This is a genomic window from Bradyrhizobium sp. WBOS08 (genome assembly GCF_024585125.1).
Lineage (GTDB): Bacteria > Pseudomonadota > Alphaproteobacteria > Rhizobiales > Xanthobacteraceae > Bradyrhizobium > Bradyrhizobium japonicum_B.
Map to the genome: position 1 here is coordinate 3307521 of NZ_CP028988.1, position 56569 is coordinate 3364089.

Below are 56569 nucleotides of genomic sequence, written 5' to 3' on the forward strand. Positions count from 1 at the left end.
ACTCGGCTTCGCAAGAATTTTTTTAGGCTGCGAACAGAATTGCCTAACATCTGCTTGCGCAGTGTTGCGCGAGCGACGCGGAAGATGAACGCGCGTTAAGTTTTCCGTGGCAGCGCGCGCGTCTCTCGCGCGCGAGACGCGTCAGCCGCGCTTCGTGAAGGGCTCGATGCGCTGAGCCGCGCGGATGAAGGCCGTCATCACGAGCACGCCGAGTGCGAACAGCACGGCCTGCAGGATGTGTGCGCCCTGGTCGCCGAGCCCGAACAGGATCGCGAGCGCCCAGCCGCCGGCGAACGCCGCGCCGAACACTTCGGCGCCGATCAGGATGGCGGCGCTGATGACGGTGATGACGCTGGGCCAGACAATCTGACGGGAAGACGAGGAAGGCGCGTTCATGAGCTTAAGGGGTCCGTGGTCCATCGAGGGCCGCAATCTCCTCGAAAAGGCGGCCGGGAGCAAGGCCAAATGGCCCAAAAAAGCCCCATCGCGTGCTATAGCTGGCCGCAACAATCGAGCCATGAAAACCGGGACTTGCGATGTCAGAACCCCGCCAAATTACGGACTCCGAGACCAATCCGCTGCTGAAGGCCTGGGTGACGCCGTTTGCGACCCCGCCCTTCGACGAGATCAGGACGGAGCACTTCCTGCCCGCGTTCGAGCAGGCCTTCGCCGACCATTCCGCCGAGATCGCGGCGATCACCAGCGATCCGGCCGCGCCCGACTTCGCCAACACCATCACGGCGCTGGAGCGCTCGGGCAAGCTGCTGAGCAAGGTCGCGGCGGTGTTCTACGACCTCGTCTCCGCGCATTCCAATCCGGCCATCCTGGAGATCGACAAGGAGGTCTCCTTGCGGATGGCGCGGCACTGGAATCCGATCATGATGAATGCCGTGCTGTTTGGTCGCATCGCCCAGCTGCATGAGAACCGCGCCAATCTCGGCCTCACGCCCGAGCAGCTTCGCCTGCTGGAGCGCACCTACATCCGCTTCCACCGCGCCGGCGCCGGCCTGTCCGAGGAGGCCAAGACCCGGATGGCCGAGATCAACGAGAGGCTCGCCCAGCTCGGCACCGGCTTCAGCCATCATCTGCTCGGCGACGAGCAGGACTGGGTCATGGAGCTTGGCGAGGCCGACCGCCTGGGCCTGCCGGAGAGCTTCGTCGCCGCCGCCAAGGCTGCGGCGGAAGAGCGCGGCATGGACGGCAAGGCCATCGTCACGCTGTCGCGTTCCTCGGTCGAGCAGTTCCTGAAGAGCTCGGCCCGGCGCGACCTGCGCGAGAAGGTCTACAAGGCCTTCATCGCCCGCGGCGACAACGGCAACGCCAACGACAACAACGCAACCATCGTCGAGATCCTGAAGCTGCGCGAGGAGAGCGCGAACCTGCTGGGCTATCCGACCTACGCCGCCTACCGGCTCGAGGATTCCATGGCCAAGACGCCCGACGCGGTGCGGGGCCTGCTGGAGCGGGTCTGGAAGCCGGCGCGCGCCCGGGCGCTTGCCGATCGCGACGAGATGCAGGCGCTGATCACGGCGGAGGGCGGCAATTTCAAGCTCGCCCCCTGGGACTGGCGCTTCTATGCCGAGAAGCTGCGCCTTCAGCGCGCCAATTTCGACGATTCTGCGATCAAGCCGTACCTCGCGCTCGACCACATGATCGCCGCCGCCTTCGACTGCGCCACGCGCCTGTTCGGCGTCACCTTCGAGGAGCGCAAGGACGTTCCGGTCTGGCATCCCGATGTTCGGGTCTGGGAGATGAAGGACAGGGACGGCAAGCACAAGGCACTGTTCTACGGCGACTACTTCGCCCGGCCGTCGAAGCGTTCCGGCGCCTGGATGACCTCGCTGCGCGACCAGCAGAAGCTCGACGGCGAGGTCGCGCCGCTGGTTCTCAACATCTGCAATTTCGCCAAGGGCGCCGACGGCGAGCCCTCGCTGCTGTCGCCCGACGATGCCCGCACCCTGTTCCACGAGTTCGGCCACGGCCTGCACGGCATGCTCTCCAACGTGACCTATCCGTCGCTGTCGGGCACCTCCGTGTTCACCGACTTCGTCGAGCTGCCGTCGCAGCTCTACGAGCACTGGCAGGAGCGGCCCGAGGTGCTGCAGAAATTCGCCCGCCACTACCAGACCGGCGAGCCGCTGCCGGACGACCTGCTCCAGCGCTTTCTTGCCGCGCGCAAATTCAACCAGGGCTTCGCCACGGTCGAGTTCGTCTCCTCGGCGCTGATCGACCTCGAATTCCACACCCAGCCGGCGGCCGCGGCGCAGGATGTTCGCGCCTTCGAAAAACGGGAGCTGGAGAAGATCGGCATGCCCGAGGAGATCGCGCTGCGTCACCGCCCGACGCAGTTCGGCCACATCTTCACCGGCGATCATTACGCCGCCGGCTATTACAGCTACATGTGGTCCGAGGTGATGGACGCCGACGCCTTCGGCGCATTCGAGGAGGCCGGCGACATCTTCGATCCTGCCGTGGCAAAACGCCTGCACGACGACATCTACGCCTCGGGCGGATCGCTCGATCCGGAAGCCGCCTATGAGGCCTTCCGCGGCCGCCCGCCCGAACCCGACGCGCTGCTGCGCCGGCGCGGCCTGCTCGACAACGCCAAGGCTGCCTGATGGGAACGACGTTGCGCCGTCTGTCTGGACTGCTGCTGGCCGCGGGCCTCTCGCTCGCCGCCGGCGCGGCGAGCGCGCATCCGCATGTCTGGATCACCGCCACCAGCGAGCTGCTCTATGCTGCGGACGGCACCATCACCGGCGTCCGCCACGCCTGGACCTTCGACGACATGTTCTCGACCTATGCGGTGCAGGGGCTCGAGAGCAAGACCAAGGGCGCCTATACGCGCGAGGAGCTGGGGCCGCTGGCGCAGACCAATGTCGAGTCGCTGAAGGAATATGCCTACTTCACCTTCGCGCGAGCGGACGGCAAGAAGGAGCGATTCCAGGAGCCGGTCGACTATTTCCTCGACTACAAGGATACGGTCCTGACCCTGCACTTCACGCTGCCGCTGAAGAACCCGGTCAAGCCCAAGCAGCTGGTGCTCGAAGTGTTCGACCGTTCCTTCTTCATCGACTTCAAGATGGCCAAGGACCATCCGGTCAAGCTGGTCGGCGCGCCCGCCGGCTGCCAGATGAAGCTTGACCGGCCGGGCGACGGCACCGCGACAGCGCAGAATCTCAACGAGCAGACCTTCATGAACGGTGAGAACACCAATTTCGGCATGATGTTCGCCAACAAGATCACGGTGGATTGCCCTTGAAGCCGCCACTCCCTCCGCTTGCCCGCTGGCTGTTCGCCGGCGCCGCCGTCCTGCTGGCGATCAGCGTGGCCGATGCGGCGCTCCACGACGTCCTCGCGCAAAATCCGTTCGGCGCGCCGCGCCCGGCGCAGGCGCCCGCGCCCGAGGCCGGCGGTGTCGTCGGCTGGCTCTTGGCAAAACAGTCGGAATTCTATCGGCAGATGTCGTCCACGATCCGCGCCGCGAAATCCGACGGCTCGGCGGTGTGGACGCTGCTCTTCATCTCGTTCGCCTACGGCATCTTCCACGCCGCCGGCCCCGGCCACGGCAAGGCGGTGATCGCGTCATATCTCGTCGCCAACCGCGAGACCGCACGGCGCGGCATCGCGCTGTCGTTCGCCTCGGCGCTGATGCAGTCGCTGGTGGCGATCCTCATCGTCGGCATCTCGGCCTGGGTCCTGAATGCGACCGCCAAGACCATGTGCAAGGCGGAAGGGGTGATCGAGATCGCGAGCTACGCCCTGATCGCGCTGTTCGGGCTCCGCCTGGTCTGGGTCAAGGGCCGCACCTTCATCCGGGCGCTGCAGGCGGTCCAGCAGGTGCCGGCGATCGCCGGCGTGCCGCACCATCATGATCATCACCATCATCATGATGCCCACGATCATCACGGCCACGGTCACGATCATCATCACCACGATCACGGCCATGCGCACGCCCATGCCCATCACGGTCATGACCATGTCCATGACGAGCATTGCGGCCATTCCCACGGCCCCACGCCGAGCGAGCTCTCCGGCCCCGGCGGCTGGCAGCGTGGCTTTGCCGCGATCCTCACCGTAGGCATCCGTCCCTGCTCCGGTGCCATCCTGGTGCTGGTGTTCGCGCTGGCGCAGGGTCTGTTCTGGGCCGGCATCGCCGCGACCTTCCTGATGGGGCTCGGCACCGCGATCACGGTCGCGGCCATTGCGGTCGTCGCCGTCTCCGCCAAGGACATCGCCGCGCGCCTCAGCGCCGGGCGCGACGGCGGCGGCGCGCTGTTCATGCGCGGCATCGAATTCGCGGCCGCCGGCGTCGTGCTGCTGTTCGGCGCGGGCCTGCTGTTCGGCTACATCGCCGCCGAGCGGACGACGTGTTTCTAGGTTGAGCTCTCGTGCCCCGGACCAGCGCAGCGCGTAGCGATGCGCTGCAGAGCCGGGGCCCATCCCTCCCTACGGCAGGACGCGGCCTTCTAGGTCCCGGCTCTGCGCAGCAACGCCAGGAGCGTTGCAGCGCGTCCGGGACACGAGAGCGGCGCCTTTGCGAACTCCCTTCGATCCGCTATTGAGTTCGCCAAACCAACAAGAACATCTCGGGAGTCTCCATGTCGCGGGAAAATTTCTGGTTCTTTCATCCGTTCCGGGTGCGCTATTCCGAGATCGACGGGCAGGGCGTCGTCTTCAACGCGCATTACCTGACCTATTTCGACACCGCCATCACCGAATATTTCCGCGCGCTCGGTTTCGACCAGTACGCCGACGCTCAGGCGAGCGGCATCGATTTCCACGTCGTCAAGTCCGTCATCGAATATAAGGCGCCGGTCCGCTTCGACTGGGAGCTGGACGTCGGCGTGCGCGTGGCGCGGATCGGAAATTCCAGTCTCGTCTTCGAGCTCGCCATCTTCCTGAAGGGCGGCACCGAGGCGCTGGTGACCGGCGAGATCGTCTGGGTCTACACCAACCAGGAGACCCACCGTCCCGTCACGATCCCGGCATCCATGCGGGCGCTGATTGCGACGCGGGAGCGGCATTTGGCGGCGACAGACCTCACACCGGCAGGAACCGCTTCAGGGCCGGCATGAAGAAGATCCCGAGATTGATCGCAAAGCCGACGGTCCAGAGGATCGAGCGCAGCGTCGGTCGGTTGCCGAGATAGGTCAGCACATAGGCGAGGCGGACGATGAGGAAGAGGGCCGCGAGTTCGTCGACGAGGCGTTGCGGCGAATCCCTGTATTCGGCGAGCAGGACCGCGAAGGCGAAGAACGGGAAGGTCTCGATGCCGTTCTGGTGCGCGCCGAGCGCGCGCTGCGAGAGGGGATCCTCGTAGAAGGCAGGGTCGCGCGGCCGGGAATTGTCGAAGCGGCGAAACCTGATCCATTTGACCGCGGCGATCGTAGACAGATAGAGCAGCAGCGCTCCAAAGACGCACCATTCCGCGAGTGTCATCGTCGTTCCCTAGCCTGGGTGCGACCCTAACGAAATCGGCCTCATCTTGACAAGTTCGAACCAACGCGCGACCCACACAGCCATGACCAGCGTCGTCCCCATCGAGACCGGAAGACCAGCCGCTCAATCCGCCTTGCCGCGCGTCGGCGTGCTGCTGGTCAATCTCGGCACGCCCGACACCGCCGATGCGCCGGGCGTGCGGGTTTACCTCAAGGAATTCCTCAGCGACGCGCGCGTCATCGAGGACCAGGGCCTGATCTGGAAGGCCGTGCTGAACGGCATCATCCTGCGCAGCCGCCCCCGCACCAAGGCGCTCGACTACCAGAAGATCTGGAACACCGAGAAGAACGAGTCGCCGCTGAAGACCATCACGCGGTCGCAAGCCGACAAGTTGGCGGCCTCATTGTCCGACTACGCCCACGTCGTGGTGGACTGGGCGATGCGCTACGGCAATCCGTCGATCAAGTCGGGCATCGACGCGCTGATCGCGAAAGGCTGCGAGCGCATCCTGGCGGTGCCCCTGTATCCGCAATACTCCGCCTCGACCTCGGCGACCGTCTGCGACGAAGTGTTCCGCGTGCTCGCCCGCCTGCGCAACCAGCCGACGCTGCGGGTGACGCCGCCCTATTATGAGGACGCGGCCTATATCGAGGCGCTCGCGAGCTCGATCGAGACCCATCTGGCGAGCCTGCCGTTCAAGCCGGAGCTGATCGTGGCCTCCTTCCACGGCATGCCGAAATCCTATGTCGAGAAGGGCGATCCCTATCAGCAGCACTGCATCGCGACCACGCAGGCGCTGCGCCGCAGGCTCGGCATGGACGAGACGAAGCTGCTGCTGACCTTCCAGTCGCGCTTCGGCAATGCCGAGTGGCTGCAGCCCTATACCGACAAGACCATGGAGCGGCTCGCCAAGGAAGGCGTGCGCCGCATCGCGGTGGTGACGCCGGGCTTTTCCGCCGACTGCCTGGAGACGCTGGAGGAGATCGCGCAGGAGAACGCCGAGATCTTCAAGCACAATGGCGGCGAGCAGTTTTCCGCGATTCCCTGCCTCAACGACAGCCAGCCCGGCATGGACGTGATCCGCAGCCTGGTGCTGCGCGAGCTCCAGGGCTGGATATGACAGGCGCCCTGCACCGCAATATTAACCTGGCCGCTAGGTTTGCTTCCGCATCCTTCAGGAGCCTTCCTCCGACTACATAATCGCCGCCATTCCCCTCCGTCCGTCTTGTGCAGATTCGCACTGATGCCAACGTTACGCGCGACCGCTGAACCGGTATGGTCGTGTTCCCGACCAATGACAGCGCGGGAAAGGCCTTTTCCTGCCTTGGAGGAAATATGAGCGGTTTCGATATCTTCGCGATTGTTCTGGTCCTGCTCGTCATCGTCACGCTGGTGGCCGGCGTGAAGACGGTGCCGCAGGGCTATGACTGGACCATCGAGCGGTTCGGCAAATACACGCAGACGCTGAGCCCCGGCCTCAACCTGATCGTGCCCTATTTCGATCGCGTCGGGCGCAAGATCAACATGATGGAGCAGGTGATCGACATTCCCGAGCAGGAGGTGATCACCAAGGACAACGCCACCGTGACGGTGGACGGCGTCGCCTTCTACCAGGTGTTCGACGCCGCGAAGGCGAGCTACGAGGTCGCCAACCTGACCCAGGCCATCACGGTCCTGACCATGACCAACATCCGCTCGGTGATGGGCGCGATGGACCTCGACCAGGTGCTGTCGCATCGCGACGAGATCAACGAGCGCCTGCTCCGCGTTGTCGATGCCGCGGTGTCGCCCTGGGGCGTCAAGGTCAACCGCATCGAGATCAAGGATATCGTGCCGCCCGCCGACCTCGTCGAGGCCATGGGCCGGCAGATGAAGGCCGAGCGCGTCAAGCGCGCCGACATCCTGGCTGCCGAAGGCCAGCGCCAGTCCGAGATCCTGCGTGCCGAGGGCGCCAAGCAGGGCCAGATCCTGCAGGCCGAAGGCCGCAAGGAAGCCGCGTTCCGCGACGCCGAGGCACGCGAGCGTTCGGCGGAGGCGGAAGCGAAGGCCACGCAGATGGTGAGCGAAGCCATTGCCAAGGGCGACGTTGCCGCGTTGAACTATTTCATCGCCGACAAATATATCAAGGCGTTCGGACAGTTTGCGGAGGCGCCGAACCAGAAGATCATCATGCTGCCGATCGAGGCCACGAGCATGCTCGGTTCGCTCGCCGGCATCGGCGAGATCGCCAAGGCGACGTTCGGCGAGAGCGCGGCCTCGGGGTCCGCAGCCGCTCGCCGCCCCGGCTCGGTGCCTCCGACCGGCAGCACGCCGCCGGCGGTGCCGCCGCGGCAGGGATAGTCACCGGCGCATGACCCTTCGCCAGGGCCTGCGCCAATGATGGAAGGTCGCGTCATGACCGACATGTTCGTATCGCTCGGCACTTGGAACTGGCTGATCTTCGGCTTCATCCTGATGGCGCTGGAGGTGCTGGCGCCGGGCATTTTCCTGTTCTGGTTGGGGCTGGCCGCGCTGCTGGTCGGGCTGATCTCGTTCGCCGTGACCACGTCCTGGCAGCTGCAGTTGGTGATGTTCGCGGTGTTCACCGCCGCCGCCGTGCCGGTGTGGCGCCGCCTGGCCCGGCCGAAGCCGGATGCGAGCGCCAGCCCCTTCCTCAACAAGCGCGCCGAGGCCCTGCTCGGGCGTGAGTTCACGCTGGAGAAGCCGATCATCGACGGCAGCGGCACCATGCGCATCGGCGACACCGTGTGGCGCGTGGCAGGCCCCGACACGCCCGCCGGAACGCGGGTGAAGGTGGTGCAGGTGGATGGTGCCAACCTGACGGTCGCCGCGGCGTAGCCTCGCTTACCCTCCCCTGGAGCGCAGGGCAATCGCATATGGCGCTTTGCGAGACCTGAGCGCGCGCCTCGTCCTTCGAGACGACCGCTTTCGCGGTCTCCTCAGGATGAGGCTAAGCAGCATTGGTGCTCGTTGAAACTGGTGCCGCGCACCTGGTCCTCATCCTGAGGGCCCGCCAACGGCGGGCGTCTCGAAGGATGGCCACAGGCGAGATCGCTCCCATATGCGATTGCCCAGCGCTCCAGGAGAGGGTGAGCGAGGCACTACCTCTTCCACCGCTCCGCAAAGCGGTGCAGCGGCATGACCATCTCGCAGAGGTCCCGTCCCAGCACCGTCAACCCATAACCTCCGCCTTCGCCAAGCTCGACGAATCCGGCCTCGCGCAGCTCCGTCAGCCGTGCCTGCAGCACCGTCGGCGAGGCCTCGTCGCAGGCGGTGCGCAATGCGCGGGAGGTGAGGGGCCCGCCGCGCAACTCCCACAATATCCGCAGGCTCCAGCGCCGGCCGAGCAGGTCGAGCAGCGCCATGATCGGCCGTCCGGTGCGCGATCCCCGGACCCGCGGCGTCCTCGTGTCTGCATGCTTGGCCATCCTGCCCTCTTGCGGTTTGCTACAAATAATGTAGCGTTCTGCTACGTTAATTGTAGCAACGAAGGTCGGCTGATGTCCCCATCCATGCCGCGCATTGCGCCGCTCACCCCGCCTTATCCCCTGGAGATCCAGGCGCAGTTCGACCGCATCATGCGCGGCGCGCCGCCGCTGCTGCTGTTCCGGGTGATGGCGGGCCACGGCCGCGCCTGGGACAAGTTTCGCGCCGGCGGCTTGCTCGATCCCGGCCCGCTCTCGCTGCGCCAGCGCGAGATCGCCATCGACCGCACCTGTGCGCTGAACAAGTGCGAGTATGAATGGGGCGTGCATGTCGCCGTCTTCGCCGGGCCGGCGAAGCTCACCGAAGAGGAGGTGCGCGCGACCGTGCACGGCGATGCGATGTCGGCCTGCTGGTCACCGGCGGAGCAGGCCCTGATCGCAGCCGTCGACGCGCTACATCATCGAGCGACGCTGGGTGACGAGGAATTCGCCGCGCTCTCGGCGCATTACGACGAGGCGCAGATCCTCGAGATCATGCTGCTGTGCGGCTTCTATCGCACGGTGTCGTATCTGGCGAACGGGCTGCATTTGCCGCTGGAGGAGAAGGCCGCGCGGTTTCCGCAATGACCCCTGCGCCGTCATTCCGGGGCACGCGAAGCGTGAGCCCGGAATCCATCGTGCAGCGCCCTCGGAGATGAATGGATTCCGGGCTCGCGCCCAAGCGGGCGCGCCCCGGAATGACGGCGCGCGGAGAGCCGCGTGCCTTACGCCACGCCCGCCCGCAGCAGGTCGTGCAGATGCACGATGCCGACCACGTTGCCCGCCTCGGTGACGACCAGCGTCGTGATCTTGCGGGTGTTCAGCACCTCGATCATCTCGGTGGCGAGCATCGAGGGCGGCACCGTCTTCGGCTGCCTGGTCATGATGTCGTCGACCGCCATCGTCAGCAGGTCGGGCCGCATGTTGATGTGGCGGCGCAAATCGCCGTCGGTGATGATGCCCGCGATGCCGCCGGCCTCATTGACGATGCAGACGCAGCCGAGGCCCTTGGCCGACATCTCGATCACCGCGTCCGACATCTTGGTGCCGAGCGGCTTGACCGGGATTTCCGCGCCGGTGCGCATGTAGTCGCGGACGAATTTCAGCATCGCGCCCAGCTTGCCGCCGGGGTGGAAATGCGCGAACTCCAGCGCGGTGAAGCCGCGGCCTTCGAGTAGCGCGATCGCGAGCGCGTCGCCGATCGCGGCCTGCATCAGCGTCGAGGTGGTCGGCGCCAGATTGTGCGGGCAGGCCTCGCGCGCCTTCGGCAGCTCGATCACGATGTCGGCGGCCTGGCCCAGCGACGACGACGCGTTCGAGGTCACCGCGATCATCGGAATGGCGAAGCGCGCCGAATAGTTGACGAGGTTCTTCATCTCCGGCTGCTCGCCGGACCAGGACAGCGCCATGATGACGTCGTCGGCGGTGATCATGCCGAGATCGCCATGGCCGGCCTCGGCGGCGTGCACGAAGAAGGCGGGCGTCCCGGTCGAGGCCAGCGTCGCGGCGATCTTGCGCCCCATATGGCCTGATTTGCCGAGCCCGGTGACGATGACGCGGCCCTTGGCGTTGCGGATCAGCTCGACCGCTTTGGCAAAGGTCTCGCCCAGCGGGCCGCGCAGGGCGGCTGCGAGCGCGTTGATGCCGCCGCTCTCCGTCTCCAGGGTGCGGAGCGCGGATTCGACGCTGTCGGGGAGGGGGCCGGATGATGCGGTCATCAGCGGTTTCGAACTCGGCATGCTCTGGTCCAGGGAGGAGGGGGCGTTCGCCCGTCGGCGCCTCATTAGCATGCCGGGGCTCCGGAGGCGACGCGCCGGCCTCGGCCCTCAACCGGTCATTAACCATAATTGTTTTAACTCCATTAACGATGGTTCCCGCCAGCCGGTGGGCGCGATCGTGAAAGTGTTTGATTTCGTTGGAGTTATTCCATCGTGGGGTCGTCTCCTGGCACCGGCCGGAGCAAACGCGCGCAATTCCTGCGCGCGGCTTTGCCGTGTCTTGTCCCCTGCCTTGTGCTGACGGCCCTCGAAACTACCCCCGCGGCGGCCCAGAGCCTCACGCCCGATCTGTTCAATCCCAACCGCGGTGGCTTCGCCTCGCCTGAGACGCTGCCGACCCGCCGCACGGCGGGCGTGCCGCAGGCGCCGTCGGGCGCGTTGCCGGCGCTGCCTGATCCTAGTGCCGATCCGCGCAAGGCGCGCGAGAAGCCGGCGGCCTCCCGCATCGGCCAGGTCCCGACCTATGGCCTTCCCGCCGCCACAGGCGCGAGCGGCTCCGGCTACGACTCGCTCAACCGCAAGCGGCAGCAGCCCAAGCTGTATCCCGGCCAGCCGAAGCCGAAGCGCGCGGCCGGTCCCGGCTCGCCGGTGCCGACCACGGCGTCGCCGCCGCCCACACTCGGCCTGCCGAAGATTGCACCGCCGCCGTCTGCGTCCGCCAACAAGGCGCCGGTGCCGGCGGCGATGGCGGGCACCGTGCCCGGCCAGCCGCTGCGCCGCCGCCTCAAGGCCGATGACGATCCGTTCGGAGCCGTCGGCGATTATGCCGGCAGCTTCCTGATCAAGGGCGGGCTCGAGCTCTCCACCGGCTACGACACCAATCCGACGCGCCTCAACAGGCCGGTCGGATCGCCGGTCTACGTCGTTGCACCGGATCTCCTGGTGATGTCCGACTGGGAGCGCCACGCGCTGGTGGCCGACCTGCGCGGCTCGTTCTCCGGCTACACCAACACTATGCCGGCGACGATCAACGGTCTTGCCTCGCCTTCGCCGGTCGAGGCCAACCGCCCGGATTTCACCGGCCATGTCGACGGCCGGCTCGACGTCGACCGCGACCTCAAGCTGACCTCGCAGCTGCGCCTGCGCCTCGCCACCGACAATCCCGGCAGCCCGAACGTGCAGGCCGGCCTGCAGAGATATCCGGTTTACGCCGCCTACGGCACCACGGTCGGCTTCGACCAGACCTTCAATCGCTTCCAGGTCGCCGCCGGCGCCACCGTCGATCGCACCGCCTACACGGACTCCAAGCTCACCGACGGCTCGACCTTCAGCAACGACGACCGCAACTTCAACCAATATGGCGGCGTCGGGCGCTTCTCCTACGATCTGAAGCCGGGGCTGAAGCCGTTCGTCGAGATCCAGGGCGACACCCGCGTCCACGACCAGGCCGCCGACCGCAACGGCTACTTCCGCGATTCAAACGGCGGCTACGCCAAGGTCGGCTCGTCCTTCGAGTTCTCGCGCATCCTCACCGGCGAGATCTCGGTCGGCTATGCCGCGCGCAACTACACCGACCCGCGCCTCAGCCAGCTCGCAGGCTTTCTCACCACGGGCTCGCTGATCTGGAATGCGAGCGGGCTGACCACGGTGAAGTTCTTCACCGACACGCAGATCTCCGAGACCACGGTCGCCGGCTCCTCCGGGGTCCTGGTGCGCACTTACTCCGCCGAAGTCGACCACGACTTCCGCCGCTGGCTCACCGGCATCGGCAAGTTCACCTACGGCACGCTCGACTACCAGGGCCAGAACCGCAACGACAAGACCTACTCGTTCGAGAGCAACCTGATCTACAAGCTCAACCGCAACATCTGGGTCAAGGGCACGCTGCGTCACGACATCCTGGAGTCGAGCGTGGCGGGGTCCAGCTCGCAGGGGACGGTGGTGCTGGTCGGGGTGAGGCTGCAGAATTAGGGGCAAGCCGTCATGGCCGCTCGAATTACCTTGGACATCAATTCGGCTGGCGAATTCGAGCTTTGGCATAATCCAGAAGGCCGAGACCTTCTTGTGAAGCAGCTACTGGCCCTGAACGAAACCAACGAGCATTTTCACTTGATGCCAAGTGAAGTCCCATCGGACGTTGAGGTTTCGACGCGCCCCTATCGACCGAGCGACAAGCTTCTCGAATACGGCAAGGTGCTGTTCCGGCTTGACGAGTGGGACGCGCGCGACTTCCCGCACGTATTGGTGTGAAGCCCGTCGCTCCATTCACTCCGCTGTCATGCCCCGGCTTGACCGGGGCATCCAGTACGCCGCGGCTTATCGATTCAATTACGACTCTCTCTGGAATACTGGATCGCCCGGTCAAGCCGGGCGATGACACCGTTTGTTGAACTGCGGCGACGCGTGCCGCGACTACCGCGGCAGATCCGTCTTCCCCATCAAAAATGTGTCGATCGACCGGGCGCACAGCCGGCCTTCGCGGATCGCCCACACCACCAGCGACTGGCCGCGGCGCATGTCGCCGGCGGAAAACACGTTGGGGCGCGAGGTCTGGTAGTCCAGCGTGTTGGCCTTGACGTTGCCGCGCGGGTCGAGCTCGACCGAGAGCAGCTTCAAGAGGCCCTCGTGCACGGGATGGACGAAGCCCATGGCGAGCAGGACGAGGTCGGCCTCGAGCTCGAACTCGGTGCCGGCAATCGGCTTGAACTTGTCGTCGACGTGCACGCAGTGCAGCTTCTTGACCTTGCCGTCCTCGCCGGAAAACTTCTGCGTCAGCACGGCGTATTCGCGCACCGCGCCTTCGGCCTGGCTGGAGGAGGTCCGCATCTTCAGCGGCCAGTTCGGCCAGGTCAGGCCCTTGTTCTCGCGCTCGGGCGGAGCTGGCATGATCTCGAGCTGGGTCACCGAGAGCGCGCCCTGGCGCAGCGAGGTGCCGATGCAGTCGGATCCGGTGTCGCCGCCACCGATGACGACGACATGCTTGCCGCCCGCCAAAATCTCCTGGACGCCGCCGAGCGGCTCATTCGAGACGCGGCGGTTCTGCTGCGGCAGGAAGTCCATGGCGTAGTGGATGCCGGACAGCTCGCGGCCGGGGATCGGCAGGTCGCGCGGGGCTTCCGCGCCGCCGGTCAGCGCCACCGCGTCGTACTCGTTGAGCATCTCGCGCGGATCGACATTGCCGTCCGCGCCGACATGGCTGCCGTAATGGAAGGTGACGCCTTCGGCTTCCATCTGGGTGACGCGGCGGTCGATGACGCCCTTCTCCATCTTGAAGTCGGGGATGCCGTAGCGCAGCAGGCCGCCGGCCTTGGCGTACTTCTCGTAGACGTGGACGTCGTGGCCGGCACGCGCCAGCTGCTGGGCGCAGGCCATGCCGGCCGGCCCTGCGCCGATCACGGCGACCTTCTTGCCGGTCTTGTGCGCGGCGATCTCAGGCTTGAGCCAGCCGCTATCCCAGGCACGGTCGACGATCGCGCATTCGATGGTCTTGATGGTGACCGGGTTGTCGTCGATGTTGAGCGTGCAGGATGCCTCGCACGGCGCCGGGCAGATGCGCCCCGTGAACTCCGGGAAATTGTTGGTCGAGTGCAGGTTGCGCGACGCCTCTTCCCAATTGCCCTGATAGACGAGGTCGTTCCAGTCGGGGATCTGGTTGTTGACCGGGCAGCCGGGCGTGCCGGGTGCGACCGAGCCGGTGCCGTGGCAATAGGGAATGCCGCAGTTCATGCAGCGCGCCGCCTGGTCGCGCACCTCCTTCTCGGAGAGCGGAACGACGAATTCCTTGTAATGCTTCACGCGCTCGGCGACCGGGGTGTACTTGCGGTCGCGCCGTTCGATTTCGAGAAAACCCGTGATCTTGCCCATTAAACCCGAAGTCCCTGCCGCTTAGTCGTTTGTTGCTTCTCACCGTCATTGCGAGGAGCGAAGCGACGAAGCAATCCAGTCTGCTATCGAGGAGAACGTCTGGATTGCTTCGCTTCGCTCGCAATGACGGGGTGTGATGCCTTACGCCCCGATCGCGATTTTCGGCTCGGCGTCCGCGTTGGCGGCCATTTCGCGCAGCGCGCGCCGGTACTCGACCGGCATCACCTTGCGGAATTTGGGCAGCCATTCCTTCCAATTGGCAAGGATGTCGGCGGCGCGCTTGGAGCCGGTGGCTTTCGCATGGCGCGAGATCAGCACATGCAGCCGCTCGACGTCGGAGGCGAGCAGGTTCTTGAACACGTCGACCCGGCCGTGCGCCTCGAGGTCGCCGGCATGGTGATAGGTGCCGGCGTTGATCAGCTCCTCGGACAGCACGGGTTCGAGCTCGACCATGCTGAGATTGCACAGCTTGTCGAAGTCGCCGGTCTCGTCGAGCACGTAGGCGATGCCGCCGGACATGCCGGCCGCGAAGTTGCGCCCGGTCTTGCCGAGCACGACCACAATGCCGCCGGTCATGTATTCGCAGCAATGATCGCCCGCGCCCTCGACCACGGCGACCGCGCCCGAATTGCGCACGGCAAAGCGCTCGCCGGCGATGCCGCGGAAATAGCACTCGCCCTCGATCGCACCGTACATCACGGTGTTGCCGACGATGATGCTCTCCTCCGGCACGATGCCGGAGTTCTTCGGCGGCTTGACGATGATCTTGCCGCCCGACAGGCCCTTGCCGACATAGTCGTTGCCTTCACCCTCGAGCTCGAAGGTGACGCCGTGGGCGAGCCAGGCGCCGAAGGCCTGGCCGGCGGTGCCCTTCAGGCTGACATGGATGGTGTCGTGCGGCAGGCCGGCATGGCCGTAGATCTTGGCGACGGCACCGGACAGCATCGCGCCTGCGGAGCGGTTGGTGCTGTTGATGCTGGCCTCGATCTTCACCGGCGCGCCGCGGTCGAGCGCAGGCTTGGCCTGCTCGATCAGCGAGCGGTCGAGCACCGCCTCCAGATGATGGTTCTGGCGCTCGGAGTGATAGATCTTCTGGCCCTTCTCTTCCTTCTGCTTGACGAACAGCTTGGAGAAGTCGAGGCCCTTGGCCTTCCAATGCGCGACCAGCTTGGTCTGGTCGAGCAGCTGTACCTGGCCGACCATCTCGTTGAAGGTGCGGAAGCCGAGCGAGGCCATGATCTCGCGGACTTCCTCCGCGACGAAGAAGAAGTAGTTGATCACGTGCTCGGGCTGGCCGGTGAAGCGCTTGCGCAGGACGGGATCCTGGGTCGCGACGCCGACCGGGCAGGTGTTGAGATGGCACTTGCGCATCATGATGCAGCCGGCCGCGATCAGGGGCGCGGTGGCGAAGCCGAACTCGTCGGCCCCGAGCAGCGCGCCGATCACGACGTCACGGCCGGTGCGGAAGCCGCCGTCGACCTGGACCACGATGCGGCTGCGCAGCCGCTCGCGCACCAGGGTCTGGTGGGTTTCGGCGAGGCCGATCTCCCACGGCGAGCCGGCATGCTTGATCGAGGTCAGCGGCGAAGCGCCGGTGCCGCCCTCGAAGCCCGCGATGGTGACATGGTCGGCGCGCGCCTTGGCAACGCCCGCTGCCACCGTGCCGACGCCGATCTCGGAGACCAGCTTGACCGAGACGTCGCCCGTCGGGTTGACGTTCTTGAGGTCGTAGATCAGCTGCGCCAGGTCCTCGATCGAGTAGATGTCGTGGTGCGGCGGCGGTGAGATCAGGCCGACGCCCGGCGTCGAGTGACGGACCTTGGCGATGGTGGCGTCGACCTTGTGGCCGGGCAGCTGGCCGCCTTCGCCGGGCTTGGCACCTTGCGCCATCTTGATCTGCATCATGTCGGAGTTGACGAGATACTCCGTGGTGACGCCGAAGCGGCCCGAGGCGACCTGCTTGATCGCCGAGCGCATGGAATCGCCGTTCGGCATCGGCTTGAAGCGGTCGGCTTCCTCGCCGCCTTCGCCGGTGTTCGACTTACCGCCGATCCGGTTCATGGCGATCGCGAGCGTGGTGTGTGCCTCGCGCGAGATCGAGCCGAAGCTCATCGCACCCGTGGCGAAGCGCTTGACGATGTCCTTGGCCGGCTCGACCTGGTCGAGCGGGATCGGCTTGCGCTTCTCCTCCTCCGCGCTCTTGATCCGGAACAGGCCGCGCAGCGTCAGCAAACGCTCGGACTGCTCGTTGAGGATCTTGGCGAAGGCGCGGTAGCGCTCCTGCGAATTGCCGCGCGCGGCGTGCTGCAGCAGCGACACCGACTCCGCGGTCCAGGCATGGTCCTCGCCGCGGCTGCGATAGGCATATTCGCCGCCGACGTCGAGCGCGTTCTTGTAGACCTGCGCCTCGCCGAACGCGTCGGCGTGACGCCGCACCGCTTCCTCGGCGATCTCGGCAAGGCCGACGCCTTCGACGCGGGTGTGGGTGCCGGCAAAGAATTTGGCGACGAAGTCGGCCTTGAGGCCGACGGCGTCGAAGATCTGAGCGCCGCAATAGGACTGGTAGGTCGAGATGCCCATCTTGGACATCACCTTGAGCAGGCCCTTGCCGATCGACTTGATGTAGCGCTTGACGATCTCGTAGTCGTCGAGCGAGCCGGGCAGGCGATCCTTCATCGCGATGATGGTCTCGAACGCGAGGTAGGGATTGATCGCCTCCGCGCCGTAGCCCGCGAGACAGGCGAAGTGGTGCACTTCGCGCGGCTCGCCGGATTCGACGACGAGGCCGACCGAGGTGCGCAAACCGGTGCGGATCAGGTGATGATGCACCGAGGCACAAGCCAGCAGCGACGGGATCGGCACCCGGTCGGTGCCGACCATGCGGTCGGACAGGATGATGATGTTGACGCCCTCGCGCACCGCGCTCTCGGCGCGCGCGCAAAGCTCGTCCAGCACCTGGTCCATGCCGGCCGCGCCGAGACCGGCGTGGAAAGTCGTGTCCAGCGTGCGCGACTTGAAGTGGGTGTCGGCCACGTCGGAGATCGAGCGGATCTTTTCCAGATCCGCGTCGGTCAGGATCGGCTGACGCACTTCGAGACGCTTGGTGGTGGCCATGCCCTGCAGGTCGAACAGGTTCGGCCGCGGTCCGATGATGGAGACGAGGCTCATCACCAGCTCCTCGCGAATCGGGTCGATCGGCGGGTTGGTGACCTGCGCGAAGTTCTGCTTGAAGTAGGTGAACAGCGGCTTGGCCTTGTCCGACAGCGCCGAGATCGGCGTGTCGTTGCCCATCGAGCCCGCCGCCTCTTCGCCGGTGGCCGCCATCGGCGTCATCAGGATAGCAATGTCTTCCTGGCTGTAGCCGAACGCCTGCTGGCGATCCAGCAGTGACAGATTGGAGCGCACGCCTGTGGTCGGGACCTTCGGCAGCTCTTCCAGCACGATCTGGGTCCGCTCCAGCCATTCCTTGTAGGGATGGCTCTTGGCGAGCTCGGCCTTGATCTCGTCGTCGGGAATGAGGCGACCCTGCTCGAGGTCGACCAGCAGCATCTTGCCGGGCTGCAAGCGCCACTTGGTGACGATCTGGTCCTCGGGGATGGTCAGCACGCCCATCTCGGACGCCATCACGATGCGGTCGTCCTTGGTGACGAGATAGCGCGCCGGCCTGAGGCCGTTGCGGTCGAGCGTGGCGCCGATCTGGCGGCCGTCGGTGAAGGCGATCGCGGCGGGGCCGTCCCACGGCTCCATCAGCGCGGCGTGATATTCGTAGAAGGCGCGGCGCTTCTCATCCATCAGCGGATTGCCGGCCCACGCCTCCGGAATCATCATCATGACGGCGTGCGGCAGCGAGTAGCCGCCCTGCACCAGGAATTCGAGCGCGTTGTCGAAGCAGGCGGTGTCCGACTGGCCTTCGTAAGAGATGGGCCAGAGCCGGTTGATGTCCTTGCCGTACAGCTCGGAGCTCACCGAAGCCTGCCGCGCCGCCATCCAGTTGGTGTTGCCGCGCAGCGTGTTGATCTCGCCGTTGTGCGCGATCATGCGGTAGGGATGCGCGAGCGACCAGGCCGGGAAGGTGTTGGTCGAGAAGCGCTGGTGCACGAGCGCGAGCGCGCTCTCGAAGTCCTTCTCGTGCAGATCGGGATAGTACTTGCCGAGCTGGTCGGCGAGGAACATGCCCTTGTAGATCACGGTGCGGCAGGACAGCGAGCAGGGGTAATAGCCCGCAAGTCCGCGGTCGCGGCGCTGGTAGATCGCCTGCGAGATCGACTTGCGCAGGATGTAGAGCCGGCGCTCGAACTCGTCCTCGGTCTTGGCGGTGCCGTTGCGGCCGATGAACACCTGCATGCAGGCGGGCTCGGTCGGCTTCACGGTGACGCCGAGCGAGGAATTGTCGGTCGGTACGGTGCGCCAGCCGAGCAGGGTCAGGCCCTCTTCCTTGATCTGGTCGGCGATGATGCTCTTGATGACGGTGCGCCAGGCGGTGTCGCGCGGCATGAACAGCGCGCCGATGGCGTATTCGCCGGGCGCCGGCAGCGTAAAGCCGAGCTCCCCGGCCTTGCGGCTGAAGAAGGCGTGCGGGATCTGCACCAGGATGCCGGCGCCGTCACCGGCGCGCGGGTCGGCGCCGACGGCGCCGCGATGCTCGAGATTGCAGAGGATGTTCAGCGCGTCCGAGACGATCTCGTGCGACCTCTTGCCCTTGATGTTGGCGATGAAGCCGACGCCGCAGCTGTCCTTCTCCAGGCTCGGATCGTACAGTCCTTCGGCTTCGGGGCGCCAATTGTGCTCCTGAATGGGTGAGGTGATCGGATCGGTCGTTTTCGAGGCGACCGTCGCCGACAGCTGTTCTGCCACGATGTTTCCGCGCTCGAATTGCGACCCGTTCATTGTTCCTGTCCTCTCCGTGCGGCAAGCTGTCTCACCGCCATCTTCGGCGCACCTTGGGCGTTCCGCGGCACCCGCCTCTGGGTTACCGCTCGTCCTTTGCGAGCCGCATTTTCTTAAATTCAGGCCTAGGCGTTCTTCGTCCCCGAGAACGGCTTTGCCTGGTACCTTCCTGGGTCCCGAGAGCACCAGGATTCGCTGCAATCCCTGTGCCGGGATCGCGAGCAAAATTGAGACAGTCTTCCTGTCCTAACCATCACCTTGCCAAATTTTTGTCTAGCACACAAGCGTGCGGAAGTCCCGATTCCCCTCAAGTCGATCAATCGCTTTCCAAAAGTTGCGCAGCCGCGATTTCGAAAGGAACGCGCCCTGATCCGGCCCTGTAGACGCCGGAATCCTCAATGAAGCTTCGCCTTGGCCCTTCGAACCGAGCGCCACGCCGTCACAAGCGAAAGAGCGCGAGGCATCCGAGGGCCTGACAGGAGCGTATCGACCATGAAGTTTTTCACAGGATGTGTGGCCGCTGCCGCGCTGGTGCTGGCTGCAACCACCGCGCGGGCCCAGGTTCCAGCCGTCGGTATCGGGGGCGGGGGCTATATCGCGGTGTCGGATTTCGACGGACCGTACGGGCCGGGCGAAGCCGCGCCACCCCCGCCGCCGCGTTACGGCTACGGTTATGGCTATGAGGAGCGCGGCCCGGCGCCTGCACTGTTGCCGGCCACCGAGGTCTATGCGGTCCTGCGCGACAACGGCTTCTCCCCGCTCGGCATCCCGCGCCTGCGCGGCAGCGTCTACACGATCGCGGTGATCGACCGCCGCGGCGACGATGGCCGGCTCGTGATCGACGCCCGCGATGGCCGGATCATCCGCTTCCTGCCGGCCACTGACGCCTACGGCATGGCGCCTGCCTATGAAGAACGCGCGGTCGCCCCTTACGGGCCGCAAACCGCGCTGCCGCCGCCAACCATGGTCCGCAGCGGCCCGCCGCGCCCGCCGGCCGCGATCCCGCATGTGGCATCTCGCACCGTGCCGCTGCCCAAGGCAGCCCCACGACGCGGCGAGACGCCGGCCGCCGTCGCCAGGCCGGCCGAGCCCGCGACGCAGCAGGCTCGCGCGCCGCAGGCCTCCGCACAGCAGGCCGCTGCCGTGCAAGCAAAGCCAGTCGAGGCCGCACCGGAAGCCGCCGCGCCGACCGTCGGCCAAGCCAAGCCAGCCCCGGCGATCCTGCCCACGCAGGAGATGCCGGCCGCGCAAGGGCTGGACTAGCGCTGCGAGTCTGGCGCGACGGCACCAGCCACACCAACGGTGTCATCCCCGCGTTCGCGGGGACGACACCGGGAGAGATTGATCAAAACAAAAAGCGCCCGAAAATATCGGGCGCTTCGGCATAAAGGCGGCCTCACCTCAGCTCCGCGGATATCCCGCCGCTTCCAGGATCAGATTGGCCACCTCTTTCGGATGCGACACCAGCGAGAGATGGCCGGCGTCGAGCTCGATCGTGGTGGCGTTCATGCGCTTGGCGAGGAAGCGCTCGAGATCGGGGTTGATGGTGTAGTCGTTCTTCGACACCGCGTACCAGCTCGGCTTGCTGCGCCACGCCGCTTCCGTGGTGCGGCCGGCGAAGATCGAGGCCGCGGTCGGCCATTGCACGGCATAGAGCTCCTTGGCCTGCTCAGGCTTCACGCCGTTGGCAAAGTACTTCAGGAAGGCGTCTTCCGAAAGCTTGGTATAGCCATCGCGCTCAACGATGCCGGCGCGCACCGGGCCGGTCGGAAACTGCTTCGACAGCGCGACAAAATCCTCGTTCGCATCGGGCGCGCGGGCGGCGACATAGACGAGGCCGGTCACTTTCGGATCGGTGCCGACCTGGCTGATCACGGTGCCGCCCCAGGAATGCGCGACCAGCACCGTGGGACCATCCTGCTCGGCCAGCGCGCGCTTGGTCGCCTCGACGGAGTCGCTGAGCGACGACAGCGGGTTCTGGACCGCGGTCACGTGCAGGCCAGCGGCCTGGAGGATCGGGATCACCTCCGACCAGCTGGAGCCGTCGGCCCAGGCACCGTGTACCAGCACGACGTTCCTGGCCTTCACGGTTTGCGATGTTTGCGCCTGCGCAAGGCTGAGGGGAGCCGCCAAAAGGCTCGCGGCGACGAAAAGGCTGCGCCAAAGTGACATGATCGTTCTCCGTCTTGTTTTGGTGTCGATATCCAAAGGACGGAGCGCGCGGCGGCCGCGTTACGCATCCTCACCGCTCTGTGATGCAGCGCAAAATAAAACGCCCCGGGGCACCGGGGCGTTTCGTAACCTGGAAGTGACGCGCGATTTACGCGGCGGCTTGCGCGGCCGAGTTCTCGATCACCTGCGCCTTCGGGGCGCCGGTGTTGATCGCGATCTGTCGCGGCTTCTTCGCCTCGGGAATCTCGCGGACGAGGTCGACGTGAAGCAGCCCGTTCTCGAGCGAGGCGTCCTTCACCTGCACGAAGTCGGCGAGCTGGAAGGCGCGCTCGAAGGCACGCGCGGCGATGCCGCGGTAGAGCACTTCGTTCTTGCTGTTCTCGTTGGCGACCTTTTCGCCCTTGATCGTCAGCGTGTTTTCCTTCGCGACGATGGAGAGCTCGTCCTTGACGAAACCCGAAACCGCAACGGTGATGCGGTAGGCGTTCTCGCCGGTGCGCTCGATGTTGTAGGGGGGATAGCCGGGGCTGCTGCCGTCCGAACCGGCCTGGTCGAGCAGGCTGAAGAGGCGGTCGAAGCCGACGGTGGAACGATAGAACGGGGTGAGATCGTAGCTACGCATGGTCAAGTCCTCCATTGAGCGACTGTTGGGTAACCCGCCCGCCAATCGGGCCGGGCTTTCATCTGTGTGCAGCCTGATGTTCCGGTTCCGAAACACTGGTAGCGGCCTGCACGAAGGTGATATGGGTGGAACGAGACGGCGTTCAAGAGGGCGGCATTTGCGCCTTTTCGGCGCTTTGGCCCCTTGATTTGCAGCACTTCGCGCCCAAGCACCTCCAAACATGACGCTGGTCTCGATCCCGTCCAACCCCGTCCCCGAAAACGTCGTCAGCGGCACCATCAAGACCCCCGATGGCGTCGAGCTACGCTTCGCGCGCTGGGCCCCGCCGGCGAACCGCAAGGGCACGGTCTGCGTCTTCACCGGGCGCAGCGAGCAGATCGAGAAATATTTCGAGACCGTGCGCGACCTGCGCGACCGCGGCTTTGCCGTGGCGATGATCGACTGGCGCGGGCAGGGCCATTCCTCGCGCCGCCTGCGCGACCCGCGCAAGGGCTATGTGCGCGATTTCTCCGATTTCGAGATCGACGTCGAGGCCTTCGTGCAGCAGGTGGTGCTGCCGGATTGCCCGCCGCCCTTCTTCGCGCTGGCCCATTCCATGGGCGGCACGGTGATGCTGCGGGTGGCGCATGCGGGCAAGCGCTGGTTCGACCGCATGGTGCTGTCGGCTCCGATGATCGACCTGCCCGGCCGCACGACCTCGTTTCCGGTGCGGGCGCTGCTGAAGACTATGCGCCTGCTCGGGCAGGGCGGCCGCTATGTCCCCGGCGGCAGCGACCGCCTCACCGGGCTCGACCCCTTCATCAACAATCCCGTGACCAGCGATCCCGTGCGCTATGCCCGCAATGCCGCGATCTTGGAGGAGGATCCGACGCTCGGCCTGGCATCGCCGACCGTGGCCTGGGCCGATACCGCCTTCCGCGCCATGCAGACTTTCAAGCGCGCCAACTATCCCTCCGAGATCCGGCAGCCGATCCTGATGCTGGCGGCCTCCAACGACACCGTGGTCTCGACCGCGGCGATCGAGGAGTTCGCCTATCATCTGCGCGCCGGATCCCATCTCGTGATTGCCGGCGCCAAGCACGAGATCCTGCAGGAGCAGGATCGCTACCGCTCGCAGTTCTGGGCCGCCTTCGACGCCTTCGTGCCGGGCACGCCGCTGTTCAAGTGAGATAATCCCGCGAAGGCGGTGCGCTCCCTCGCCCCGTTCTTACGGGGAGAGGTAAGAAAGCCGCTACAGCGTCTTCAGATACTCGATCAGGTCGTAGCGCTCGGCGTCGTCCTTGAAGGCGCGGCCGATGACGCCCGGCCGTTTCGGCTCGCCGTCCTTGCGCTCGAAGGAATGGCCGAGCACGCTGTTGCCCTGGATCGGCTTGCCATCGGATCCCGTCGCAGAGAACTCCGTTTCACCCGTCTTGCACGTTTCGTTTGCGGCGACAGCAAAGCCGACGGTCACGGGATCATAGTCGCGGCGGCCCATGCAGAACCTGGTCGGGCGCTCGCCTGCCGGCTTCAGCAGCCAGTACAGCGAGGGCACCGAGCCGTTGTGCAGATAGGGAGCCGTGGCCCAGATCCCGTTCAGCGGCCGCGCGCGATAGCGCGGATCGGGCGCCGGATTGAGACAGTTCTTGCGCGCCAGATTCCACAATCTCGCCCGCTCGGCATCCGAGACCTTCTCGTCGTCCATCCATTTGCGAGCGACGAGGTCGACCACGGTCATGAGGCCGAGCGCATAGACCATCTCGTTGGGCGATTTGCTCGCGGTGGGAACCTCGCATTGCCACCATGTCTGGAGGTCGGCCGTGTTCACCTTCAGGAAGGCGGGCACGTCGACGATCCTGTTGCTGAGAATCAGGGACTGCTCGGGATCCGTGTTGATCTCCTTGAGTGGAATCGTCACCGCGTTCAGGACCTTGCTGTCGCCGCTCGGCTCCCAATGCTTCGATGACCAGAAAGCGTCGGTGTTGACGGCCGGCAGGTGACATCCGGAACACATCTCCTCGTAGATCTTGCGGCCGTTGTCGGCCTTCTTCTGATCGATCCTCCAGGCGTCACCGAGGATCTGTGACGGCCATTGCGGCGCGAGCAGACCGCCGAACGTCTTGTTGGGCCCGGGCGATTTGAACGGATCGGGGCCCCTCAGCATGTCCTCGATCCAGCCGAGCGTCCTGATGTTCACCGAGGAGCGCCAAATCCTCTCCTCCGGATAAGCGTCGGACAGGTTGAGCAGCGCGGTCACGCCGAGCGCTTCGCCGGCGTTGCGGATCAGCGGCTGCTCGATCGAGGCGTCGTACTGGGCGAACTTGAACCAGGGCACGGTCCAGATCGCGGGGTAGCTGACCGGGGCGTCCTGGGCGTGCAGGTTCTTCTCGAAGCCCTTGACCCCGCTCAGCGCCAGATCCTGCGAGAAGACCTGGTTGCCGATGCGGTTGAGGGCATCGAGGCGGCCGAACCCTTCGACGGTGTCCTGCTGCTTCTTGTCGTCCCAGGTCTTCTTGCCGTCGATCGTCGCCTCGTAGGTCTTTTGCCAGTCGATCAGGAACGTCCCGATCGCGCTGAGCTTCTGCTTGAGGGCGGCGCGGTCCGTCTTGCTGGCGTTGGGGCCGAGCACGCGATCGGCGAAGCGCTGGAAGCGGAACGGGACGTACAGCGTATAGGCGATCGACAGGCCGGTGGAGAGCTCCAGCTTCTTCAGGTCGGTCATGGCCGGGCCGCCGTCGAAGCGGACGTCCACGCCCTGATAATGGATCTGGCCGGTGTGGCAGGCCGCGCAGGTCAGCCCGATCATGTCGTCCTCGCGGCGGCCGGTCGCGGGATCGACGACGCCGGTCATCCGCGCGAAGCCGACCGGCAGGCCGTCGACGTTCTCCGCCGGCGTCCACCTGGTCGACCAGTCCGGCACCTGCGTCGTCTCGTAGACATTGGCGTAGCCGAAGCGGCGCAATGTCGTCGTGTCGGTCTGGATCGACTGCGGACTCGGAATGAAGCCGAAGCCTTCGAGATAGCCGCTGTCCTTCATCAGGCCCGGCTTCGAGAACAGGTGCAGGCGCGGCTGCTCCAGCGCCACGAACCACTCATAGGGAACCGGAAAGGTCGCGGTGCCCTGGCTGGCATGATGGAACCAGTGCCGGTCCTTCAGCGACCAGTTTTGCTCGAGCCAGAAGGCGGCCTTCGTTTCCGGCACTGCAGGCAAGGGCGGCGGCAGCAGGTTCACGAGGATGCCCTTCTGGGGCAGCATGGCGCGGACCTGGTTGGGGAATTCGGCGACCGCGACGAGGGTGACGAGACCAACGGCGATCAGCACGGCCGCCAGCTTGAGGGCGCCCCGCACCACGCGCTGGCAGGTCGACAGCACCGGCGGGACCAGAAGCTGGTTGATGCGCGCGGGGAATTGGCGCTCGTTGAACAGCGTGCGCACGTCGGCGACGCTGAGATAGCGATCCTCGCCTGTCCCCTTGCCGATGATCTTCAGGAGGATCGGCCATTCGAACTTCATCAGCAGCGGGTAGTACCAGCGCGCAGCGCTGCCGGCGCGCTTGAGATTGTCGCGCATGAAGAGCTTGATATCCGAGGCGTTGAGGCCGAGCTCGGAGCCGCCGTTCGGGTCGGTATAAGTCCGGCCGAAGCTCGCGAGCCGCGTAATCTCGTCCTCGTTGACCTTGCCGTCGACGCCGAGGATGCGCGAGCCGGCGCCGTGCTTGTCGAGCGGACCGTCGCGCAGAGCGTCGAGCTGCGCGCCCGAGAAGATACTCTTCAGGATGTGCTTGAAGCCGTTGGCGATCAGCGCAACGCCGCGGACCTGGAGGCGGGCAGAGGCTTTCTTCAGTCCGGTCTCGCCGGTCGCATTCGCGATCGTCTCCGAGAGCTTGCCGAGCGGGACAGTGCCACCCTCGACGAAACCTTCGCCGACGAGGCCGCGCAGGAACGGGCATGGATTGTTCGGCGAGACCGGGATCGAGGGATCGAAGGGAGGCTTCGAGGCGGGATCGTGCATGGCCCAAATCCTGAAAACAGCGAATCGTGAAATGGCGCGCCGATCAAGCGCGGAAAGTCCTAACAAACCGACAGCACAATATACTACTTCAGCGTGTGACGAAGTGTGGCCGATTTCACTGTCGTGTCAATAAGAGTAGGCGTGAGGCCGCCAAGGACCGGAATGGTGTCCCCCGGCGCCCGTCAGGACTCTGCGGCGCGTTTGACGTCGCTCTGAACCAGGGTCAGCTTGCCGAGCGGCACGCCGGCCTTCAGCAGGCCCTCGCGATAATGGGCGAGATGTTCGGGCTTCTTCCAATGGAAATTGCGCAGGTGGCGGTCGACGTTGAGGGTCGGGTAGTTGTTCATCAGCACGTGGGCGGCTTCGCTCGCCTCGTCGCTTCGCCCCAGTTGCGCCAACGCGGCCGCACGAATCGCCAGCGCCTGCATGTGGTTGGGGTTGATGTAGAGCTGCTCGCGCGCCCATGACAGGGTCGCGTCATATTGGCGCAACAGATAGTGGCTGAAGGCGTTCAGCGCCGCCCATTGGTAGCGTGGGTCGCTGTTGTCGCGTTGCGACGCCATCGAGAACAGCTCGATCGCCTCGCGGTGCTCGCCGATGACGAAATGGCAGATGCCGAGCACGCCGCGTGCGCCGTTGTCGTAGGGGTTCAGCGCGACGGCACGCTTGGCGGCGTCCATCGCGGCCTCGTAATGGCCCTCCATGGCGTGGACCCAGGACAGGATCGAGAACGCGAAGGAGGAGCGCGGATCGAGCCGGACGCTGGTTTCGGCGAGGTTCATCGCCTCCGCCCACATCTCCCGGGTGCCCTTGACCCAGCCGAACTGGATGCTCTGGATCTGGATCGTGGCGAGATAAGCGTGCGCGATCGACAGTTTGGGATCGAGGCGGATGGCCTCGCGAAACAGGTCGATGGCGGCGGTCGAGTCTTCCTGGGTCAGCCGGTAATAGTGCGACAATCCCTTGAGGAAACGGTCCCAGGCGGTCACATCCGTCGACAGGCGCGCCGGCGCGGAAGCTTCGGCCCGGACGATCTCGGTGGCGATGGCGGCGGACAGGTTGGTGGTGATCTCGTCCTGCATCGCGAACAGGTCGCCGATGTCGCGGTCGTAGCGCCCGGTCCAGAGCTGCTCCCCGGTCTCCGGCGCGATCAGCTCGGCGGTGACGCGGATCTTGGCGCCGGCGCGACGCACCGAGCCCTGGATCAGATAGGTGGCGTCGATCTCGCGCGCGATCAGGCGCGTGCTGGTGTTCTTGCCCTTGAAAGCGAAGGTCGAGTTGCGGCTCAGCACGCGATAGAAGGATTGCAGCGACAATGCGTGGATCAGATCCTCAGTGAGGCCGTCGGAGAAATATTCGTCCTGGGCGTCGCTGAGATTGGCGAAGGGCAGCACGCCGACGATCGCGGTGCGATATTGTTGCGAGAGGGCGGATGCTTCGCGGAGCTCGGGGGCGAGCGCCGGGGCACCCTCGGGCGTCCAGGTAAAGACGCCGATCGGATCCTTGATGTTCTTGAAGCGGTGGTTGCCGGCATCGACCAGCGGCACGGTGAGATGCTTGCTGGCCTCGCGGAAGGCCTTGGCCGAGATGGCGAAGCCGCCCGGGCTCGCCACCGATTCCAGGCGGACGGCGATGTTGACATCGTCGCCGAACACCTCGTCGTCGTCGGCGATGACGTCGCCCATGTGGATGCCGAGGCGGAACTGCATGGCGCGGTCGGCGGGCAGATGATGGTTGCGCTCCGCCATCAACGTCTGCATCGCGATCGCGGCCTCGGTGGCGCCGACGATGGAGGCGAATTCCAGCAGGAAGCCGTCGCCGGTGTTCTTCACGACGCGGCCGCCGTGATTGAGGATGATGGGATGGATCGCGGCACGATGGGCCTTGAAGGCGGCATGGGTGCCGGCCTCGTCGCTGCCCATCATGCGCGAATAGCCGGCGACATCGGCGCAGACAATGGCGGCCAGACGTCTTTCCATATTCTCGCAGCTCCAAGGGAGGACAGACCGGCCACGGCGTGGCAGTCGCCTCGAATCCCGCATTTCAAGAACCCTGCCCTTATAGAGCAGATGCAGCCGGGCGATAGTAGGATCCGCATTGCAAATTCGAGGTAAATCCCACGCAGTTCCGGCGGTGGACGGCGCGGAACGAGCCGACTAAGTGGTGGCGAACCGCCCGGAAGGCGGCAGGGATACTTCGCATGCTGGGCATTCACGAGATCGGGCTGTTCATTCTGTCGGGGGTGCTGCTCAACGTCACGCCCGGGCCCGATTCCGTCTACGTCATCGGCCGCAGCATGCAGATGGGCTGGCGGGGCGGCGCCGCTGCCGCCTTCGGCATCAGTTGCGGCTGTTTCGTCCATGTTGCGGCCGCGGCGATCGGCCTTTCGGCCCTGCTGATGGCCTCGTCGACCGCTTTCTCGATCCTGAAGCTGGTCGGTGCGGCCTATCTCGTCCTGACCGGGCTCCAGATGCTGTGGTCGCGCCCGGTGCTGGCAGCGGCCATCGACGAGCCGGTGCGCAGCTCGCTGCGGCGGGTCTTCCTCCAGGGCGTCTTCACCAACGCGCTCAATCCCAAGGTCGCGCTGTTCTTCCTGGCCTTCCTGCCGCAATTCGTCGCAGCCGATGCGCCGCACAAGCCGCTCGCCTTCCTGACGCTCGGCCTGATCTTCATCTTTACGGGAACGCTGTGGTGCCTGGTGCTGGCGGCGTTCGCGGCGAAAGCCGCCCACCGGCTGCGCCAGTCCGAGGGCGCGATCGCCTGGGTCAACCGCGCCCTCGGCGGCCTGTTCATCTATCTCGGCATCCGCGTCGCAATGCTGGAGAGCCGGTAACTCGTTCGAACGGCTCAGGGATGAGTAGGGTGGGCAAAGGCGCACTTGCGCCGTGCCCACCACCTCTCTCGGTGACAAAGAATGCGTGGGCACGCTTCGCTTTGCCCACCCTACTACGTTCTGCCCTATCCAAATCCCTTCGCCAGCGCGCTGCCGACAAGATAGAGGCCGAGCAAAATCATCGCGATCAGGAACCAGCGACGGAACGACTCGGCCGGCATCCGCGCCCGTACCGACTGGCCGATGAACATGCCGGCAAAGGCCATGGCGAGGCCCACGGCGCCCGGCACGGCATTGCTCGGCGTCAACAGCCCGACGGCGGTGAGGTTGAAGGCGAGCGCCAGCGTCGCCGTCGTGAAGAACACGCCGAGCGCCTGCACCAGCTCGTCCTTTTCCATGCCGATGGCCTGCATGAACGGCATCGAGGGGATCACCTGGACCCCGGTCGAGGCCGAGATCACACCGGTGACGACACCGACCACGCCGCCAACCCATTTCTCGTTTCTGGGCGCGACGTGGAACTTGAATTTGTTCAGCCCGATCACCGCATACACGACGAGCAGAACGCCGAGCACGATCGTGCCGTAGCGCGCATGCGGGCCGGTCAGCGCGCCGGCATTGAGCCAGCAGCCGATCACGGTGCCGAGCATCAGCGGCCACAGCCGCCGCAGGATGTCGCGCAAATACGGGCCGACGAAGGTCTGCCAGATGTTGGTGACGATGGCGGGCACGATCACGATGGCGATGGCGCGGCTCGGTGTCATGCTCACCGCAAGCAGGCCCATGGACACCGTCGGCAGGCCGAGACCGATCACGCCCTTGACGAATCCGGCGATCAGGAAGACGGCAGCGATGAGGATGAGGAGCGGGTCGATCATTTGGGCACATTGACCGAAGCCGTGCCGGCGCACAATCTGGAGGTTACGGAGGCAGCCTTCGCTAGAGGCGAAGGCTGGGGAGACCTGCCATGCGCTTCGACCTCATCGACCTTCAGCTCTTCATCGCGGTCGCCGACCAGCGCAGTATCACCCGCGGCGCGGAACGTTCGCATCTGGCCCTGGCCTCGGCCAGCGCGCGCATCAAGGGGCTCGAGGACGCGCTCGGCGTCGCGCTGCTCAAGCGCGGCCGCCGGGGCGTCGAGTTGACCGCGGCCGGCGAGAGCCTGCTCGATCATGCCAGGCTCGTCATCCACCAGATCGAGGCCATGCGCGGCGACCTCGCCGGCTTTGCCTCCGGCGTGCGTGCCAGCGTGCACTTTCTCGCCAACACCTCGGGCCTGTCCGAGCATCTGCCCAAGGCGCTGGCCGGCTTCCTGCGCGAGCATCGCGACGTCGCCGTCGACATCGAGGAGCGCGAGAGCACCGACATCGCGGCGGCGATCACCGCGGGCGCGGCCGATCTCGGCTTTGCCGCCGAGCACGCGCTGCCCGACCATATCGAGCGCTTCGTGTTCAGCGAAGACCGCTTGACGCTGGTGACTGCGCGCCGCGGCCCGTTCGCCGGCCGGCGCCAGATCGATTTTCAGGAGGCGGGGGCTTACGACTTCGTCGGGCTGACCAGCGCCACCGCGTTGCAGATGCACATTTCGAAGCATGCCGCGCGTCTCGGCATGCGCCCGCATTTCCGCGCGCGGCTGCGCGATTTCGACGCGATCTGCCAGATGGTCGCAGCCGACGTCGGCGTCGCCCTCGTGCCCGAGGCCGCCGCCCGTCGCTGCGCCAAGCTGATGCCGCTCGTGGTTGTTCGGCTGCGCGATGCCTTCGCCAACCGCCGCCTGGTGATCTGCGCGCGCAGCTTCAAGGCGCTGCCTCGGCCGGCGAAGATGCTGGTGGAGCATTTGAGGGCAGAGGCGGTGTGAAGCGGCGCTCCCCCTCCAGCGGAGGATGAGAACCACCTACCGCGCCGTCTCCGCTCCCGCGTCAGTGATGCAAGCCCTAAGCCCGCTCGCTACTGGTTCAAGAGCTTCAGCGCTTCTTCGTGCACCCTGGCGTCGCCGGCCGCGATGATCCGGCCGCCGCCCTGGGCCGGCTTGCCTTCCCAGGTAGTGACGACGCCGCCGGCGCCGGTCACGATCGGGATCAGCGCCGCGATATCGTACGGCTTCAGCTCGGTTTCGACCACGAGGTCGACGTGACCTGCGGCCAGCATGCAATAGGAATAGCAGTCGCCGCCATAGCGCGACAGCCGTGCGCCCTTTTCGATGCGGCCGAAAACGGCGCGATCGCTCTCGTTCATCAGCAGGGGGCTCGTTGTGTAGGACGTCGCTTCCGCGAGCGAGGCGCAGCGGCGGACCTGGAGCCGGCGCTCGCCGGAGGGTCCCTTGTAATTGGCCGAGCCGTTGTCGCCGGAGAAGCGCTCGCCGATGAAGGGCTGATGCATCATGCCGAACACCGGCGCGCCCTTGTGCAGCAGCGCGATCAGCGTCCCCCAGATCGGAAAGCCGCCGATGAAGGATTTTGTGCCGTCGATGGGATCGAGCACCCAGACATAGTCGGCGTCCTCGCGCTCGCTGCCGAATTCCTCGCCGACGATGCCGTGCTGGGGGAAATTGGCCTTGATCAGCCGGCGCATCACCGCCTCCGCGGCGCGGTCGGCTTCGGTGACCGGATCGAATTCCCGGGTCTTGCTCTTGTCGTCGATCGACAGCGAGGTGCGGAAGAACGGCAGGATGGTTTCGCCGGAGGCGGTGGCGAGCCGTCCGATGAAGGCGGAGAAGTCGATCACCGTCACAGGCCAGGTCCTCGAAGCGAAAGTTGGGTGAAGCTGGCCTCCTGCCTAGCTCAATTCGCCTTCCGCGGGCAGCGCTGTCTTGATTTGCACCCTGGTATTTTGGATGCCGCCACGCGCCGCGTTCCTCAGTCATCTCCTGGCCAAATATCGATCACAACGTTGAAAACTTAGTTCCGCCGCTGCCTCGTTCGTATGCAAACATCTATCAACCCATTGAAATTCCTTATCAAAGAAACTGAATCTGGGTTTCCCTGGAAGCAACTGAGCCATGTGCGTATTGCATGGGAAATGGCTCAAAAGCCCTTGCGCTTTGTGCGGCGCGGTCGCATATTGTTGCGGTGCGGTAGCGCTTGGCGTTACCGCTGCCCTCCTTGGGCGTTTCCTCCCTAGACTTGGGCCGCTTGCGTCATTCGCGAGCGGCCCTTTTTTCTTGCCGCCGCCGTTTTCGTTTGGGGCGCGCAAGCTTGCGAAGCGAAAACGCGATCGCGCTCAGAATATACTCGTTGAAGAGAGAAGCCGGCGACTATTCCGCCGCCGCCTGGAACGGGCCGAGATCGCCGAACGGAATCGTGGTCGCCAGCACGTCGGCAAGAACGCCGAAATCGCTCGCCACCTGCGCAAAGCGCGGACCGCGCTCGCGCCGCCGCTCGTCCATGTAGATTGCGCGGTTGAGCTCGAGCTGCACCGCGTGCAGGCCGCTGGCGGGATTGCCGTAATGCTCGGTGATGAAGCCGCCGGCATAGGGCTTGTTGCGGCCGATCGAATAGCCCAGGCCGGTCAAGGTCTCCTCAACCCGGTCGGGCAGAAGCGGCGTGCAGCTCGTGCCGTAGCGGTCGCCGATCACGACGTCGGGCCGGCGCGGCTCGTCACGGGCCACGCCGACCGAGGGCATCGAGTGGCAATCGACCAGCACCACGGTGCCGAACATCTGGTGCACCTTGTTGATCAGCCGGCGCAGCGCGCGATGGTAAGGCTTGTACAGCGTCTCGATCCGCCCCAGCGCGTCGTCAACCAGAATGCGGTCGCGGTAGATCTCCTGGCCGTCGCCGACCACGCGCGGAATGGTGCCGAGGCCGCCGGCGACCCGCATCGAGCGGGTGTTTGCGAAGCTCGGCAGCCGCCCGGTGAACATGCGCGGGTCGAGCTCATAGGGCTCACGATTGACGTCGACATAGGAGCGGGGAAAGTTGACCCTGACGGTCGGAAAACCGCGCTCGCTCAAGTGGCCGATCAACTCGTCCATGAAGGAATCTTCGGACCGGCGCAGCGTCAGCAGGTCGATCCTGGACGCCGCGAGGAATTCGTCCGGATAGGTCGAGCCGGAATGGGGCGAGTTGAAGATGACCGGCGCGCGCCATTGCGCGGGCTCCACGATCTCGAAGGCTGGCGACGTCTCGCCGTCAAACCGGGTCATCTTCTCAGGCTTCGTCCCTTCGCGCCGGGATCTGGCAGGGAGCCAGACCGCATTGATTCGGCCGATGGATGCGGCTCTTATGTGTCGTCATTGTCCGGAATCGCAACCATTCTGCCAAGCGAAAAGATGTATCGGTCCATTGGAACACGTCTTAACCGTGCGGGCAGGGAAGCGGGGACGCGGCGGCGCGGCTCGATTGATTCGAGCCGCTTTCCGGTTCACAAGAGTGCGGCAGCGCAGCCGGCCCAGGGTAAAGATTTTCACCCCAAATTTACCCTCTGTCGGGCTTAGTGACCTCTACTGATATCCTCTGGGGATGCGACGATTCCTGCCATGCCAAAGATCCTGCTCGCCGAAGACGACAACGACATGCGCCGTTTCCTGGTCAAGGCGCTGGAAAACGCCGGTTTTCAGGTCTCGTCCCATGACAACGGCATGGCCGCCTATCAGCGGCTGCGGGAAGAGCCGTTCGAGATGCTGCTCACCGACATCGTGATGCCGGAGATGGACGGCATCGAGCTCGCCCGCCGGGCTTCGGAACTCGACCCCGACATCAAGATCATGTTCATCACCGGCTTTGCCGCGGTCGCCCTGAACTCGGATTCGGACGCTCCCAAGAACGCCAAGGTGCTGTCCAAGCCCGTGCACCTGCGCGAATTGGTCAGCGAAGTGAACAAGATGCTGGCGGCCTGAATAGGCCCCGTTCCGTCCTTGCACAGGGTCCCTTGAGCCGTTATAGGGACCCCACCCGACGCAAGTGGACTATTAGGGCGCGTAGCTCAGCGGGAGAGCACTACCTTGACATGGTAGGGGTCACAGGTTCGATCCCTGTCGCGCCCACCACGCTTCGCCGAAAAGGCTTCGCGTGGCGCGGCCACGCCCAATAATGGCGAAGCGTGTCCGGCGTAGCTCGAAGAGCGTAGACGGACTGGTGCGTCTTTCTCGGTCTGGAACACTCCCTGCCGCCAGGCATTGTTCCGTCATGCCAAAGCCCTCCACAAAATCCTTCAAGCGCGGCGATCACGTCAGCTGGAATTCCGAGGCCGGCCGTGTGCGCGGCCATATCCAGCGCGTGCACAGGAGGGACGTCGACTACAAGGGCTACACCCACCACGCCAGCCCGGACGATCCGCAATATGAGATCAAGAGCGACAAGACGGATCACGTCGCCCTGCACAAGGGCCGCGCCTTGCGGCTGTTGAAGAGCTGACGGCGCCGTGAGCCGAGCCGGCGAGGCGTCCATGGCTCATCCGTTCTTCACCATCGGTCATGCCACCCGTTCGATCGAGGAATTCGCCCGATTGTTGCAGGACAGCTCGGTCACGTTCGTGGCCGACGTTCGCACCGTGCCCCGCTCCCGCACCAACCCACAGTACAATCGCGAGACCCTCCCTCAGTCGCTCGCGGCCGTTTCGATCGGCTACGAGCACATTGCCTCGCTTGGCGGCCTGCGTAGCCGCAAGCGCGAGGTGCCGCGCGAGATCAATGCGTTCTGGCAGAACGGCAGCTTCCACAATTATGCCGACCACGCCATGAGCGCGGCCTTTCATGAAGGGCTGGCGCATCTGCTGGCTCTAGGGCAGGTGCAGCGCTGCGCCATCATGTGCGCGGAGACGTTGTGGTGGCGATGCCACCGGCGGATCATCACGGACTACCTGATCGCAGCCGGCGAGACGGTGTTTCACATTCTCGGGCCCGGGCAGGTCAAACCGGCCGAGATCAATCCGGCTGCGCGAGCGCTGCCCGATAGGCGCCTGGCTTATCCGGCGGAGACCCAGGCCGCATCCAGCCGGTGAACGCGGCGTGGGCCGACAGCCCAGAGCGCTCCGTCCTGAGCCCGGATTTGTCCCTAGCGGTAGGGACAGACATTCGCCGCGGCCGGAGCGACATTGCGTCTGCGAAATATAACTCGAGGGAGGACATCATGATCAGGCGCTGCCTTGCCGCCTTGTGCGTCTGCACCGCAATGGTTCTCGCCGTCCCCGGCGCCAGGGCCGACATCAAGGTAGGAATCGTGGTTTCTGCTACCGGGCCGGGCTCGGCGCTCGGGCAGCCGCAGATGCGGACGGTGGCGGCCCTGCCCAGGGAGATCGGCGGTGAGAAGATCGTCTATATCCCCCTCGACGACGAATCGGATTCGACCAAGGGCATTCAGAACGCCCGCCGGCTCGTCATCCAGGACGGTGTCGACGCGCTGATCGGCTCCTCGCTCACGCCCGTGACGATGCCGATGCTCGATGTCGCCTGGGAAGCCAAGACACCGATCATCTCGCTGGCCGCAGCGACAGCCATCGTCCAACCGATGGACGAACGGCGCAAATGGGCCTTCAAGGTCGTTCCCAACGACGATTTGATGGCACTCGCGATCCTCAAGCACATCGCCAGGTCGGGCGCCAAGACGCTCGGCTATATCGGCGTGTCCGACGGTTATGGCGAGGGCTATTACAAGGAGGTGAGCCGGCTCGCTCCGACCTTCGGCCTGACCGTGACCACGCACGAGGTCTATGCGCGCGCCGACACCAGCGTGACCGGTCAGGCCCTCAAGGTGATGGCGACGAATCCGGACGCCGTTTTCATCGCCTCGGCGGGCACCCCGGCAGTGCTGCCGCAGCAGGCCCTGCGCGAGCGCGGTTATTCCGGCAAGATCTACCAGACTCACGGTGTGGCTACCGAGGAATTCATCAAGCTCGGCGGCGCCAGCGTCGAAGGCGCCGTGTTCACCGGCGAGGCGTTCACGATCGCGGATGATCTGCCGGCGGACGATCCTTTCCGCAAGGTTCGGGATCAGTTCGCGTCTGCCTACGAGAAGGCGAACGGGCAGAAGCCGAACATCTTCGCGGCGCATCTGTGGGATTCGATGGCGCTTCTCCAGACGGCGATCCCGAACGCGTTGAAGAGGGCGAAGCCCGGCACGGCAGAGTTTCGCACCGCCCTTCGCGACGAGCTCGAGCGGGTCAAGGACGTATATCTGAACAACGGCCTGTCCACGATGAGTGCAACCGATCACAACGGCTACGACGAACGCTCGGCGTTTCTGATCAAGGTGGAAGGAGGCCGCTTCAGGCTGATGAAATAGCAGCCGGGCAGCAGGCGCTTGGCGCTTGGCGCGATGCGTCGCGCCCGGCAATGCAGTCATCCTTGAGGTGGTGCTGCCTTGAGGTGGTGCTGCGCTCGTCCAATCACGGCCCCGGAGTCACGAACGCCGAGATGATGGTGCCGTCGCGGTCAAGCATGATTTGCCAGTGCGATGCGCCGCCCTGATGCCAGACCGAATAGACGTCCTGCCCTTGCGGTCCCACGCCGAGGAATTCGATCGATTCGATCGGGCCCAGCTCGGCAAGGCCTGGTTGCAGCAGCGGCAATTGCTTGCGGGTGGCGTCGGCCAGATCCGCACTCATCTCCGCATAGTCGGGATTGCCGGCGGCGACGCCCTCGATGAGACGGCGAAGGGCGGCCCCGGTCCCCGGACTGGCGGAGCGGCTCTTCACGCGATCTTCGATCGCGCGCTGCAGCTCCTGCGCCGCGCCGGGGTCGATGCGTTGCATGGTGTGGGCGTTGCCACGCTGGTTCAGCACCACGGCCGTCGGAACGCCGTTTGCGCCGAGCATGAAGCGAAGCCTCGCCCCGATCTCCCTCGCCACGAACTCCGTTTCGCTCACGGCATGACATCGGGCCGCGGCCTGTCCGCTCAGTCGCGCCGATAGTTGGTCGTCGTCGCGGCTGACGGTGAACACGGCATTGTGGAATTGATACGTGCCGGCGTAGCGGTCCAGCACCTCGGGCGAAAGCTCGATCACCTGCTCTGCGTCCTCGATACCGTCAGTCATGCTCCTGTCCTGGCCGCGGCCTGCGGATCGGATCTTGGCTGCCAGCACGTTCCAGTCGGGCAAGCCCAGGATCTTCGCGATGAGCTCCAGGCTCTCACTGATCTTGAGCGAGACGGATCGGGTGCCGAGGGCGTCGCGGAGTGTTTGCGCCATGGCTTTGGCGTCGCGGAAATCGCGCATGCTCTGTTCCTTTGCATATGAACGGAGAATGTCAGAGCTTGCGTTACTGACCCGTTCGCGTGAGCAAAGGAAGCGGGCGGCGGTCCGATACACTTTACCATACCCCGAAGGGCGCAAGCGGCAGGCGGTATCTACCCGGCGAAATCCTGCTTGAGAGCGCCGCGCTTGTCAACCGACGTCGTAGAACGTCTCGATAACGAAGCCGTGCCCGTGATCATTCCGCCAGATACTTCTTCACCGCCGCCTCGTCCCACGCGATCCCGTTGCCGGGCTGCTCGTTCGGCAGCGCAAAGCCGTCCTTGATTTGCAGCCGCGTCGAAAGCACCGCGTCGGCCCAGTCGACATATTCCAGCCAGTGCGCGGTCGGTGTCACGCAGAGCAAATGCGCGCTGACTTCCGAGAACAGATGCGAGGACATCTCGATGCCGGCAGCATGCGCCAGCGCGGCGGCGCGCAGCCAGCCGGTGACGCCGCCGATGCGCTGGACATCAGGCATGACGTAGTCGCAGGCTTCCGCCGACAGTGCGGCCTGCATCGAAAACGCGCTGTCGAAGTTCTCGCCGATCTGCACCGGCGTATGCAGCGCGTCCGCAATGCGGGCGCAGCCGGCATAGTCGTCGTGGCGGATCGGCTCCTCGATCCAGGTGAGGCCCTCGTCGTCGAGCATCTCGCCGCGGCGGATGGCCTCGGTCACCGTCAGCGCCTGATTGTAGTCGCACATCAGCGTCACCTGGTCGCCGACGGCCTTGCGGACCGCACGCACGACGGCAAGATCCTCCCGCGCATCGGGCCGGCCGACGCGGATCTTGACGGCCTGGAAGCCTTCGGCCAGCAGCTTGTGGGCTTCCTCGACGGCGGCGCCCGCCGGCATGATGCCGAGCCCCTTCGAATTGTAGGCCTTGACCGGCTTCGGCGTGCCGCCGAGCAGGCGTGCCAGCGGCAGGCCGCGCGTGCGCGCAAGCGCGTCCCAGGCCGCCATGTCGATGCCGGACTGGGCCAGCCGTTGCAGGCCGGCGAGGCCCAGCAGCGTGAAGCGCTGCGCCAGCCTGCGTTCGATCTCGAACGGCAGCAGCTCGTCTCCGGCGAGGAGATCTGACATCTCCGTGACCATCGCCGCCAGCGGCTTCAGGGCCGAGGGCGTGAGCGAGAACAGATAGGCATGGCCCATTGCTCCCTGATCGGTCTCGCAGTCGATCAGCACCAGCGGCGCCTTGGCGACCGCGCCGGTCGCGGTCTGGAGCGGCAGGTTCATCGGCACGATCACGGGGCGCGCCTGGAAGCGCTTGATGCGGATGGTTTCGGTCATGGGCTTCTCCCGGCCGGGCGGATGCAGATCGATGCCGATCTTAAGCATCCGTGATCAAACGAAAAGCGATTTGCTGCGACATCATAAAATGGGGTTGCGCCGGCCTGCAATTATGGGCTCTGTGCCGCCGCATTCCCTGCCACGGATTCTGGCAATTTGCGGCAAATCGCACAGAACGGAGCCACAGCGTGAAACGAGAGATCTCCGAAGAGCAGCGCAAGAACGGCATCCTCACCGGGGCCGTGATCGCCTTCCTCCTGCTCGCTTTGCCGCTCGCCGTGTGGCTGGACCTGACCGAGCTCAGCAAGACGGCATTGCGCCGGCAGGCGATCGATCTCAATTCGGTGATCACGAGCGTGCGCGGCTATTACGCCTCCAACGTGGTCGGGCGCGTGCTGGCCAACCCCAACGGGACCACGAAGGTCGTGCACAATTACGAATCCGTACCCGGCGCGATCCCGATTCCGGCGACGCTGTCGCTGGAGCTCGGACGGGTGATCGGCGCGCAGCAGGAGAACATCACCTACCGCTTCGTCTCGGATTTCCCGTTCCAGAACCGCGCGCCCCACCAGCTCGACAAGTTCGAGAAGGACGCGCTGGAGGCGCTTCGAAAGGACCCCGAGCAGAAGATCGTGGACACCGAGACCTCGCTGTTCTCGGACAAGGTCCGCCTGGTCGCGCCCGTCACGATGGGCCCGGCCTGCGTGAGCTGCCACAACAGCCATCCCGAGAGCCCGAAGAAGGACTGGAAGGTCGGCGACGTCAGAGGCATCCAGGAGGTGATCATCGCGCAGCCGATCGCCGCCAACATCTTCTCGTTCAAGTTCCTGCTGGCCTATTTCGTGATCGCAGCCGGCAGCGGCCTCGCGTTCCTGTCGCTGCAGCGCCGCCAGGCGCGTCGCATCAAGGGCATGAACAAGGAGCTCGAATCCGCCAACGACTTCCTGGCCTCGCTCTCGATGAAGATCTCCCGCTACATCCCACCGCAGGTCTACAAGAGCATCTTCTCGGGCCAGAAGGACGTCACCATCCACACCGAGCGCAAGAAGCTCACCATCTTCTTCTCCGACATCCAGAATTTCACGGCCACCGCAGAGCGGCTGCAGCCGGAGCAGCTGACCCAGCTCCTCAACGAATACTTCACCGAGATGTCGGCGATCGCCCACGATCATGGCGGCACCATCGACAAGTTCATTGGCGATGCCATGCTGATCTTCTTCGGCGATCCCGAGACCAGGGGCGACCGCGCCGATGCGCAGGCCTGCCTGCAGATGGCCTGGCGCATGCAGCAGCGCCTGGCCGAGCTGAACGCGAAATGGCGGGCGTCCGGCATCGAGCAGCCGTTCCGCTCGCGCATGGGCATCAATTCCGGCTATTGCAATGTCGGCAATTTCGGCAGCGCCGACCGCATGGACTACACCATCATCGGCGCCGAGGCGAACCTCGCCGCGCGCCTGCAGTCGATCGCCGAGCCTGGCGGCATCGTGCTCAGCTACGAGACTTTCGCGCTGGTCAGCGACATCGTCCGCGCCCACGCTTTGCCGGCGATCACGATGAAGGGGATCAGCCGCGAGGTCATTCCCTATTCGGTCGATGCACTCGATGACGGGGCGGCGGAGCGAAGCGGCATCATCACCGAGCGCGCGCCGGGGCTCGAGCTCTATCTCGATCCTGCGGTGGTGAAGTCAGGCGATGCCGCCCGGGTGCGCGCGCTGCTGGAGAGCGCGCTGGCTTCGCTGAAGCCGGCGTGAGAGTGCCGGTCGGCCGCTACGGCAACCCCCGTGCCTCCAGCTGCTTCACCAGCAGCAGCGTCGGCTCGGCGAGGCTGTCGCCGGAGCCGTCGAGACCGAAGGCGCTCGCGATGCCGTCGCGGCTGCGCAGCAGCGCGCTGCGCGGGCAATGGCCGGCGCCGCAGAGCGTCTTCTTCAGGGTTTCGCCCTGTGCGACGGTGCCAGCGGAATCGTCGGCGGCCCAGGCCAGCACGATCGGCACATCGACATTGAGGATGCCCGGGAAAACCGAGCGCTTGTTGTATTGACCGGAATCGCTGCCGAGATAGGCCTTCTCGCTGTCGCTCGCGTCCTTGCCGGCGCGGTAGATGCCGGACACCAGCACGACGGCGGCGACATCGGCGCGGTCGGTCTGAAACTCGGGATGCGCCAGCAGGGTGGCGACATGGAAGGCCCCGGCACCGTAGCCGACCGCAACGATCTCGCGGGCGTCGCCGTTGAACAGGTCGATATTGCCGTGAACCCAGGACAGCGCCGCCGCCACGTCGCTCGCCCCGGCCGGCCAGGTCGCCAATGGCGCCAGGCGGTAGTTGACGCGCACGCCGATCATGTCGTTGCGCGCGGCAAAGCACATCGCCTGGTCCTGGATCTGGCGCGACAATTCCGGCGCGGCGTGGTCGCCGGTGAACGTGTCGCCGGTCACGAACAGCAGCACCGGCCGCGGCGTGTCCGCCTTGGTGGCGCTGGCGGCGACATCGAGCACGTTGGCTTCGCTCTCGCCGTAGCGCAGGCCGCGCGTGAAGGTGACCTGCTCGCACAGCCGCGCGGTGCCGCCGGCGGTGGTGTCGGAATCGGTGAGGCCGACCCGGACGAAGTCTGAGGGGCCCGTCAGCCTGGCCGGTGATACGACATGGGCAGACGCCGCCGTCATGGTCAGGAGCAGGAAAATCGTCAGGTAATTCTTCATGGTGATGCCGGCCTTCGGGGCCCATATTGGCCCGCTGATGTGGCCCGTCTTTTCAATTCGCCTCATTAGTCAGCCGGCCTTGAGGCGAATTCGCGGCACCTTCGGCAGATGCGCGGCCGGCGCGGAACGGGCTGCCGGTGCGGCAAGCGGCCGCGCCAGAAAGGCACGTTCGAGGGCACAAAGCGCTTGCGCTCTACTGTGCATGGGGTTGTTTTCGCATTTTTAGCTTGGAGGGGCCGTCAGGCCCATTTCATGGTCCGGAACGTGATGGAGTAACGGCGCGCCTCGACCGGCGGGATGCTGTGCTCCCATTGCGAGCGCGCCTCGCCTTGCATCAAGTAAAGCGAGCGCGGCTGCGCCTCGAGCGTGTGGCGCTGCCATTTGTCGCCGCTTCGGCGGCGGAAGCGGAACTTGCAGGCCGAGCCCAGCGACAGTCCGAGGACCTCATTGAACTGCGGCTTGTCGCGGTGCCAGCCGATGCCGACGCCGATGTCGTATTCGGTGCAGAGCACCTGCCGGACGCTGGCCTCGGGCAGTCCCGCCCAGGCCTCGACCCGGCGCGCGATCGGCAGCAGCCAGTCCGGGATCGGCTCCGCCGCGGCCAGCCGCTGCAGCGAATAGTCATAGCGGTAGCCGAAGGACGCCACCCGCCGGTTGCCCTCGAACGCGCCGAACTGGAAGCGCTGCAGCGGCAATGCTGCGATGCGGCCGATCAGATCCTGCTCGAGGGCGGCTTCGATAAAATTGTCGACATGGCGAAGCCCGGAGGGCCCTGCTTCCGGCTCAGTGAACAATCCAAGCTGCGTCATTCCTCGCATTTCCGTGACGGAACCTTTTGCCGCCCCAAGCGACTTACCTAGGACGCGGGAAGTAACGTGCGAGAGGCTGTCATGGCACAGAAGCATACCGCAGATCCGGCAGAGATCATGCGGGCGACCGGTCATCCCGAGCTGGAATATGCCGCCGGCTGGACCATCGCCGGCCTGGTCACCATCGGCACCATCGTCGCCGCCTGGGTGTTCGCGATCTAGCCGACGGGAAACTGAAGCTCGAAGGCCGCGCCCTTCTCGGTCGGCTTGAGGCTGATCGAGCCGCCATGGCTCGCCATCACCGCGCGGGCGATCGCAAGCCCCATCCCGGTGCCGCCCTGGTCGCGCCGGGTGGTGAAGAACGCGTCGAAAATCCTGTCGCGGTTCGGGGCCGAGATCGGTTCACCGTCATTGCTCACCGTCAGTCGCAGGGTCGTGCGCTCGAAGGCTGCCTCCAGCCGGATCTCCCTCGCCTTGTGCCGCATCGCATTGTCGGCAAGATGTGACAGCACGATCAGGGCCTTTTCGCCCGACATGGCGATGGAGCGCTCGAGGCTGCCGCTGGCCGCGATCGCGCTTTCCGGAAACCGGGTCCTGAGATCGGCGATCACCGGCGCCAGCTCGGTGCGCTCGTTCTGCGGCAGGCTCTCGGCGCGGGCGAGCTCGCGCAGCCGCTGCGCCATCGCCTCCAGCCGTTGGGTGTCGGACAGGATGTTGGCAATGAAGGTGTTCTGCTCGGCCGGCGTCAGGCTGCCCGCCTTGCCTTGCACCGAATCCTGCAACAGCTCGGCCGCGCCCTTGATCGAGGTCAGCGGCGATTTCAGCTCGTGGGTGAGGTGGGCCGAGAATGTCGCGATATAGTCCGAGCGCCCCGCCAGCTGCTCGGCCATGCCGAGGAAGCTGTGCGAGAGCTGGGCGAACTCGCGGGTGCCGTAATGCCGCAGCGGCTGGAACGCCTCGCGGTCGCCACGGCCGATTCGCGCAGCGCGGTCCATCAGCTCGCGCATCGGCAGGGTGATGGTGCGCGAGAACACCAGGCCGATCGCGATGGTGCCGAGCACGACGGCGAGACCGGCCAGCACGAACTTGGCCCGCTCCTGGTAGAGATGATCGAAGATGTTGCTCGGCGTCCGCGTGGTGTAGATCACGCCCGCGACGCGGTTGTTGACGATGACGGGCATGGCCGAGAACACGTGCATGCCGAGGCCGCGGCTGAAGGAATAGATCGGCGGCGGGGGCTTGTCCGGCACGCGGTTGCGCAAGGTCGCGCGGTATTGCCCGTGCAGCGCGTCCGCGACCTCCTCGATATGGGCAAGCGACTGCCCGACCTCCTGCCGCCCGGCAATGACGACGCCCTGCGGATCGAGGATCCGAAAGCCCGCCAGCGTCACCTTCTGGGTCTCGCGGATGATCGGCGTCAGTCTCGCGCCGATCTCGACATAGCCGGGCTGCGCAGGGCGCGATGCGGGCAGCGCATCCGGTCGGCGCCGCAGCAGATCGTTGGCGGTGAGATCGAGCGCGGGCCGGATCGGCGTCACCGGGTCGCCGGGATCGGGCAGCACGTTCGGCGGCACTTCGGCTCCGAGCGTCAGCCCGCTGTCGAGCCGCGCCAGAACTTCCTGCGCGTAGATCGTCGCCAGCACGCGGCTCTGCGCGATCAGCTCGGCCTGGGTTTGGCGGATCAGCTGATTGTCGTAGAGACGGAAGAAGAACAGGCCGACCAGCGGCAGCACGGCGACGGTGGTCAGCACCGTGAAGATCACGAGGCCGAGCGACGGCCGCCATTTGTCGGGCGCCGCCTTCATGCCTCTTTCTCGCAGCGGCCGAGCTTGAAGCCGACGCCGTGGATGGTCTCGATCACGTTGTCGCAGGCCAACGCCGCGAGCTTGGCGCGGATGTTGCGGATGTGGCTGTCGATGGTGCGGTCGGAGACCTGGATGTTGAGCTGGTAAGCCGCCCGCATCAGCTGCTCGCGGTTGAAGACCGACGTCGGCCGGGTCAGGAACGCGCGCAGGATGCCGAACTCGATCGCGGTGAGCTTCAGCGGCGTGCCGGCGAAGGTCGCGACGTGCTGCTCGGGGTCGATCAGCAGGCCGCCCTGGGCCAGCGCGGCGGGGCCAGCCTTGGTCTCGCCGTTGCGCGGGTTGAGCCGGCGCAGGATGACGTTGACCCGCGCCACCAGCTCGCGCGGGCTGAACGGCTTCGTCACGTAGTCGTCGCCGCCGATCTCGAGGCCGAGGATGCGGTCGATCTCCTCGTCGCGCGCCGACAGGAACAGGATCGGCACGTCGGACGTCTTGCGGATCTCGCGGCAGACGTCGAGGCCGTCGAACTCGGGCATGCCGATGTCGAGCACGATCAGATCGGGCTTGTCGGCGGCCACCCGGCCGAGCGCCTCCTTGCCGTCGCGCGCCTCGATCACGTCCATGCCGGCCTTCTTCAGGGCGACGCGGATGACCTCGCGGATGTGGCCCTCGTCGTCGACGATGAGAATGCGATGCGCCAAGAAAACTCTCCGCTCACCCCGCCGGCCGGCTGCCGGACTGATCCTTCGCCAGCGCGTCCAGCCTGCGCTGAAGCCGCCAGCTCCGAAACCCCCAGCTCCGCCAGGCCAGATCCTGGCGCTGCTGTTCTACAAGGCGGTCGCGTCGCGACACAAGGCAGCTCTCGCTCGAGCCGGGTCGGAGCGCGATAACCCTGTCGATGGCGGGCAGTGCCTGTGGTCCGAGCGTCAGGAGATAGTTGATGTCGATCGGCAGGCCGTTGCCCGACGCTTCCCGGCTGTGCGTGACATTATAGTCGGCGATGAAGGCATCGAAGTTCACGAGCGAGCAGCCATAAAGCACGGTCGCGAGCGCGATCAGATTGGCGCCGACGAGCCATTTGTTGGAGCGTTGGAGGGCGATGCGGGCCACGATCAGGACCAGTCCGAGCGCGACCAGCCCCATCCAGATGAAAGCCGCGATGCGCCAGTAAGTCAGCATGTAGACGTTCACGTAGAGATCGAGGCGCAAGATGGAGGAGGCGACGAGAAGCACGTTCTGTCCCACCCAGAGATAGACCAGCGGCCGGATCACCGTCGAGTTCTCGGCCGGCCCTCCCGGGCGCATTGCTACCAGCACGAAGGCCGCGGCGAGCAGGGCGGTTACGATCAGCGGATAGGCCCCGCGATGCGCGTAGCCGGCATAGGTCAGATTGTCGGGCAGCGCCACATGGCCCCAGAGATAGATGCCGTCGAGAACGGACTGCGCCGCGAACAGCAGGTTGAACAGGATCAGCGAGCGCAGGATGGTGGAGGGACCGAGGAATTCGGCTGCGACAACGGGCGGGCGCGGCGGCGGCACGAGGCCGTCGGCCACAGCGGTGTCGATGATCGGCTTGCGCCGCCAGCGCACGTGAATGAACGGCCAGACCAATGCCAGCATCAAGGCCCAGAACAGGACGCGCGGGATGCTGACATAATGAAGGATGAGCTTCGGATTGAGCAGGGACACCCATTGCTCGATCACCGGATTGGCCGCGGCGAAGAGCGCGACGAAGACGGCGCTGAGTGCTGCCGGCAGCAGCCAGCGCGCGATGCCGCGGGTGAGCGCCGACGCGTTGAACGCCTGGGGCGTATCGAGAAAGAACCTGAAAGGACCGAGCAGGACGAAGTTGCGTAGCGCGCGGCCGCGGTCGGCGAGCCCGGTCGTTTCCGCATTGGTCGAGAGCAGCAACGCGATCGCCAGCGATGCGATAAGGATCAGGAACGACAGCGTGTTGAGCTCCTCGATCACGGGCACGAGACCGGCGACGAGGACGGCCGAGCCGATCATGGCGCGGCGCAAGTTCAGGGTCGCATGATTGAAGAGCACCGACACGCCGGCGATCGCGATCGCAAACAGCACCAGCGACAGCCCGGCCCGCTGTCCGTAGAACAGCCAGTCGGCGAGCGCGGCCAGCACCAGGGCGAGGCCGACCTTGGCCGGGATCGAGGAATGACCGATCGGCTTGATTTCGTCCGCGATCGTCGACGCCAGGCTCGTCATGTCCAGAAGACCTTTCGTGGTGGTTGGCATGACGCATTGTGAACGGCTCTCGTGCAGAAGGCGGGACCATCGTCTGCACGGCTTCAGGAGTCTTTTGCAGATTTCGTGCAGGCGCGCTTTTGCCACTCGCGCAGCGCCAATCGCTTTGATAGGTGCGAAGCATTCGCCCTCATAGCATGTGGCACGTCATGCAAATCCTCCGTCGTCTTGGTCTCATTCTGCTGTGGTTTGCCGCGCTTGTGGCCGCGTTCGCGGCCGTCAACAAGAACGATCCCTATCTGCTCGTGCTGCGCGGCGCCGGAAACATCGCGCTTGTCGCCGCAAGCCTCTTGATCGTCGCCGTTCTGCTGCGGTGGGGACATTGGCGCAGCATCGCGGGCAAGCTGCTGGTCATGCTCTGGTGCCTGCCGCCGCTCCTAATGTCCGCGGCGCATCTGAAGTTCGAGTTGCGCAAGCACGACGTTCTCAACGCCGCCGAGGCGCGGCAGCTCGGGGCTCACTTCATGGTCGGCTATTCCTCCTTCCCGGAGGTCGCGCGCCTCGCCAGGCAGGGATTGATCGGCGGGGTCTATGTCACCCGGCACAACCTCCGCGGCGGCACGGTCGAGACGCTGCGGAAAGAGATCGCCGCGCTCCAGGACAACAGGCGCGCTGCCGGCCTGCCGCCGCTGCTCGTTGCCGCGGACCAGGAGGGAGGTATCGTCGGGCATCTCGCCCCGCCGCTGACGAAAGTGCCGGCCCTGGCGACGCTCACAGGGCTTGCGCCCGACGACCAGCAGGCCAAGGCGGAGGAGTTCGGCCGCATCCATGGCCGCGAGCTCGCCGCGCTCGGCGTCAATCTCAATCTCGCCCCGGTGCTCGATCTCAAGCCGCCGGCGCGGCGCAACCGGCTCGATTTCCACACGTTGATCGGCCAGCGCGCGATCGCGAGCGATCCGGCCGTCGTCAGCACGATCGCGAGCGCCTATGTGCGCGGGCTGGAAGCATCCGGCGTCGGCGCCACGCTCAAGCATTTTCCGGGTATCGGCCGCGTGCGCGCCGACACCCATCATTTCAGCGCCAATCTCGACACGCCGGTCGAGGAGCTGGAAGCGACCGACTGGCTTCCGTTCCGCGAGGTGCTATCGCATTCGCGCAGCGCGCTGATGGTTGGCCACGTCACGCTCACTGCCGTCGATCCCGATCGCGCCGCCTCGCACTCGAAAGCCGTCGTCCAGGGCATCATCCGCGACAAGTGGAACTACCAGGGAGTGGTGATGACCGACGACCTCGTGATGGGCGCAATCTACCAGAACGACGTCTGCAAGGCCGTGGTCGAGGCGATCAATGGCGGCGTCGATCTGCTGCTGGTCGCCTATGACGGCGCGCAGTTCTATCGCGTTTTCGCCTGCGCCCTGGACGGGAAGCGGCAGGGCAGGCTCGACGCGGCCATGCTGCACGCGAGTGAGACAAGGCTGGCGAGGGGCTTTCCGTCCGAGAAGACGGGAGCCGCCTCGCTCCAGAGAAGCGGTACGCGGGGCTAGTCGAGGTATCGCCCCGCGCGTGATGGCGCGGGGCGATCGAGTGCTGTCGTCGCAGCTGTCCTATTCCGCCTGCTCCAGTGCCGCGGGCATCTTCGCCACCGACATCAAGGACCGTGCGACCTGATTGAGCAGGAGGTCGGCGTTCTCTTCCTCGGCGAGGGATTTGGAGAGCAGGGCGACGATGGCGCTATGCCGGAGCTGCTGCGCCAGGTTGCGTGCCGTGGTGTAGCCGGACATCTCGTAGTGCTCGACGCGCTGGGCCGCCGAGATCAGCGCGAGGTCGGCGGCTGCGTCCTCCTTTTCCTGGCCTTCCTTCATGACCTCCTGGCCTTCCTCGATCAGGCCCATCATGCCCTTGCAAGGCTTGGCGCGAGCGGTCTCGCCGAGCAACTCGAAGCATTCGTTGATGCGTTCGACCTGATTTTCGGTCTCGGCCAGGTGTTGCTCGAACAGTTCGCGCAACTGGTCGAAGCGGGCGGACTGCGCCATCTTGGGCAACGCCTTGGTCAACTGCTTCTCGGCATGGAGGATGTCGCGCAGCTCGTGAAGCAGAAGGTCGGTGAGGCCTGCCTCGTCGACAGGCGACGAGCTCTCCGCGACGATCGACGGGGCCGCGCCGGGGTCAGAAGACTGGAGCGCGGGCGATTCCGTGAACACCCAGTCCTCTCCTTCGTTCCAGGGGCCGCGGGTGTCGATCTCGCCGTGGTCGCCGCTGCCGGTGGAGTCGTTGAAGTACTGATTCACGAGGCCGGGCGTCGGCGCGATCCTGCCGATGCTGAAGGCAGGCTTGGACAGGCTTTCGAGCGCGCGCGCGAAGGCCTTCATATGCGTGATCTCGCGCGTCATCAGGAATTGCAGCGCGTCTTTGGAGCCGGCGTCGTCGCAGAAATTGATCAGCCGTTCGTAGACGATCTTCGCCCGCGCCTCGGCGGCGATGTTGCTGCGAAGATCGACATCGAGCTCGCCGGTGATCTTGAGATAGTCGGCGGTCCAGGGATTGCCTTGCGAGTTGAACAGGTTGACACCGCCTCCGCCGGCGATCGCGATCAGCGGATCGGCTTCGGCTGCCTGGCGGTCGTTCTTCGAAGGCGCAAGATGCATCCTTGCAAGGCAGCCGACGACTTCGAGATGGCTGAGCTCTTCGGTCCCGATGTCCATCAAGAGATCCTTGCGGTCGGGGTCCTCGCAGTTCAGCCCTTGAATCGAATATTGCATCGCAGCCGCGAGTTCCCCATTGGCGCCGCCGAATTGCTCGAGCAGCATATTGCCGAAGCGCGGATCGGGCTCGTCGACGCGCACGGTGAACATCAGCTTCTTGACGTGGTGATACATGGAATGACTCGCGCTGTGAGGGAAACGATGCGCGTCAACCGGTGCTCGGAATGTTCGTTCCTAACCGAGCTCGAGATTCAATTCGCGCTTCTACGCCTCTCGCGCGATCAATCCGTCGATCATCGCGCGCACCAGGGCCGCGATCTCCTTGCGCAGCGCCGGCAGCGGCACGGCAACCAGCTTCTGCTCCAGTCCGAGCGCCACCATGCCATGCACCGCCGAGAACAGGCTGCGCGCCGTGATGCCGAGCTCCTCGCGGCTGCGCTGTGAAAACAACGCGGCCAGCGGCCGGTAGATGTGACGGAACAGCTGCATCTGATCCTGGACGGACCAGTCGGGGACGACCTTGTCGGCTTCCATGCGGTGCTCGAACAGCGCGCGCCAGAGCTGGAGATTGTCGGCCGCGAAATCGCAGTAAGCGAGGGCGATGCGGACCAGCGTTTCCTGCGGCGACGGCTCGCCCGCGCCCTCCGCGGCGCTGAGCGCTTGGTCGAGCCGGTGCAAGGTGCGCGAGCCTACGCGCAGGATCAGCTCGTCCATGTCGGCCACGAGGTTGTAGACCGCGCCATTGGCACAGCCGATCTCGCGGGCGAGATCACGGGTCTTCACTCCCGACAATCCACGATCGGCAATCGTCCGCTCCGCCGCCAGGATCAGGGCAGACCTCAGTTTATCTCGCCGTTCCAGCGACTTAGCTGTCATTCTCAAATTCTTGAGCGTCGCTCAAAATATTATTGAACGAAGTTCAAGTTTCCTGCTACAAAGCATATGTGAGCAACGCTCATAACAGGGAGCTGAAGATGTTCAAGACTGTAGTGACGCTTTTCCGCGGCAGCGTGGCCGCTGCGGGCGAAGAGCTGGAAGACCGGACGGCCCTGCTGATTCTCGACCAGCAGATGCGCGATGCGGCTGCCGCCGTCGAGCGCAGCAAGCGGACGCTGGCGCTGGCGATCGCGCAGGACCAGCAGGAAGGCCGCAAGCTCGAGGCGACCCTCGGCCGCATCGCCGATCTCGAGACCCGCGCGGTTGCGGCGCTCGACGGCGGCCGTGACGACCTCGCCCGGGATGCCGCCGAAGCCATCGCCGGCCTGGAGGCGGACCGCGATGCCGCGATGACGGCCCGCGCGTTGTTCGCGACCGAGATTGCGCGGCTGAAGCGGCACGTCGCCAACGCGCAGGCCCGCATCACCGAGCTCGATCGCGGCCGCCGCGTTGCCCGTGCCTCGGAGGCGGTCCGCTCGTTACGCCGCAGCGGCATCGAGGCCGCGCGTCCGTACGAATCCACGCTGCCGGAAGCGGAGAGCACCTTGCGGCGCCTGCGCGATCGGCAAATGGAAGCTCAGGCGGCCGACGATGCGCTGGTCGAGCTCGATGCGGCCACCGGTCCCATCGCCGTCGCCGAAAGATTGGCCGAGCAGGGCTTTGGCCCGCGGCTGAAGACGACCGCAGACGACGTGTTGGCGCGGCTGAAGTCCAAGCGCTCGCCGTCGGCCTGATCCCCAACCCCGTCATCATTCGTCCTCACAGGAGAACATCATGAACCAGAACGGCCAGCCCCACAGCAGCGCCTGGGTGACCTTTACATACGCGTCCTTCGCAGCTTCCGCCTTCCTCGTCGCCATCGGCGTTTTCTTTCTGCCTGTCGACGTCTGGATGAAGGGCTATCTCACCATGGGTATCGTCATGCTGGTCCAGACCTGCATCACCCTGACCAAGACCGTGCGCGACAATCACGAGAGCAGCCGGCTGGTGAACCGCATCGAGGATGCGAAGGCGGAGCGGCTCTTGATGGAGGTGTCCAAGGCCGCCTGAGGAGAGCGCCTTGAGCCGATCCGGATGACGAGCAAGAGCCGCGGAGCAATACGCGCCGCGGCTCGCGCGTCCGCACCCATGATTGCGATCCGCATCGCGCATTGTGCTTCGGCTGCAGGTGCGATATGGCTCTCGCGCGTTCAGAGGCGGAGACGAGCTTTGTCGAAACAATCGCTGCGCGAGGAGGCCGAGCGCCTCATCCGCGAATCGATGGAAAAGAAGTCCATCGTCGTCAAGCAGGGCACGACCCGCATCGAGGCTGTGTGCGGCAAGTGCGGTGCGCCGAACCGGGTGCAAGCGGAAAAGGGCCAGAGCCGCGTCAAGTTCGCCTGCAAGAATTGCGGCCATCAACAAGAGACGTTGTAGGCACTTGCCCTCTCCCCTTGTGGGAGAGGGTGGCTCGCCGCAAAGCGGCGAGACGGGTGAGGGGTCTCTCTCGGCGAGCACCCTCACGCAGTAAAATTCGCGGATGCATACCCCTCATCCGGCGCTTCGCGCCACCTTCTCCCACAAGGGGAGAAGGAAGGCAGTCACTCCCCCTCCACGAACTTCTTGAACGCATCCGCGTAGTCCGTATGCCAGCGCGACAGCGGCGGGCGGTTCGCGACGATGTCGCCGGCGGCCCACAGCATGCGCTTCTCATCGAGTGCGCGCGGCACGTCGTTGTCCGGGCACAGGATGTAGAAGTCGCCGGCCTCCAGCCGCGCCAGCATGAAATCGACCGTCTGCTCCGGCGTCCAGGCGCCATCCGGCTTTTCGGTGCGTCCCTTCGCGGTGAGGCCGGTGAACACGAAGCCCGGGATGAGCAGGTGTGCCGTGATGCGGCAATCCTTCGTGTTTCGCAGCTCATGCTGGAGCGCTTCGGTGAACGCTTTCACGCCGGCCTTGGAGACATTGTAGGCGGGATCGCCCGGCGGCGTGGTGATGCCCTGCTTGGAACCGGTGTTGATGATGAGGCCCGATCTGCCGCGCGCGAGCATGTTGGGCGCGAAGATGCGCGAGCCGTTGATGATGCCCCACATGTTGACGGCGATGATGCGCTGCCAATGATCGGGCTCGCCGAACAGCGTGCTGCCCGGCTGGATGCCGGCATTGTTCATGAGGACGTCGGTGCCGCCGAACCGCTCGCGCACGGCGCGCTCGAGTTCCGTCAGGCTTTCTGTCTTGCTGACGTCGACCGCGGCCGTCATCACGTTCGCGGCACCGGCGATGGATGACAGTTTTGTTGCGGCCTCGGCCAGGCGTCCCTGATCGACATCCGCGATGCACACCTTCATGCCGGTGCGCGCAAACGCCGCGGCGGCGGCAAGCCCGATTCCGGCTGCGCCACCGGTGATGACGGCAACGTAGTCTTTGACGATGGCGGGATGCGACATGGCTGGACTCCGGCGAAGCTCAAGTTGCGCTTGGTCGCATTATAGCACGCGCTCTGTTCGACCCTGCACAAGTCGGCATGGGAGGTCTTCGCGCTACGCCGTCTTTACGCCCCTCCGGCCCGGCTGTACCTTGTCCGACGAACGATCCCGCCCAGATCGACCCAATCAATCACCTGACAGGGAGTGCAGCCATGGCTGTATCGCAGGCTATTCCGATCACGCGCCATCCGTTCGCGAATGGCTCCTACAAGCAGATGCTGATCGACGGGAAATGGGTCGATGCAGCCTCGGGCAAGCGCTTCGAGACCCGCAATCCTGCAACGGGCGAGCTGCTCGCAACCGTCGCCGAGGGCGACAAGGAAGACATCGATCGTGCGGTTGCCGCCGCACGCCGCGCCTTCGAAGGGCCCTGGAGCAAGGTCAAGCCGTTCGAGCGCCAGAACCTGCTCCTGAGGCTTGCCGATCTCGTCGAGAAGAATTTCGACGAATTGTCGCAGCTCGACACGCTCGACATGGGCGCGCCGCTCAGCCGCACTCGCGCCTATCGCCTGCGCGCCGTCGGCATGCTGCGTTATTATGCCGGCCAGACCACCGCGATCCATGGCGAGACCATCGAGAACTCACTGCCTGGCGAAATCTTCTCTTACACGCTGAAGGAGCCGATCGGCGTCGTCGGCGCCATCATTCCCTGGAACGGGCCGCTGACCGCGACGATCTGGAAGATCGGGCCTGCGATTGCGACCGGCTGCACCGTGGTGCTCAAGCCCGCCGAAGAGGCGCCGCTGACCTCACTGCGCATCGCCGAGCTGGCGATGGAGGCCGGCATTCCGCCCGGCGTCGTCAACGTCGTGCCCGGCTATGGCGAGACCGCGGGCGCCGCGCTCGCCTCGCATCACGACGTCGACAAGGTCGCCTTCACCGGCTCGCACGTCACGGGACAATCGATCATCCGCGCCTCCGCCGGCAATCTCAAGCGCGTCTCGCTCGAGCTTGGCGGCAAGTCGCCGGACATCGTGTTCGCCGATGCCGATCTCGATGCCGCCGTGCCGGGCGCGGCGATGGCGGTGTTTGCCAATTCGGGGCAGATCTGCAGCGCCGGCACACGCCTGTTCGTCGAGCAGTCGATCTACGAGGAATTCGTCGGCCGCGTCGCCGAGTTCGGCAAGAAGCTGCAGGTCGGCAACGGTCTCGATCCCAATGTGCAGATCGGCCCGCTGGTCTCCGAGCAGCAGCTCGAGCGTGTCACCGGCTACCTCGACATCGGCCAGAAGGAAGGCGCCAAGGCGCTCGCCGGCGGCGGCCGGGTCACCGAAGGCGCGCTGTCGAAGGGCTTCTTCGTCTCGCCGACGGTGTTCGCGGGCGTCCAGGACAACATGCGCATCGCGCAGGAGGAGATCTTCGGCCCGGTCATCTCCGCGATCGCGTTCAAGGACATGGACGAACTGGTCAAGCGCGCCAACAACACCACCTTCGGCCTCGGCTCCGGCCTGTGGACGCGCGACGTCAGCAAGGCCCATGCGGTGGCGAAGCGCCTGCGCGCCGGTTCGGTGTGGGTGAACTGCTATCAGGCGATGGACCCGGCCGTGCCCTTCGGCGGCTACAAGATGAGCGGCTACGGCCGCGAGTCCGGCAAGCAGCATGTCGAGGAATATCTCAACGTGAAGGCGGTCTGGATCAAGACGGCGTAAGGCGTGCTCTGTCACGTTCCGTCAGAGAGAATATCTGCTTGGGGCGGCGCCTTTTCCGGTGTCGCCCCTCACTATATGATCCGCATCCTTTCCGTAGACACCCGGGGCACACATGAAATTCGAAGCGTTGTTTAGGCCGTTGCAGGTCGGTCCGTACAAGCTTGCGCATCGCGTCGCGATGGCGCCGTTGACGCGGATGCGGGCCGAGCGCGAGAGCTTTTCGCCGCGGCCGCTGAATGCGGAATATTACGCCCAGCGCGCCACGCCCGGCGGCCTGATCATCGCCGAGGCCTCGCCGGTGCTTTCGCACGGCCGCGGCAATCCGGCGACGCCCGGCATCTATTCGCAGGCGCAGATCGACGGCTGGCGCAAGGTGGTCGACGCGGTGCACGCCAAGGGCGGCATCATCTTCCTCCAGCTCTGGCATGTCGGCCGCGTCTCGCATTCCTCCTTTCACGGCGGCGAGCTGCCGGTTTCGGCCTCGGCGATCCCGATCAAGGCCGAGGGCATGAAGGCGATGACGGCCGACGGCAAGACATCGGACTATGAGACGCCCCGCTCGCTGGAGACCGAGGAGGTCAAGGGGATCGTCGAAGCCTTCCGGCAGGGTGCCAAGAACGCGCTCGCGGCCGGGTTCGACGGTGTCGAGATCCATGGCGCCAACGGCTATCTGCTCGAGCAATTCCTGCAGTCGCGCAGCAACCAGCGCACCGACCAATATGGCGGTTCGATCGAGAACCGCGCGCGGCTGCTGCTCGAAGTCACGCAGGCCGCAATCGACGTCTTTGGCGCGAACCGCGTCGCCGTCCGGCTTTCGCCTTACGGCATCGCCAATGATTCCGGCGAGCCGGATCCGATGCCGCTCTACACCTACGTCGTGAAGGCGCTGGAAAAGCTCGGTCTCGCCTATCTGCATCTCATCGAGCCGCGCTCCAGCGGCGCCGGCCGTGCGGACGTCCACTGGGACAACGTGCCGTCGGCGATGGTGCTGTTCCGGCCGCTCTACAGCGGCGTGTTGATGACCGCCGGCGGCTTCACCGGCGAGACCGCCAACGCGGCGATCGCCGACGGCCACGCCGACATCATCGCCTTCGGCCGCATCTTCATCTCCAATCCCGATCTGCCGCGGCGCCTCGAGCACGGATACCCGATCACGCCGTACAACCGCGCAACCTTCTACGGCGGCGAGGAGAAGGGCTATACCGATTATCCGGTGTATGACGAGCTGACGCCGGCCTGACCAGTCATTCCGGGGCGACGCGAAGCGTCGAGCCCGGAATCCATCGGGCCGCATAACCCGATTGGGATGGATTCCGGGCTCGATGCTTCGCATCGCCCGGAATGACGAGCTTGATTTGTTGCGCGACCGCCACCACAAATTCCGTCATTGCGAGCGCAGCGAAGCAATCCAGACTGCCTCCGCGAAAAGATTCTGGATTGCTTCGCTGCGCTCGCAATGACGACGGAGAAGGACGATGGCCAAAGCCGCAGCCGCCGCAGGGATCGCCACCGGCCAGTGTCTCTGCGGCAAGGTCAGCTTCGAGATCGACGTGCCCGCACGCTGGGCCTGGCATGATCACTCCGCCGCCAGCCGCCGGGCCCATGGCGCGGCCTATGCGACCTATGTCGGCAGCTGGAAGAAGCGCTTTCGCATCACATCGGGCAAGACCGCGCTCACGCGTTACGAAGACAAGGCGACCAAGACCACCCGCAGCTTCTGCTCGCATTGCGGCACCCCGATCGCCTATGAACGTCCGCGCGGGCCGCACATGGTCAACATCCCCCGCGCGCTGTTTCGGGAGCGCACCGGCCGCCAGCCGCTCTATCACATCGCGATCGAGGAGCTGCAGGAATGGGCCTACACCGGCGAGCCGCTGGTGCCGCTGAAAGGCTTTCCGGGCGTGGTCTGGCAGCGCTCGAAGAAGAAGAAGCGCGCCGGCGGCGAGGACCCGTTCGAGCTCGGGCGGGAGGAGATGTAGCTGCGCCGCTGGCTCCGCGCTCGTGTCCCGGACGCGCTGCAGCGTGAAACGCTGCTGCGCAGAGCCGGGACCCATGCAGCAGCGGATTCGGCGCAACTGGGTCCCGGCTCTGCGTCGCAACGCTTCGCGCTGCGACGCGTCCGGACACGAGATCGTCAGGCGCAACGCAGCCATGACCGCGCTTCCTTCCGCGCTTCCTTGCGCGCCTGCTTCGATTCCGGTCATCATGTCTTCGTCCTTGCGGCCACGTCCGCTCCTGGAGGAAACATGAAGAACAAGATCACCGGCCGCTCCGCCTTTCTTGCGCTGCTCAAGGACGAGGGCATCACGCATCTGTTCGGCAATCCCGGCACCACCGAATTGCCGATCATGCATGCGCTGAAGGACCATCCTGATCTTACCTACGTGATGGCGATGCAGGAGAGCCTGGTGGTCGCGATCGCCGATGGCTACAGCCGCGCCTCCGGCAAGCTCGTCGCCTGCAACGTCCACGTTGCGCCCGGCCTCGGCAATGCCATGGGCTCGCTCTACAACGCCCAGTTCACGGGCACGCCGATGATCCTGACCGCGGGCCAGCAGGAGCAGGGTCACGGCCTGATGGAGCCGGTGCTGTACGGCCCGCTGGTCCGCATGGCCGAGCCGCTGGTGAAATGGGCGGTCGAGGTGACGCGGCTGGAGGATCTGCCGCGCATCGTCCGGCGCGCGGCCAAGATCGCGACCACGCCGCCGACCGGGCCGGTGTTCATCTCGCTGCCCGGCGACATCCTGAACAGCGAGGCCGGCATCGAGCTCGGCCGCTCCACCCGCATCGACGCCCGCGTGAAGCCCTCGGACGAAGCGTTGAAGGCCTTTGCCGCGCGGCTGCTCAAGGCCGA

The 56569-nt window shown here is 65.5% G+C and carries 52 protein-coding genes and 1 tRNA gene (1 of these 53 running past the window's edge); 30 read left to right on the forward strand and 23 right to left on the reverse strand.

The window, feature by feature from the left end; all coding sequences use genetic code 11:
* Positions 1-141: 141 nt before the first annotated feature.
* Positions 142-396 carry a hypothetical protein gene (locus DCM80_RS15795; RefSeq protein ID WP_028134216.1) on the reverse strand — a complete coding sequence of 85 codons (255 nt, stop codon included), beginning with the start codon at positions 394-396 and terminating at the stop codon, positions 142-144.
* A 140-nt stretch (positions 397-536) separates the two neighbouring features.
* On the opposite strand from DCM80_RS15795, the gene DCM80_RS15800 reads away from it, so the two are divergent.
* The 4 genes from DCM80_RS15800 (at position 537) to DCM80_RS15815 (ending at position 5078) form a co-directional block, all read left to right on the forward strand.
* Positions 537-2618, forward strand: a complete 2082-nt coding sequence (locus DCM80_RS15800) for a M3 family metallopeptidase (protein WP_257197848.1) — start codon at positions 537-539, stop codon at positions 2616-2618.
* Complete coding sequence (locus DCM80_RS15805; RefSeq protein WP_257197849.1) at positions 2618-3262, forward strand: DUF1007 family protein; 645 nt, start codon at positions 2618-2620, stop codon at positions 3260-3262. The genes DCM80_RS15800 and DCM80_RS15805 overlap by 1 nt, the downstream gene beginning before the upstream one ends.
* Complete coding sequence (locus DCM80_RS15810; RefSeq protein ID WP_257197850.1) at positions 3259-4380, forward strand: nickel/cobalt transporter; 1122 nt, start codon at positions 3259-3261, stop codon at positions 4378-4380. Before DCM80_RS15805 ends, DCM80_RS15810 begins: the two co-directional genes overlap by 4 nt.
* 221 nt (positions 4381-4601) lie before the next feature.
* Positions 4602-5078: a thioesterase family protein gene (locus DCM80_RS15815; RefSeq protein WP_257197851.1), complete on the forward strand. Its 477-nt coding sequence runs from the start codon at positions 4602-4604 to the stop codon at positions 5076-5078.
* On the opposite strand, the gene DCM80_RS15820 is transcribed toward DCM80_RS15815, so the two are convergent.
* Positions 5044-5442: an MAPEG family protein gene (locus tag DCM80_RS15820; protein WP_257197852.1), complete on the reverse strand. Its 399-nt coding sequence runs from the start codon at positions 5440-5442 to the stop codon at positions 5044-5046. The two genes, DCM80_RS15815 and DCM80_RS15820, sit on opposite strands and share 35 nt — an antisense overlap.
* An 82-nt stretch (positions 5443-5524) precedes the next feature.
* Between DCM80_RS15820 and hemH the strand changes: the two genes are divergently transcribed.
* The 3 genes from hemH (at position 5525) to DCM80_RS15835 (ending at position 8280) form a co-directional block, all read left to right on the forward strand.
* A complete protein-coding gene (gene hemH / locus DCM80_RS15825; RefSeq protein ID WP_257192523.1) occupies positions 5525-6562 on the forward strand; it encodes a ferrochelatase in 1038 nt (345 codons plus the stop codon).
* Between the two features lie 215 nt (positions 6563-6777).
* A complete protein-coding gene (locus DCM80_RS15830) occupies positions 6778-7782 on the forward strand; it encodes an SPFH domain-containing protein (protein ID WP_257192525.1) in 1005 nt (334 codons plus the stop codon).
* 54 nt (positions 7783-7836) lie between these two features.
* Positions 7837-8280 carry an NfeD family protein gene (locus DCM80_RS15835; RefSeq protein ID WP_257192527.1) on the forward strand — a complete coding sequence of 148 codons (444 nt, stop codon included), beginning with the start codon at positions 7837-7839 and terminating at the stop codon, positions 8278-8280.
* Between the two features lie 263 nt (positions 8281-8543).
* Here DCM80_RS15835 and DCM80_RS15840 read toward each other — a convergent pair whose 3' ends face one another.
* The gene (locus DCM80_RS15840) at positions 8544-8870 is read right to left on the reverse strand and encodes a helix-turn-helix domain-containing protein (protein ID WP_257192529.1); all 327 of its coding nucleotides are present in this window, start codon (positions 8868-8870) and stop codon (positions 8544-8546) included.
* A gap of 72 nt (positions 8871-8942) precedes the next feature.
* Between DCM80_RS15840 and DCM80_RS15845 the strand changes: the two genes are divergently transcribed.
* Positions 8943-9494: a carboxymuconolactone decarboxylase family protein gene (locus tag DCM80_RS15845; protein ID WP_257192530.1), complete on the forward strand. Its 552-nt coding sequence runs from the start codon at positions 8943-8945 to the stop codon at positions 9492-9494.
* Positions 9495-9631: 137 nt separating this feature from the next.
* Here DCM80_RS15845 and DCM80_RS15850 read toward each other — a convergent pair whose 3' ends face one another.
* Entirely contained in the window at positions 9632-10645 is a 1014-nt protein-coding gene (locus DCM80_RS15850; RefSeq protein ID WP_257192531.1) for an SIS domain-containing protein, read from the reverse strand.
* Between the two features lie 192 nt (positions 10646-10837).
* Between DCM80_RS15850 and DCM80_RS15855 the strand changes: the two genes are divergently transcribed.
* Complete coding sequence (locus DCM80_RS15855) at positions 10838-12595, forward strand: outer membrane beta-barrel protein (RefSeq protein ID WP_257192532.1); 1758 nt, start codon at positions 10838-10840, stop codon at positions 12593-12595.
* 12 nt (positions 12596-12607) lie between these two features.
* Positions 12608-12874, forward strand: a complete 267-nt coding sequence (locus DCM80_RS15860; protein ID WP_257192533.1) for a hypothetical protein — start codon at positions 12608-12610, stop codon at positions 12872-12874.
* Positions 12875-13036: 162 nt separating this feature from the next.
* Here DCM80_RS15860 and DCM80_RS15865 read toward each other — a convergent pair whose 3' ends face one another.
* Positions 13037-14488, reverse strand: coding sequence for a glutamate synthase subunit beta (locus tag DCM80_RS15865; protein WP_257192534.1), 1452 nt, complete (start codon positions 14486-14488; stop codon positions 13037-13039).
* Positions 14489-14629: 141 nt separating this feature from the next.
* Positions 14630-19375 carry a glutamate synthase large subunit gene (gene gltB, locus DCM80_RS15870; RefSeq protein ID WP_257192535.1) on the reverse strand — a complete coding sequence of 1582 codons (4746 nt, stop codon included), beginning with the start codon at positions 19373-19375 and terminating at the stop codon, positions 14630-14632.
* 492 nt (positions 19376-19867) lie between these two features.
* Here gltB and DCM80_RS15875 point away from each other — a divergent pair, with 492 nt between their 5' ends.
* Positions 19868-20638, forward strand: a complete 771-nt coding sequence (locus tag DCM80_RS15875; protein WP_257192536.1) for a hypothetical protein — start codon at positions 19868-19870, stop codon at positions 20636-20638.
* A 138-nt stretch (positions 20639-20776) separates the two neighbouring features.
* Here DCM80_RS15875 and DCM80_RS15880 read toward each other — a convergent pair whose 3' ends face one another.
* On the reverse strand, positions 20777-21547 hold the full coding sequence (locus DCM80_RS15880) for an alpha/beta fold hydrolase (RefSeq protein WP_257192537.1): 771 nt from the start codon (positions 21545-21547) through the stop codon (positions 20777-20779).
* A gap of 148 nt (positions 21548-21695) precedes the next feature.
* A complete protein-coding gene (locus tag DCM80_RS15885) occupies positions 21696-22169 on the reverse strand; it encodes an Hsp20 family protein (RefSeq protein WP_257192538.1) in 474 nt (157 codons plus the stop codon).
* 220 nt (positions 22170-22389) lie between these two features.
* Between DCM80_RS15885 and DCM80_RS15890 the strand changes: the two genes are divergently transcribed.
* Positions 22390-23337: an alpha/beta fold hydrolase gene (locus DCM80_RS15890; RefSeq protein ID WP_257176365.1), complete on the forward strand. Its 948-nt coding sequence runs from the start codon at positions 22390-22392 to the stop codon at positions 23335-23337.
* A 63-nt stretch (positions 23338-23400) separates the two neighbouring features.
* Here DCM80_RS15890 and DCM80_RS15895 read toward each other — a convergent pair whose 3' ends face one another.
* Both DCM80_RS15895 and DCM80_RS15900 read right to left on the reverse strand, forming a co-directional pair.
* Positions 23401-26160 carry a di-heme-cytochrome C peroxidase gene (locus DCM80_RS15895; RefSeq protein ID WP_257192539.1) on the reverse strand — a complete coding sequence of 920 codons (2760 nt, stop codon included), beginning with the start codon at positions 26158-26160 and terminating at the stop codon, positions 23401-23403.
* A gap of 182 nt (positions 26161-26342) precedes the next feature.
* On the reverse strand, positions 26343-28139 hold the full coding sequence (locus tag DCM80_RS15900) for an adenylate/guanylate cyclase domain-containing protein (RefSeq protein WP_257192540.1): 1797 nt from the start codon (positions 28137-28139) through the stop codon (positions 26343-26345).
* Positions 28140-28360: 221 nt separating this feature from the next.
* Here DCM80_RS15900 and DCM80_RS15905 point away from each other — a divergent pair, with 221 nt between their 5' ends.
* Positions 28361-28993, forward strand: a complete 633-nt coding sequence (locus DCM80_RS15905; protein WP_257192541.1) for a LysE family translocator — start codon at positions 28361-28363, stop codon at positions 28991-28993.
* A 125-nt stretch (positions 28994-29118) separates the two neighbouring features.
* Here the strand turns inward: DCM80_RS15905 and DCM80_RS15910 are convergent, their stop codons facing one another.
* Positions 29119-29871: a sulfite exporter TauE/SafE family protein gene (locus tag DCM80_RS15910; RefSeq protein ID WP_257192542.1), complete on the reverse strand. Its 753-nt coding sequence runs from the start codon at positions 29869-29871 to the stop codon at positions 29119-29121.
* 89 nt (positions 29872-29960) lie between these two features.
* On the opposite strand from DCM80_RS15910, the gene DCM80_RS15915 reads away from it, so the two are divergent.
* Positions 29961-30851 (forward strand): LysR substrate-binding domain-containing protein, encoded by an 891-nt coding sequence (locus DCM80_RS15915; RefSeq protein WP_257192544.1) that lies wholly within the window; start codon positions 29961-29963, stop codon positions 30849-30851.
* Positions 30852-30940: 89 nt separating this feature from the next.
* Here DCM80_RS15915 and hisN read toward each other — a convergent pair whose 3' ends face one another.
* Together hisN and DCM80_RS15925 are read right to left on the reverse strand one after the other, a co-directional pair.
* Positions 30941-31723, reverse strand: a complete 783-nt coding sequence (gene hisN, locus DCM80_RS15920; protein ID WP_257192546.1) for a histidinol-phosphatase — start codon at positions 31721-31723, stop codon at positions 30941-30943.
* Between the two features lie 523 nt (positions 31724-32246).
* On the reverse strand, positions 32247-33137 hold the full coding sequence (locus DCM80_RS15925) for an N-formylglutamate amidohydrolase (RefSeq protein WP_257192547.1): 891 nt from the start codon (positions 33135-33137) through the stop codon (positions 32247-32249).
* Positions 33138-33470: 333 nt separating this feature from the next.
* Here DCM80_RS15925 and cpdR point away from each other — a divergent pair, with 333 nt between their 5' ends.
* The 5 genes from cpdR to DCM80_RS15950 all read left to right on the forward strand — a co-directional run bounded on the left by cpdR (position 33471) and on the right by DCM80_RS15950 (position 36213).
* Positions 33471-33830 carry a cell cycle two-component system response regulator CpdR gene (gene cpdR, locus DCM80_RS15930; protein WP_007597092.1) on the forward strand — a complete coding sequence of 120 codons (360 nt, stop codon included), beginning with the start codon at positions 33471-33473 and terminating at the stop codon, positions 33828-33830.
* Between the two features lie 75 nt (positions 33831-33905).
* A tRNA-Val gene (locus DCM80_RS15935) sits at positions 33906-33980 on the forward strand.
* A 139-nt stretch (positions 33981-34119) separates the two neighbouring features.
* Complete coding sequence (locus DCM80_RS15940; protein ID WP_257192548.1) at positions 34120-34347, forward strand: DUF2945 domain-containing protein; 228 nt, start codon at positions 34120-34122, stop codon at positions 34345-34347.
* Between the two features lie 31 nt (positions 34348-34378).
* Positions 34379-34933 carry a DUF488 family protein gene (locus DCM80_RS15945; RefSeq protein ID WP_257192549.1) on the forward strand — a complete coding sequence of 185 codons (555 nt, stop codon included), beginning with the start codon at positions 34379-34381 and terminating at the stop codon, positions 34931-34933.
* Between the two features lie 170 nt (positions 34934-35103).
* Positions 35104-36213, forward strand: coding sequence for an ABC transporter substrate-binding protein (locus tag DCM80_RS15950; protein ID WP_257197958.1), 1110 nt, complete (start codon positions 35104-35106; stop codon positions 36211-36213).
* A 103-nt stretch (positions 36214-36316) separates the two neighbouring features.
* On the opposite strand, the gene DCM80_RS15955 is transcribed toward DCM80_RS15950, so the two are convergent.
* Positions 36317-37144, reverse strand: coding sequence for a glyoxalase superfamily protein (locus DCM80_RS15955; protein WP_257192551.1), 828 nt, complete (start codon positions 37142-37144; stop codon positions 36317-36319).
* Between the two features lie 214 nt (positions 37145-37358).
* On the reverse strand, positions 37359-38450 hold the full coding sequence (locus tag DCM80_RS15960) for an enolase C-terminal domain-like protein (RefSeq protein WP_257192553.1): 1092 nt from the start codon (positions 38448-38450) through the stop codon (positions 37359-37361).
* 188 nt (positions 38451-38638) lie between these two features.
* Here DCM80_RS15960 and DCM80_RS15965 point away from each other — a divergent pair, with 188 nt between their 5' ends.
* Positions 38639-40201 carry an adenylate/guanylate cyclase domain-containing protein gene (locus DCM80_RS15965; RefSeq protein WP_257192555.1) on the forward strand — a complete coding sequence of 521 codons (1563 nt, stop codon included), beginning with the start codon at positions 38639-38641 and terminating at the stop codon, positions 40199-40201.
* A gap of 16 nt (positions 40202-40217) precedes the next feature.
* Here DCM80_RS15965 and DCM80_RS15970 read toward each other — a convergent pair whose 3' ends face one another.
* Positions 40218-41147 carry an alpha/beta hydrolase gene (locus DCM80_RS15970; RefSeq protein WP_257192557.1) on the reverse strand — a complete coding sequence of 310 codons (930 nt, stop codon included), beginning with the start codon at positions 41145-41147 and terminating at the stop codon, positions 40218-40220.
* A gap of 239 nt (positions 41148-41386) precedes the next feature.
* Positions 41387-41956 (reverse strand): alpha-ketoglutarate-dependent dioxygenase AlkB, encoded by a 570-nt coding sequence (locus DCM80_RS15975; RefSeq protein ID WP_257192559.1) that lies wholly within the window; start codon positions 41954-41956, stop codon positions 41387-41389.
* An 81-nt stretch (positions 41957-42037) separates the two neighbouring features.
* On the opposite strand from DCM80_RS15975, the gene DCM80_RS15980 reads away from it, so the two are divergent.
* On the forward strand, positions 42038-42178 hold the full coding sequence (locus tag DCM80_RS15980; RefSeq protein WP_164718835.1) for a hypothetical protein: 141 nt from the start codon (positions 42038-42040) through the stop codon (positions 42176-42178).
* Here the strand turns inward: DCM80_RS15980 and DCM80_RS15985 are convergent.
* From DCM80_RS15985 to DCM80_RS15995, 3 genes are read right to left on the reverse strand one after another with little or no spacing between them, the layout of a single operon-like run.
* The gene (locus DCM80_RS15985) at positions 42175-43761 is read right to left on the reverse strand and encodes an ATP-binding protein (RefSeq protein ID WP_257192562.1); all 1587 of its coding nucleotides are present in this window, start codon (positions 43759-43761) and stop codon (positions 42175-42177) included. The two genes, DCM80_RS15980 and DCM80_RS15985, sit on opposite strands and share 4 nt — an antisense overlap.
* Positions 43758-44462 (reverse strand): response regulator, encoded by a 705-nt coding sequence (locus DCM80_RS15990; RefSeq protein ID WP_257192564.1) that lies wholly within the window; start codon positions 44460-44462, stop codon positions 43758-43760. Before DCM80_RS15990 ends, DCM80_RS15985 begins: the two co-directional genes overlap by 4 nt.
* Before the next feature lie 13 nt (positions 44463-44475).
* The gene (locus tag DCM80_RS15995; protein WP_257192567.1) at positions 44476-45984 is read right to left on the reverse strand and encodes a DUF4173 domain-containing protein; all 1509 of its coding nucleotides are present in this window, start codon (positions 45982-45984) and stop codon (positions 44476-44478) included.
* A 188-nt stretch (positions 45985-46172) separates the two neighbouring features.
* Here DCM80_RS15995 and DCM80_RS16000 point away from each other — a divergent pair, with 188 nt between their 5' ends.
* Complete coding sequence (locus tag DCM80_RS16000) at positions 46173-47507, forward strand: glycoside hydrolase family 3 N-terminal domain-containing protein (protein WP_257192568.1); 1335 nt, start codon at positions 46173-46175, stop codon at positions 47505-47507.
* 60 nt (positions 47508-47567) lie between these two features.
* On the opposite strand, the gene DCM80_RS16005 is transcribed toward DCM80_RS16000, so the two are convergent.
* Together DCM80_RS16005 and DCM80_RS16010 are read right to left on the reverse strand one after the other, a co-directional pair.
* Complete coding sequence (locus DCM80_RS16005; RefSeq protein WP_257192569.1) at positions 47568-48839, reverse strand: DUF892 family protein; 1272 nt, start codon at positions 48837-48839, stop codon at positions 47568-47570.
* A 90-nt stretch (positions 48840-48929) separates the two neighbouring features.
* A complete protein-coding gene (locus DCM80_RS16010; RefSeq protein WP_257192571.1) occupies positions 48930-49541 on the reverse strand; it encodes a TetR/AcrR family transcriptional regulator in 612 nt (203 codons plus the stop codon).
* A 98-nt stretch (positions 49542-49639) separates the two neighbouring features.
* Between DCM80_RS16010 and DCM80_RS16015 the strand changes: the two genes are divergently transcribed.
* The 3 genes from DCM80_RS16015 to DCM80_RS16025 all read left to right on the forward strand — a co-directional run bounded on the left by DCM80_RS16015 (position 49640) and on the right by DCM80_RS16025 (position 51017).
* Complete coding sequence (locus tag DCM80_RS16015; RefSeq protein WP_257192573.1) at positions 49640-50335, forward strand: PspA/IM30 family protein; 696 nt, start codon at positions 49640-49642, stop codon at positions 50333-50335.
* A gap of 40 nt (positions 50336-50375) precedes the next feature.
* A complete protein-coding gene (locus DCM80_RS16020; RefSeq protein ID WP_257176388.1) occupies positions 50376-50651 on the forward strand; it encodes a YiaA/YiaB family inner membrane protein in 276 nt (91 codons plus the stop codon).
* Positions 50652-50810: 159 nt separating this feature from the next.
* On the forward strand, positions 50811-51017 hold the full coding sequence (locus DCM80_RS16025) for a hypothetical protein (protein WP_028134265.1): 207 nt from the start codon (positions 50811-50813) through the stop codon (positions 51015-51017).
* 164 nt (positions 51018-51181) lie between these two features.
* Here the strand turns inward: DCM80_RS16025 and DCM80_RS16030 are convergent, their stop codons facing one another.
* Positions 51182-52027 carry an SDR family NAD(P)-dependent oxidoreductase gene (locus DCM80_RS16030; protein ID WP_257192575.1) on the reverse strand — a complete coding sequence of 282 codons (846 nt, stop codon included), beginning with the start codon at positions 52025-52027 and terminating at the stop codon, positions 51182-51184.
* 191 nt (positions 52028-52218) lie between these two features.
* Between DCM80_RS16030 and DCM80_RS16035 the strand changes: the two genes are divergently transcribed.
* The 5 genes from DCM80_RS16035 to DCM80_RS16055 form a co-directional block, all read left to right on the forward strand.
* Positions 52219-53715, forward strand: a complete 1497-nt coding sequence (locus DCM80_RS16035; RefSeq protein WP_257192577.1) for an aldehyde dehydrogenase family protein — start codon at positions 52219-52221, stop codon at positions 53713-53715.
* Between the two features lie 112 nt (positions 53716-53827).
* Positions 53828-54955 (forward strand): alkene reductase, encoded by a 1128-nt coding sequence (locus DCM80_RS16040; protein ID WP_257192579.1) that lies wholly within the window; start codon positions 53828-53830, stop codon positions 54953-54955.
* Positions 54956-55037: 82 nt separating this feature from the next.
* Positions 55038-55175, forward strand: a complete 138-nt coding sequence (locus DCM80_RS16045; protein ID WP_257192581.1) for a hypothetical protein — start codon at positions 55038-55040, stop codon at positions 55173-55175.
* A gap of 15 nt (positions 55176-55190) precedes the next feature.
* Positions 55191-55694, forward strand: a complete 504-nt coding sequence (locus tag DCM80_RS16050; protein ID WP_257192582.1) for a GFA family protein — start codon at positions 55191-55193, stop codon at positions 55692-55694.
* Positions 55695-55961: 267 nt separating this feature from the next.
* Positions 55962-56569, forward strand: partial view of a thiamine pyrophosphate-binding protein gene (locus DCM80_RS16055; protein ID WP_257192583.1) — the beginning only. Its footprint extends 1054 nt past the window's final position; only the first 608 of its 1662 coding nucleotides appear in the window; its start codon is at positions 55962-55964; its stop codon lies beyond the right edge, outside the window.

Coding starts and splice junctions, on each gene's coding strand:
- DCM80_RS15925 (WP_257192547.1), bottom strand. CDS start 33,137: ATGACCCGGTTTGACGGCGAGACGTCGCCAGCCTTCGAGATCGTGGAG.
- DCM80_RS16035 (WP_257192577.1), top strand. CDS start 52,219: ATGGCTGTATCGCAGGCTATTCCGATCACGCGCCATCCGTTCGCGAAT.
- DCM80_RS15960 (WP_257192553.1), bottom strand. CDS start 38,450: ATGACCGAAACCATCCGCATCAAGCGCTTCCAGGCGCGCCCCGTGATC.
- DCM80_RS15880 (WP_257192537.1), bottom strand. CDS start 21,547: ATGTCACTTTGGCGCAGCCTTTTCGTCGCCGCGAGCCTTTTGGCGGCT.
- DCM80_RS15900 (WP_257192540.1), bottom strand. CDS start 28,139: ATGGAAAGACGTCTGGCCGCCATTGTCTGCGCCGATGTCGCCGGCTAT.
- DCM80_RS15905 (WP_257192541.1), top strand. CDS start 28,361: ATGCTGGGCATTCACGAGATCGGGCTGTTCATTCTGTCGGGGGTGCTG.
- DCM80_RS16020 (WP_257176388.1), top strand. CDS start 50,376: ATGAACCAGAACGGCCAGCCCCACAGCAGCGCCTGGGTGACCTTTACA.
- DCM80_RS15840 (WP_257192529.1), bottom strand. CDS start 8,870: ATGGCCAAGCATGCAGACACGAGGACGCCGCGGGTCCGGGGATCGCGC.
- DCM80_RS16050 (WP_257192582.1), top strand. CDS start 55,191: ATGGCCAAAGCCGCAGCCGCCGCAGGGATCGCCACCGGCCAGTGTCTC.
- hemH (WP_257192523.1), top strand. CDS start 5,525: ATGACCAGCGTCGTCCCCATCGAGACCGGAAGACCAGCCGCTCAATCC.
- DCM80_RS15860 (WP_257192533.1), top strand. CDS start 12,608: ATGGCCGCTCGAATTACCTTGGACATCAATTCGGCTGGCGAATTCGAG.
- DCM80_RS15985 (WP_257192562.1), bottom strand. CDS start 43,761: ATGAAGGCGGCGCCCGACAAATGGCGGCCGTCGCTCGGCCTCGTGATC.
- DCM80_RS15910 (WP_257192542.1), bottom strand. CDS start 29,871: ATGATCGACCCGCTCCTCATCCTCATCGCTGCCGTCTTCCTGATCGCC.
- DCM80_RS15980 (WP_164718835.1), top strand. CDS start 42,038: ATGGCACAGAAGCATACCGCAGATCCGGCAGAGATCATGCGGGCGACC.
- DCM80_RS15815 (WP_257197851.1), top strand. CDS start 4,602: ATGTCGCGGGAAAATTTCTGGTTCTTTCATCCGTTCCGGGTGCGCTAT.
- DCM80_RS15865 (WP_257192534.1), bottom strand. CDS start 14,488: ATGGGCAAGATCACGGGTTTTCTCGAAATCGAACGGCGCGACCGCAAG.
- DCM80_RS15945 (WP_257192549.1), top strand. CDS start 34,379: ATGGCTCATCCGTTCTTCACCATCGGTCATGCCACCCGTTCGATCGAG.
- DCM80_RS15890 (WP_257176365.1), top strand. CDS start 22,390: ATGACGCTGGTCTCGATCCCGTCCAACCCCGTCCCCGAAAACGTCGTC.
- DCM80_RS15820 (WP_257197852.1), bottom strand. CDS start 5,442: ATGACACTCGCGGAATGGTGCGTCTTTGGAGCGCTGCTGCTCTATCTG.
- DCM80_RS15975 (WP_257192559.1), bottom strand. CDS start 41,956: ATGACGCAGCTTGGATTGTTCACTGAGCCGGAAGCAGGGCCCTCCGGG.
- DCM80_RS15830 (WP_257192525.1), top strand. CDS start 6,778: ATGAGCGGTTTCGATATCTTCGCGATTGTTCTGGTCCTGCTCGTCATC.
- DCM80_RS16030 (WP_257192575.1), bottom strand. CDS start 52,027: ATGTCGCATCCCGCCATCGTCAAAGACTACGTTGCCGTCATCACCGGT.
- DCM80_RS15875 (WP_257192536.1), top strand. CDS start 19,868: ATGAAGTTTTTCACAGGATGTGTGGCCGCTGCCGCGCTGGTGCTGGCT.
- DCM80_RS15835 (WP_257192527.1), top strand. CDS start 7,837: ATGACCGACATGTTCGTATCGCTCGGCACTTGGAACTGGCTGATCTTC.
- DCM80_RS15915 (WP_257192544.1), top strand. CDS start 29,961: ATGCGCTTCGACCTCATCGACCTTCAGCTCTTCATCGCGGTCGCCGAC.
- DCM80_RS15995 (WP_257192567.1), bottom strand. CDS start 45,984: ATGACGAGCCTGGCGTCGACGATCGCGGACGAAATCAAGCCGATCGGT.
- DCM80_RS15795 (WP_028134216.1), bottom strand. CDS start 396: ATGAACGCGCCTTCCTCGTCTTCCCGTCAGATTGTCTGGCCCAGCGTC.
- cpdR (WP_007597092.1), top strand. CDS start 33,471: ATGCCAAAGATCCTGCTCGCCGAAGACGACAACGACATGCGCCGTTTC.
- DCM80_RS15800 (WP_257197848.1), top strand. CDS start 537: ATGTCAGAACCCCGCCAAATTACGGACTCCGAGACCAATCCGCTGCTG.
- DCM80_RS15940 (WP_257192548.1), top strand. CDS start 34,120: ATGCCAAAGCCCTCCACAAAATCCTTCAAGCGCGGCGATCACGTCAGC.
- DCM80_RS16000 (WP_257192568.1), top strand. CDS start 46,173: ATGCAAATCCTCCGTCGTCTTGGTCTCATTCTGCTGTGGTTTGCCGCG.
- DCM80_RS16010 (WP_257192571.1), bottom strand. CDS start 49,541: ATGACAGCTAAGTCGCTGGAACGGCGAGATAAACTGAGGTCTGCCCTG.
- DCM80_RS15850 (WP_257192531.1), bottom strand. CDS start 10,645: ATGCCGAGTTCGAAACCGCTGATGACCGCATCATCCGGCCCCCTCCCC.
- gltB (WP_257192535.1), bottom strand. CDS start 19,375: ATGAACGGGTCGCAATTCGAGCGCGGAAACATCGTGGCAGAACAGCTG.
- DCM80_RS16045 (WP_257192581.1), top strand. CDS start 55,038: ATGCTTCGCATCGCCCGGAATGACGAGCTTGATTTGTTGCGCGACCGC.
- DCM80_RS15950 (WP_257197958.1), top strand. CDS start 35,104: ATGGTTCTCGCCGTCCCCGGCGCCAGGGCCGACATCAAGGTAGGAATC.
- DCM80_RS15955 (WP_257192551.1), bottom strand. CDS start 37,144: ATGCGCGATTTCCGCGACGCCAAAGCCATGGCGCAAACACTCCGCGAC.
- DCM80_RS16005 (WP_257192569.1), bottom strand. CDS start 48,839: ATGTATCACCACGTCAAGAAGCTGATGTTCACCGTGCGCGTCGACGAG.
- DCM80_RS15845 (WP_257192530.1), top strand. CDS start 8,943: ATGTCCCCATCCATGCCGCGCATTGCGCCGCTCACCCCGCCTTATCCC.
- DCM80_RS16015 (WP_257192573.1), top strand. CDS start 49,640: ATGTTCAAGACTGTAGTGACGCTTTTCCGCGGCAGCGTGGCCGCTGCG.
- DCM80_RS15895 (WP_257192539.1), bottom strand. CDS start 26,160: ATGCACGATCCCGCCTCGAAGCCTCCCTTCGATCCCTCGATCCCGGTC.
- DCM80_RS16040 (WP_257192579.1), top strand. CDS start 53,828: ATGAAATTCGAAGCGTTGTTTAGGCCGTTGCAGGTCGGTCCGTACAAG.
- DCM80_RS15970 (WP_257192557.1), bottom strand. CDS start 41,147: ATGAAGAATTACCTGACGATTTTCCTGCTCCTGACCATGACGGCGGCG.
- DCM80_RS15885 (WP_257192538.1), bottom strand. CDS start 22,169: ATGCGTAGCTACGATCTCACCCCGTTCTATCGTTCCACCGTCGGCTTC.
- DCM80_RS15805 (WP_257197849.1), top strand. CDS start 2,618: ATGGGAACGACGTTGCGCCGTCTGTCTGGACTGCTGCTGGCCGCGGGC.